This window comes from Thermomonas hydrothermalis, from assembly GCF_900129205.1.
Taxonomy (GTDB): domain Bacteria; phylum Pseudomonadota; class Gammaproteobacteria; order Xanthomonadales; family Xanthomonadaceae; genus Thermomonas; species Thermomonas hydrothermalis.
Window position 1 is genome coordinate 1 of the sequence record NZ_FQUK01000013.1, and the last position, 57,316, is coordinate 57,316.

Genomic DNA, 57,316 nt, shown 5'->3' on the forward strand with positions numbered 1-57,316 from the left:
CGAACCGCTGCTCCGAAAGTGGGTCTCTTGGGCACGACGGTGTCGGCTGACGCCCTTCAAGAAGCTCGGTGCCACCATCCGCGACCACCTCACCGGCATCCTGCGGCATTTCGACACCGGCCTGTCCAACGGCCAGGTCGAGGCCTTCAACGCCCAGATCCAGGCCGCCAAGGCCCGCGCCAAGGGCTATCGCACTGACGCCAACCTGATCGCCATCAGCTACCTGCTGTGCGCCAAGCTCAGGCATCTACCCCGTCACCCTTGGCTCCATGCTCCCCATCAGACATGAACCGTTTCCACTGGAATCGCGATTGAGCCGCTTGTTGGCGGTCACCACATGGATGCCACGCGCCAGCCAGTCGGCATGGCAGGCAGCAACCGCATCGGCGGCAGTGGCATCGATGACGATGCGGCAGCCGGTCTCGCCCAACGCTGATGTGACCTGAGCCAACGCCATCCCCGGCGTCGCCCGCGCCAGCAGTGCCGGCAAGGACGTGTCAGGCACCAGGCGATCGCGGCAGATCAAGCGCGAGTTGGCCACCAGAACCGGCTGCAAGCGCTGCCCGAACGGTGTGCCCTGCCAGGCCCGAAGTCGCTCCCACACCGCCGTGCCGACGGTGCCGGTGCCGAGCAGGGCCACGGCGGCTGGCGCTGCCGTTTCGACAACCGGCAAGACCAGACCAGGCGCGCTCATGTCGCCGCTTGCGCACGCGCCAGTGCCGCCTGCAGATCGGCGCGCAGGTCATCGAGGTGCTCGATCCCCACCGACAGCCGCAACAGGCCGTCGGTAATGCCGGCGCGGGCGCGCGCCTCGGGGCTCATCGCCGCATGGGTCATGCTGGCCGGGTGTGCGATCAGGCTTTCCACCCCACCCAGCGATTCGGCCAGAGTGAACCAGCGCAAGCCGTCCAGGAACGCGCGTACCGCCGCTTCGCCTCCGTCCAGCTCGATGCTGAGCATGGCCCCGAAGCCGCGTTGCTGGCGTGCTGCCAGCGCATGCCCGGGATGGCTGGGCAGGCCCGGGTAATGCACCGCCCGCACCGCCGGATGGCCCTGCAGCAGCGCCGCCAACGCCTGCGCGTTCTCCTCATGCACGCGCAATCGCGCCCCCAGCGTGCGCAACCCGCGCAGGGTGAGGAAGCTGTCGAACGGCGCCCCGGTAAGACCCAACGCATTGGCCCACCACAGCAGCTGTGCGTGCACTGCCTGCTCGCGCGCCACCACCGCACCACCGACCACGTCGCTGTGGCCATTGATGTACTTGGTAGTGGAGTGCACCACCAGATCCGCACCAAAGTCGATGATCGGCTGCTGCCACAGCGGCGAAAGGAAGGTGTTGTCCACCACCGCCTGTGCCCCCACCCGGCGTGCCGCCGTGATGACGGCGGCGAGATCGGTGATGCGCAGCAGCGGGTTGGACGGCGTTTCGATCCATACCAGGGCCGGCCGCACGGTCTGTACCGTGTCCACTGCCTCCGGCCCGGTCAGGTCGGCACTGACCAGCTTGAACGCGCCCTGCTCGGCCAGCGCGTTGAACAGCCGCCAGCTGCCGCCGTAGCAGTCATGCGGCACCAGCAACGTCTGCCCAGGCCGCAGCAGGGCATGCAGCACCAGCGTGACGGCAGCCATCCCGGTGGCGGTCACCACCGCACCGGCACCGCCCTCGAGTTCCGCCAGCGCCTCCGCCAGCAGATCGCGGGTGGGGTTGCCACTGCGGGTGTAATCGTAGGCGCGCTTCCGGCCAAACCCGGCAAAACTGAAGTTGGATGACAGCACCAGCGGCGGCGTGACCGCACCGAAACTCGGGTCGCGATCAATGCCGGCACGCACCGCACTGGTGACCGGGTGGCTGTTGTCCTGCGGGCACGCTTCGGGTACGGCATCGCGATAGGAATGCATCGGCGATCTCCTCAACGAACGCCCGGCAGCGGCGCCGCCAGCTCGCTGGCCAACAGCGCATCCATGCGCACCACATCCTTCAGGAAGGCGTCATGACCGTACTCGGAGCGCAGCACGCGCAAGCGGCCGTGGCATCCCAGCCCTTCCTGCAAGGCCACGGCATCGGCCAGCGGCACCAGACGATCGCCTTCCACTGCAATCACCGACACCGGCAGCCGAATCTGGGTGGGATCGACGGAATGCAGATCGATCGACTCCGACAGCCGCCACCAGGCGGTCACCGACATGCGGCTCAAAAAGCGCACCCCGACCGTGTCCAGATATTCCTCGGCGGCCACCTGCACCCGGCCATTGACCAGTCGCGGCGGCGCATCGAAACGCTGGGCGAACTCCTCGGGTGTGCGATAGCTCAGCATCGCCAACTGACGCGCCAGGGACAGCCCGATGTCCTCGGCACATTGCAACTGGCCCAGCGCGACCACCTTGCGCTGCAAGGCGCGCCAGGCCGCCGCATACGGATGTGGACGATGCGCGCCGCTGACCGCCAGCAGTCGGCGCAGCCGCTGCGGGTGCCGCACCGCCAGTTGCAAGCCGACCAGCGCCCCATAGGAATAGCCCACCATCACATCCAGCCGTTCGATCGCCAGGGCATCCAGCAGCAGGGCAAGCGCATCGGCCTGATCAGCAGTGTCGATCGGGGCATCCAGGGCGCCATCGGCACCGATGTAATCGAATGCCAGCAGCCGCCAGCGCCGCGGATCCAGCGCACGGCCCTGGGTCAGCAGCGCCTGCGACCAGCCCGGCGCCGGATCGACCGCATTGGCCAGCAGATGCCGATGGGCACTGATTCCGCCCGCGATCACGGCCAGAGGCGCGCCCTCCGGCCCAGTCAGTTCATAGTGCAGGCGCAGGCGCTGGGTACCGGCATGACGGGTGGCCAGCACGGCATCGACGCTGCCACGTCTGGCCGGCACATCGGCCAGCGGCTTGGCAGCGACCTCGGCACGGGCAAAGGCATGCGATGGGCGCGGGGCGCAGGTGTCGAAATAGGGACGCACGGCAGACTCCGGAACAGGTGGACAGGGCCATCGGAGTCATGCGGAGAGGCGGAATGCGTGACAGACACAAGCCCGCATGTGCGGTCTTGCCCCATCTTCCGGCAGACGCTGCTGAACAGGTCCCCGCAGGATTTGGCACCTCACGGCAGACATGACGCCTGCCGCAGGTTGCCCCGGCTTCCAAGGGCCTGTCCCTCCGCCGGTCTCGATGGATGACCACAGTGTGCACAAGGCACCCGGCATCTGTCAATCGCTTTATCCGCATGAAGCGATGACACAAACGAATGCCGACAGCCCGGGCATACTGGCGCCATGACCCGCGCCCCCCGTTTACGCGCCCTGTTGGCGTTGATCACGCCTACGCTGGCGCTGACCCTCGCCCCCACCCTGACCGCACCCGGCGCCCGCGCCACCGACCCACCCGCCACGGTGGCCCGGCTGCGGCTGGAAGCCGGCGATGGGCAGTATCTGGCCTGGGCCGACAACCTGCTGGCTGGGCCCATCGAAGTCCGGCTGGACGCGGCTGGGGCCCCGCCCGCATCCAGCCAGCCACCACTGCCGGCGCGGGCCAGCGTCGCGCCCGGCGCCAGCACGCTGCTGGCCTATCTGCGCCCGCCACCCGGCAGTGGCCAGCTACACCTGCGCCTGACCGCCACGCCAGGCAGTTCCAACGCACGTCCGCGTGACGTTGCCTATCTGCTGCCGCTGGCACTGCCGACGGCACGGATCGACCAGGGATTTGCGGGAGCCTTCAGTCATCAGGATGCGGAAAACCGCTACGCGCTGGATCTGGCGGCCCCGGAAGGCACGCCGGTACTGGCGGCGCGGGCGGGGGTGGTGATGCAGGTGCAGACGGGCATGCCCGAGGCCAGCCCGGCGCAAACGACGGACGCGCTCAAGCGCGCCAACTTCATCCGCATCCTGCATGCAGACGGCAGCATGGGGCTGTATGCGCATCTGTCGGCGGTCGAGGTTCGGCCTGGCCAGAGCGTGCAGACCGGCGATCGCATCGGCCTGTCCGGTAATACCGGCTACAGCACAGGGCCGCATCTGCATTTCGCCGTGCAGGTCAACCGGGGCATGCAGCTGATCTCGATTCCGTTCCGGCTGGCCGGGCCGACCAGTGCCGCACCGCCTGAGTCGCACTGATCGCGCGGCTCACTCGTCGGCGCCGACCGGCTCTGCCGGCTGTACCCAGGCCTGCCATTGCGGCAGGCGATCGAGCATGCCAACCGAACGCAGATACTCGACATCGGGGTCGCGCCCGGCCACCAGCGCCGTGGCCACGTGCACCGCGCCGGGCACCCAGAAGCCAGCCGCCCGCAACCGACCCGGTTGATGCTGGTAGGCCACTGCCTCCACGATCGGCATCGGTAGGCCCCACAGCCCCAGCAGGTAGGCCCCGGCTTCGGCGTAACCCGGGCCGGGCTGATCCGGCGCACCCGAGGACACCCCCGGCAGCAACCGACCGACTTCGGCCAGCAGGCTGGCCGTGGCGGCCAGCTCCGCGCTGGGGCCGGGCAGCAGCCGTCGGGCCAGATTCGAGGCGCGCAGGGCGCGATCCTGCATCGCCTCGCGCTCCTGGCTGGGGATGACACTGGAACTGCTGAATGCCTCGATGGTCAACACCATCCGCAGCAGGGTCTGATGCCCCAGCCGGGTGACCGCAGCGCGCATATCGGTAATCTCGCGCCCGCCGGAAAAATAGGCAGAGTTGCACAGGCGCAACACCTTGGCGGCAATCGCCGGATCCTGCGACAGGGCCTGGGCGATTTCTGCATTGCTGGCATCCGGGTCGCGCAGCAGACGGGTCAGCTGCAGATACAGGCGCGGTGGCGGCGGCAGCGAGTTGACCCGCCCAAGCACGCGCTTGAGCTCCTCGTTGTCCAGCAGCTCGCGCAGATCGACCACACTCTCCACCGCGTTCACCAGCTCGATCGGATCCAGCGGTCGGGCCAGCACGCGATGGGCGCCATCCAGGCCCTGGGCAATGTCCACGCTGGCTTCCTGCACATCCTGATCCAGCAGCAGGATACGCACCGCCTGCGGATACAACGCCGCCACCCGGGCCAGCAGCTCCGGGCCACCGATCGGCCCCGGCCGCAGCCCGCATACGAACACATCGAAGGCCGACATCGCCGGATCCACCGAAGTCCCCACCGGCAACCAGTCGATGGTCCAGTCCAGACCGAAATCGGCCAGCACGGCGTCGAACTCCGCGGCACGAGCCGCGTCCTCTCCGGCAATCACGATGCGCACGTTGTGACTCCTCCTTTGCCGCGCCACCGGCAGATTACACCGTGACCGCGCCCGTTGTGGATACCCCGGCCGGCTCGCCCCCGGCAATGGCCCGACCGGTGCTGCCGGCTATACTTTCATGATGACAGACGTTGCTTCCGAAGCCGCCCGCCGGCGCACATTCGCCATTATTTCCCACCCCGACGCCGGCAAGACCACGCTCACCGAAAAACTGCTGCTGTTCGGCGGTGCGATCCAGATGGCCGGTTCGGTCAAGGGACGCAAGGCCGCCCGCCACGCCACCTCCGACTGGATGGCGCTGGAAAAGGAGCGCGGCATCTCGGTGACCAGCTCGGTGATGCAGTTCCCGTATGCCGGGCGCATCGTCAACCTGCTCGACACACCCGGCCACGCCGACTTCGGCGAGGACACCTACCGCGTGCTCACCGCGGTGGACTCGGCGTTGATGGTGATCGACGTGGCCAAGGGCGTGGAGGAGCGCACCATCAAGCTGATGGAGGTCTGCCGGCTACGCGACACGCCGATCATGACATTCATCAACAAGCTCGACCGCGAAGGCAAAAACCCGATCGAGCTGCTGGACGAGGTCGAGTCGGTGCTGAAGATCCAGTGTGCACCGGTGACCTGGCCGATCGGCATGGGCCAGCGCCTGAAAGGGGTGGTGCACCTGCTGACCGGCGAAGTGCATCTGTACGAGCCCGGCCGCAACTTTACCCGCCAGGACTCCACCATCTTCGCCTCTATCGACGATCCACAGCTGGAAGCGCGCATTGGAGCTCAGATGCTGGCCGAACTGCGCGAGGAGCTGGAGCTGGTGGCAGGCGCCTCACATTCGTTCGATGCCGACAAATATCTGCGTGGCGAGCAGACCCCGGTGTTCTTCGGCTCGGCGGTCAACAACTTCGGCGTGCAGCTGCTGCTGGACTTCTTCGTCGAACACGCGCCATCGCCGCGTCCACGCGCCACCACCACGCGGCAGGTGCAGCCGGAGGAAGACCGGCTCACCGGGTTCGTGTTCAAGATCCAGGCCAACATGGATCCGCAACACCGCGACCGGGTGGCCTTCATGCGCATCTGCTCGGGCCGGTTCAGCGCCGGCATGAAAGCCTTCCATGTGCGCAGCGGCAAGGAGATCAAGCTGGCCAATGCGCTCACGTTCATGGCCTCCGACCGTGAAATCGCCGAGAGTGCCTACCCCGGTGATGTGATCGGCATTCACAACCACGGCACGATTGCCATCGGCGACAGCTTCACCGAAGGCGAGCTGCTGTCGTTCACCGGCATCCCCAACTTCGCGCCGGAGTTGTTCCGCCGGGCACGCCTGCGCGACCCGCTCAAGCTCAAGCAGTTGCAGAAAGGGTTGGCGCAGTTGAGCGAAGAAGGCGCCACCCAGTTTTTCCGGCCGCTGCTGAGCAACGACCTGATCCTGGGCGCAGTGGGCATGCTGCAGTTTGACGTGGTCGCCTACCGGCTCAAGGACGAATACGGCGTCGATGCCGGGTTTGAACCGGTCAACATCGCCACTGCGCGCTGGATCCGCTGCGATGACCCGAAAACGCTGGAGGAATTCCGCGAAAAGCACGCCGCCCATCTGGCGCTCGATGCCGCCGGCGAACTGGTCTATCTGGCACCCAGCCGGGTCAATCTGCAGCTGGCCCAGGAACGCGCACCCAACGTGCAGTTCATGGCCACCCGCGAGCACGCGCAGGCGGTGGCGTTCTAAGCCGCCGCCCGCACTCGGCTTGCACGACGGCGGCAGCCGGCCTGCGGTTCAACCCCCAGGCGATCAGGTTGCCTCCTCGCGCACGCCGTAAAAGGCGGAGTCAGGATGCGATGTAGCGCTGCAGATGCTCCAGCGTCTGCTGCTGTTCCTCGATCACCGCCTTGACCAGATCACCAATCGACAGGATGCCCACCAGTCGGCCGTCCTCCAGCACCGGCAGATGCCGGATGCGGCGGTCGGTGACCAGCTGCATGCAATGCTCCACGGTGTCGGCGGGGGAAACCGTGCGCACCTGACGGGTCATGATCTCGCGCACCGGGGTGTCCTTCGAGGCACGGCCCTGCAGCACCACCTTGCGGGCATAGTCTCGCTCGGACACGATGCCGACCAGGCTTGCTCCCTCCATGACCGGCAACGCCCCGATCTCGTGCTCGGCCATCACCCGCAACGCCTCCAGCACTGGCGCATCCGGGCCGATCGTGATGACCTCATGGGGTTTGCCGTCCAACAGCTGTCGTACCGTACGCATGGTCGTCTCCTTGCGGGCCAAAACGCTGTTGCCGTGAGCTTACTCCCATTGCCGGCTGCCAGGTATCGACCAGATAGAGCGGGCGCTGCTTGGCCTCCTCATAGAGCCGGCCCAGATACTCGCCGATCATGCCGAGCGCCATCAGCTGCACCCCACCCAGCAGCAGGATGACCGCCATCAACGACGGCCAGCCCGCCACTCGATCGCCCCACAGCAGGGCGCGCACCACCACCCAGGCGCCGAACCCGAAGGCCAGCAGCGCGGTCGCCAGCCCCACGTAGGTCGCCACCCGCAACGGCACGGTGGAAAAGCTGGTCAGCCCTTGCAGGGCAAAGTTCCACAGCCGCCAGACACTGAACTTGCTGCGCCCGCCCAGCCGCGGCGCGCGCTGGTAGGGCACCTCGATGGCACGAAAGCCGATCCAGCCGAACAGGCCCTTCATGAACCGCTGCCGCTCGCGTAACTGCCGCAACGCGGCCAACGCCCGTGGCGACAGCAGGCGGAAATCGCCGGTGTCACGCGGCACCGGGGTCGCCGACAGACGCCCCATCAGCCGGTAGAACAGGTGCGCACTGACCCGCTTGAACCAGCTTTCGCCCTCACGCGCGATACGCACCCCGCGCACATCGTCATACCCCTCACGCCAGCGGGCGACAAACTGCGGCAACAGCTCCGGCGGATCCTGACCATCGGCATCCAGGATCAGGGCCGCACCGCAGGTCACCTGGTCCAGCCCGGCGGTCAGTGCCGCCTCCTTGCCAAAGTTGCGCGACAGCCGCAGCAGCGCCACCCGGGCATCTTCGCGTGCAAATGACTGCAGCAACGACCAGGTGCCATCGCGGCTGCCGTCATCGACGAACAACAGTGTCGCCACCAGCCCGTCGCGTTCGGCCATGTCCAGCGCCGCGCGCAATCGCGGCCACAACACCGGCAATGCCTCGGCCTCGTCGCAGGCAGCGACGACCAGCGTGATGCAACGATCCTGTTCGGCAATCGGGTCCATGCCTGCGCTCCCTCAATCAAGTGCGCGTACCACGCCCAGCCCACCCAGCGCCGCCATCTGGCGCTGGATCATCTGGGCGCGGCGTTGCACATACGGCCCGGGCCGGGCAGCGTCATAACGGCGCGGACTGGGCAGCACCGCGGCCAGGCGCGCCGCCTCCGCCGCCGACAGGGCGCGCGCATCTTTGCCGAAGAAATGCCGCGCCGCCGCCTGCGCACCGTAAATACCGTCGCCGAACTCGGCGATGTTGACATACACCTCCAGGATCCGCCGCTTCGGCCACAACGCCTCGATCAGCACCGTGTACCAGGCCTCAAGCCCCTTGCGCAGCCAGCGGGTCGCCCCCTGCCCCTGCCACAGAAACAGGTTTTTGGCAGTCTGCTGGCTGATCGTACTGGCGCCGCGCAGCCGCCGCACCGGAGTACCGCGCCGCTCGGCGCGGGCGATCATCCGCTCGTTGTAAGCCTGCGCCTTCTGGATCGCCTCGAAATCAAACCCGTGATGGCGCGGGAAGTTCTGGTCTTCGGCCGCGATCACCGCCAGTGGCAGCTGCGGGGAAATCTGCGCCAGCGGGCGAAAGTCATACGCCACCCGAAACCCCGGCTCACCTTCAGCCGCAGCGTCCAGCCAGCGCGCCAGCATGAACGCCGACAGCGGCGGATCGACGACACGCAACACCAACACCTGGACCACGCTCACAACCAGCGCCAGCACTGGCAGTTTCCACCACCAGCCGCGCAGGCGATGCCGCCAGCCCTTGCCACTCATGCCGGCCCACCTTGCTGCCGGCGGCAGCAAACCCCATTACTCTGTCGATCCCCAACACACGTTCCGGCGCATCCCCACCTGCGCCTGCTTCCGATTTCCATGCAGACCATGCCCAACTCCCAAGACACGTTATTGCGTTTTCTGTTGCCGACTGCCGGCGTGCGTGGTGCCATCGTGCACCTGGATCACGCCTGGCAGGCCATCGTCGAACACCGCCATTATCCGGAGGTCGCCGCCGCTTTGCTGGGGGAAGCCGCCGCTGCGGCCGCGCTGTTTGCCGGCCATGTCAAAGTCGACGGCCGGCTGTCGATCCAGCTGCGCAGCACAGGCGCACTTGCCACCCTGTTCGCCGAGTGCACGGCCAAAGGCGGTCTGCGTGGCATCGTCCGGCTGCGCGACGGCGCCCACCAGGTTCCTTCGGATTTGCGCCAGCTCGGCCACGACGCCCTGCTGGCCATCACCATCGAAAATCCGCCCCTGCGCGGCGACGAACCAATGCGCTACCAGGGGCTGGTGGGGCTGCAGTCGAGCCGGCTGGATGCCGCCTTCGAAACCTATTTCGCCCACTCCGAACAGCTACCAACCCGTCTGCTGCTGGCCTGCGACGGCACCCGTGCGGCCGGTCTGCTGCTGCAGAAATTGCCCGGCAGCGGTGGCGATGAAGACGGCTTCCAGCGCGTCAGCGCCCTGTTCGACACCCTGGATCGCGAGGAACTGCTGGCCCTGCCGCCAGCGGAGACCGTTCACCGCCTGTTCCACGAGGAGCTGCCAGAGCTGCTGGGCGAAAAACCGATGCGATTTGCCTGCTCCTGCTCACGCGAACGGGTGGAAGCCATGCTGGTCGCCCTCGGCCCCGAGGAAGCGCAGGCCGCGGTGGCTGCAGGCGACGGCCAGGCACAGGTGACCTGCGAGTTCTGTGGTCAGCGCTACCACTTCGACGCCGATCAGGTGGCAACGCTGTTCCACCAGGCCGAACGATCCCTGCCCGGGCCGCCCTCGTTGCAGTGAGCCAGCCGCGACCACCTGCGGGGCGCAGTAACGCCGCACGGCATTGTTAAATAAACATAAATGCGCTATAACAATCCTCGCCACAGTCGATAATCCCCTCAGGAACTTTCGGCCCGCTCACCCAGTCTCAGTCCCACGCCATGTCCATGCGACTTGCCCCTGCCATCGCTACCGTGCTCGCCCTGGCACTCGCCAGCGGTGGCGCGTGGGCGCAGCAGAGCCGGCAGAGCCCACGCAAGGACACGCGCATGGTGCCGGTGCTGAACAAGAGCAGCGGCAAACTGGAAGCCGTGCTGATGCTGGAGCCCGCCAACGGCCCAGGTGGCAACCGCTGGCGATTTGGCAACACCACGCTGGAAGCCACGTTCGGCCTGCAGTCCGGCAACGCGCTGGCTCTGTTGTGTGACCGTCGTAATGGCGCCAGTTCCGCCCTGCTGCAACTGGCCAGCGACTGCGTGCTGGCCTCGCTGCAACCTGGCACCCAATCGAGCGGCATCAGCAAGCACGCCAACGCAGGCGTCGATCTGGTTCGCCCGGGCGGCACGCTTGGATTCAGCCTCGGCAGTGGCCACGACACACTGCCCGCCTGGCTGGGCCAAGGCACACTTGGCGGTGCCCGCTATGTCCAGAAAGACATTTCGCTCTTTGCAGAAAAATCGCTGGGCCGCGAAGGTTTCATCAATGTCGGCGGAACCGTTGCGCGCGCCCGTCTGGTTCCCGCCACTGAGGTGCCGCAACTGGCCGACCAGTGGAATACCCGCAGCCTGAGCATCGGCGGCGGCTACGGCAATTTCGGCGCCAGCATCATCGGTCGCATCGTCAACGTGCCGGGCGAAAGCGACATCTGGAAAGGCGTGGGGCTGGGGCTGACCTGGCGTACCCCATGGAACGGCCAGCTCAGCGTCGGCGCCGACAACGTCATCACCCGCGGCAAGAATCCGTTCGCCCCCAAGGGCAGCGAGAGCGACGAAGGCACCGTGCCTTACGTTCGCTATCAGCAGGATCTGTGAGCCTGTCTGGGCGCAGATGCGCCCTGGCTTGCCAGCCTGATTGCCCGGCGCTGGCTCCCCCTTTGCGAAAGGCCTGAGCACCCCCATCGCCATCGCTTACGCGACAGGCCACGCTCATATCCAATGCGTGTCCAGGTGCAGCGCGCTCGCAAACTTGCGTTTGCCTGATGTCTTTCGCACCCCGAGCCCGGACATGAGCCGGGCTCGGGGTGGACTGGCATTGTCTGCCCCGCCAGAGCTGCGCGGCAGGCGCCGTTTCAGGCCAGCAGCGGGTTGGGCTTGTCGGGGTCGAGCCGGTACAGCTTGATCGCGCGTGCCACGTCCTTGGCGGTGAGCTTGCCATCGGCCGCCAACGCGGCCACTGCGGCATGGGCCACATGGTAGCGGTCCACCTCGAAGTGGCGGCGCAGGTTTTCCCGGGTATCGCTGCGGCCGTAGCCATCGGTGCCCAGTACGGTGTAGCGCATCGGCACGTATTCGCGGATCTGGTTGGCGAACGCGCGCACGTAGTCGGTGGCGGCGATCGCCGGGCCTTGGCGACCTTCCAGCAACTGGGTCACCCACGGCTTGCGTGGGGTTTTGGCGTCCGGATGGAAGCGGTTCCAGCGCTCGGCATCGACACCATCGCGCGCCAGCTCGGTAAAGCTGGGGCAGGACCAGATGTCGGCCTTGATACCGAAATCGGCATCCAGCAGATCGGCAGCAGCGATCACTTCGCGCAGGATGGTGCCGCTGCCCATGAGTTGCACCCGCAGCTCGCCCTTCTTGGGCTTGCCGGCATCACGGAACAGATACATGCCCTTGATGATCCCCTCCTCGCTGCCGGCCGGCATCTCCGGATGGGTGTAGTTCTCGTTCATCAGGGTCAGGTACCAGTACTCGTCGTGCTGCTCGGCCAGCATGCGCTGCATGCCGTGCTGAATCAGCACCACGACCTCATAGGCGAAGGTGGGGTCATAGCTGCGCACATTGGGGATCAGCGCCGCCTGCACGTGGGAGTGACCATCCTCGTGCTGCAAGCCCTCGCCATTGAGCGTGGTACGCCCGGCGGTGCCGCCCAGCAGGAAACCACGCGCACGCATGTCGCCGGCCTGCCAGGCGAAATCGCCGATGCGCTGGAAGCCAAACATCGAGTAGTAGATGTAGAACGGCAGCATCGGCAGGTCGCTGACGCTGTAGCTGGTGGCCATGGCCATCCAGCTTGCAAACGCGCCAGCCTCGGTGATGCCTTCCTCCAGCACCTGGCCGGCGGCATCCTCGCGGTAGAACATCAGCTGGTCGGCGTCCACCGGCTTGTACTTCTGGCCCTGCGGCGCATAGATGCCGAGCTGACGGAACAGGCCCTCCATGCCGAAGGTGCGCGCTTCGTCAGCCACGATCGGCACGCAGCGCGGCCCGATCTGCTTGTCGCGCAGGATGATGTTGAGCATCTGCACGAACGCCATGGTGGTGCTGATCTCGCGCTCGCCAGTGGACTTGAGCAACCGCTCGAAGGTGGACAGCGGCGGCACCTTAAGCGACTGGCTGGACTTGCGGCGACGCTGCGGCAGGTAGCCGCCCAGCGCGGCGCGGCGTTCCCGCATGTATTGCAACTCGGGTGATTTTTCGTCGGGACGGTAGAACGGGATGTTGCCGTCCTTGAGCTGGGCGTCGCTGATCGGCACCTGGAAACGGTCGCGGAACGCCCGCACCGCGTCGTCGTCCAGCTTCTTGGTCTGGTGGGTGGGATTGAGCGCCTCGCCCGCTGCGCCCATGCCATAGCCCTTGACGGTCTTGGCCAGGATCACGGTCGGCATGCCATGGGTGTTCATGGCCGCGTGATAGGCGGCATACACCTTGTGCGGATCGTGACCGCCACGGTTGAGCCGCCAGATGTCCTCGTCGCTCATGTTGGCGACCATCGCCAGCGTCTCCGGCGACTTGCCGAAGAAATGCTCGCGGGTGTAGGCACCGCCAAAGGCTTTGCAGTTCTGGTACTCGCCGTCCACCGTCTCCATCATGATCTTGCGCAGCGCACCGGTGGTGTCTTTGGCCAGCAGCGGATCCCAGTAGCTGCCCCAGATGCATTTGATGACGTTCCAGCCGGCGCCGCGGAACTGGCCCTCCAGCTCCTGGATGATCTTGCCGTTGCCACGCACCGGGCCGTCCAGACGCTGCAGGTTGCAGTTGACCACAAAGATCAGGTTGTCCAGACCCTCGCGCCCGGCAACCCCGATGGCCCCCAAGGATTCGGGTTCGTCCGTCTCGCCGTCGCCCAGGAAGCACCACACCTTGCGGTCGGTCTTGGGCATCAAACCGCGCGCTTCGAGGTATTTCCAAGCACGCGCCTGGTAGATCGCGGCCAGGGGCCCCAACCCCATGCTCACCGTGGGTGCCTGCCAGAAATCGGGCATCAGCCAGGGATGCGGATAGCTGGAGATGCCACGCCCGTCCACTTCCATGCGGAAATGATCGAGCTGGGACTCGCTGATCCGGCCTTCCAGGAAGGCGCGCGCATAGATGCCGGGCGCGCTATGGCCCTGGATGAAGATCAGATCGCCCGGATGCGCCTCGGACGGTGCCCGCCAGAAATGATTGAAGCCCACGTCATAGAGCGTGGCAGCGCTGGCGAAGCTGGCGATGTGCCCCCCCAGCGAACCGGGCTTGCGATTGGCCCGCACCACCATCGCCATCGCATTCCAGCGGATGATCGAGCGGATCCGCCATTCCAGATGCGGGTCGCCCGGCATCGGTGGCTCCAGATGCGGCGGGATGGTGTTGATGTACTCGGTGGTCGGCGAGAACGGCAGATGCGCACCAGCGCGCCGGGTCAACTCGACCATGCCTTCCAGCAACTGGTGCGCGCGCTGCGCGCCGTCATGGTCGATCACCGCTTTGAGCGATTCGATCCACTCCCGGGTTTCCTGGGGATCGGGGTCGTCATGCAGCAGATCGTTGAGCCAGTCCATCGCGCGTCCTCCACCGGTTCGGGTCGAGGGCGCAGTCTAACAAGCCCGGCGCGGCTTCGGCGGGCCGCAGCGCGGGCTTTTTTATTTTTACCCGGATCATTCAACCCAGCACTATTCCTGCCGCGCCGCCGTTTATCCGGCGCGCATCTTGCGCTCGGCACGGATCTGCGCGTCCACCGCCGCCAGCGCAGTCATATTGACGATACGACGCACCGAGGCGGCCGGCGTCAGGATGTGCACGGGATGATCCAGCCCCATCAGGATCGGCCCGATCGCCACCCCGCCGGTGGCCACCCGAACCAGGTTGTAGCCGATGTTGGCGGCATCCAGGTTGGGCATCACCAGCAGGTTGGCCCGGCCTTTGAGCGGCGTGTTGGGGAAGATCCGCTGGCGCAGTGCTTCATCCCAGGCGGTATCGGCCATCATCTCGCCGTCCACCTCCAGCCTGGGCGCGCGCTGGCGCAGGATTTGATACACCCGGGCCATTTTCTGCGCACTGGCGTCGGTGTGGCTGCCGTAGTTGGAGTGCGACAGCAGCGCCACCTTCGGCTCGATGCCAAACAGCTTGAGCCGGTAGCTGGCCTGCAGCGTCGCCTCGGCAATCTGCTCGGCACTGGGGTCGACCTGCACGTGGGTGTCGACGAAGAACCAGGCCCCCTGGTCGTTGAGCACCCCGGTCATCGCTGCCGTGCCGGTCACGCCCGGCTCGAAGTCGAACACGCTGCGCAGGTAACCCAGCTTCTTGTGGTAGCGGCCGACGATGCCAGTAATCAGTGCATCCGCCTCGCCACGTTTGACCATCATCGCCGCGATCAGCGTCGGGCGCGACCGCATCAGGTTCTTGGCGGCATCCGGAGTCACCCCGCGACGCTCGGTGAGGGCGTGGTACTGGCGCCAGTAGTCATCGAAGCGCGGGTCGTCGTTGATGTTGGTCAACTCGAAATCCACCCCGGCGCGCATGCGCAGGCCGAGCTTCCTGATCCGGCTTTCGATCACTTCCGGGCGACCGATCAGGATCGGGAACGCCAGCCCTTCGTCGATCACCGTCTGCACCGCGCGCAGCACCACGAACTCCTCGCCCTCGGCATACACCACCCGCTTGCGGTCGGCGCGAGCGCGTTCGTACACCGGCTTCATCATCAGACTGGTGCGGTGGATGAACTGACCAAGCCGCTCGCGGTAGGCATCGAGATCGGGCAACGGCCGGGTGGCCACGCCAGACTCCATCGCCGCCTGCGCTACCGCTGGCGCCAGCTCGGTCAACAGGCGAGGATCGAAGGGGCGCGGGATCAGATAGTCACGGCCAAACGTCGGCACCTCGCTGCCATAGGCTGCGCCCAGGTCGGTGGACTCCATTCGCGCCAGTCGGGCGATGGCGCGCACGCAGGCCAGCTTCATCGCCTCGTTGATCTGGGTGGCACCGACGTCCAGCGCGCCACGGAAGATGTAGGGGAAGCACAGCGCGTTGTTGACCTGGTTGGGGAAGTCGCTGCGTCCGGTGGCGATGATCGCGTCCGGCCGCACCGCCCGCGCAACGTCCGGCATGATCTCGGGGTACGGATTGGCCAGCGCCAGGATGATCGGATTGTCCGCCATCGTCGCCACCATGTCCGGAGTCAGGATGCCGCCGGCCGACAGCCCCAGGAACACGTCAGCCCCCGCGACGATCTCGGCCAGGGTGCGCTTGTCAGTCGGCCGCGCATAGCGGGCCTTGTCCGGGTCCAGGCCGGGCCGACCCGTATACAGCACACCCTCGCGGTCATAGGCCAGGATGTTTTCCGGCCGCACGCCCAGCGACACCAGCATGTCCAGGCAGGCAATCCCGGCTGCCCCGACGCCGGTGGTGGCCAGCTTGACCTCATCGATCTTCTTGCCAGCCACTTCCAGCGCGTTCAACACGGCAGCGGCGACGATGATGGCGGTGCCGTGCTGGTCATCATGGAACACCGGAATCTTCATGCGCTCACGGAGCTTGCGCTCGACGATGAAGCACTCCGGCGCCTTGATGTCCTCCAGATTGATGCCGCCAAAGGTGGGCTCCAGGCTGGCAATGATGTCCACCAGCTTGTCTGGATCTTTTTCCGCGATCTCGATATCGAACACGTCGATACCGGCGAACTTCTGGAACAGCACGCCCTTGCCTTCCATGACCGGCTTGCCGGCGAGCGGGCCGATGTCACCCAAGCCCAAGACCGCCGTGCCGTTGGAGATCACCGCCACCAGATTGCCGCGGGCGGTGTACTCGCTGGCCTTGGTCGGGTCGGCTGCAATCTCCTCGCAGGCAAACGCCACACCCGGCGAGTAGGCCAGCGCCAGATCGCGCTGGGTCACCATCGGCTTGGTGGCCACCACCCGGATCTTGCCCCGGGGCGACATACGGTGATAGTCGAGTGCAGCCTGTTTCAGATCGTCACTGCTGGCATGATCGGACATCGCAACATCTTCCTTGCGCAAGAATGGCGATGATACTGGCTTTGCCGTGATCGCGGCCTGATGGCACACCGCAGCGCCGCCGCACGCTTACATGTCGAAGATATCGAACGCCTCGCTGTCGCTACCCAACTGCGCCAGCCGGATCCGGTTGGCAAACAGCGAAAACGCCAGTTGCGCCGCCAACCCATGCGCACGTGCCACCCATGGCGGTACCCAGCGCGGCTCGACCAGCACGCCGGCCTGGAACAGCGGCTCGAAACGCAACACATCGCCCAAGGTCATCTTGCCGGCGAACAGCCAGTGGCACAGCCGTAGCTTGCGGTGCTTAAGCGCCCAGCGGAAAAACGTGTGCACACCGATCAGGCCGCGCAGATACACGGTGTCCTTGGTGAAGGCAGCGCCGCCGGTGGTGGGCACGCCGCGGAATACCCGCTGCGCCGATGTGAAGCTTTCCACCTCGCTCTGGCCGGATTCGAGGAAAAAGCGGAACACCTGCAGAAAATCGGCACCCGCCATGGCCATCGCCACTGCCTCGATGCGCAGGCTGATCCGCTTGAGTCGCTCGATGTCGATGCTGCCGGTGATCTGCTCGGAAAACACCGCCAGCCCCTCCTGGGTGGCAGTGACGCGCGGCGAGGACAGCCCCAGGCTGGGCAGATTGGGTTGCTGCTGCCCGTTGAGTGCGGTCAGCGAATGCACGAACGCTTCGTGCTGAAGCAACTGCTGCACGTCGTAATCGGAAAACGCCGCGCCACTGCGCAGGCGGATGCGACGGGCACCGGCAGCCGCTTTGGCGATCAGGTCGGGGTCCAGCACCACGTCGATGACGCGGCCACCGAAAAACTCGTCCAGCTCGGCCTGCAACCGCAGCGCCATCGCCTCGGCAGACACCTGTACCTGCTCGACATCGGCCACCAGCTCACGATCGAGGGTATCGGCCACGCGCAGGAAATGATTGGCCGCCTCGCGGGTGGAAATGCCGCCCGGCAGTGCCTGATCGGGGGTTCCGAACAGGGCGATCGACAGATCGGTCACCCGGGATGACCCCAGGTTTTCCAGCAATTCGGCGGCCAGCGTCCAGCCCTGGGTGGATTCCACCAGATACTGGCCGAGTGGATGCGACGGATCAGCCGCCGCCGCAATCGCCGCCAGCTCGCGGCGCACCTCGTCGAAGGTCACTTTCGGATAGACCGGCGCGGGCAGCCGTGGATTACCCCGTGCCCAGCCCGCCAGGAAGGTCTGCTGCTCACTGGCCGGCCAACTGGCGAGATTGAGCAGGCGGATCGGCTTGGCGGCACGCGCCAGCCGCGCATCCAGGGCAGCATGATGCGCAACGGGATCAATGCCGGCCATGCTGCCCCTGCCCCGGCGACCGCACCGCCCCAGTCCGGGCCGCCACCTTTTCGGCGCGACTACGGGCCGCCGCATCCACTTCCTGCCGCAACTTGCGGTAATGCGCCAGCCGCGCCTCGCTCAGGGCACCGCTGGCGACCGCCGCGCGGACCGCGCACCCCGGCTCCTGATCATGCAGGCAGTCGCGGAACCGGCACTGTTCGGCCAGCGACTCGATGTCGGCAAAACTCTCGCTGACATCCTCTTCTCCGGTCGGTTTGAGTTCACGCATGCCGGGCGTGTCGATGATGCAGGCCCCAGACGGCAGGGCCAGCAGGGCGCGATGGGTGGTGGTGTGGCGACCACGGGCATCGCGTGCCCGCACCGCGCCAGTCTTCATCCGCGCCTGGCCGAGCAAGGTATTGGTGAGGGTGGATTTGCCGGCGCCCGAGCTGCCCACCAGCACCACGCTCTGCCCCGGCTGGAGCCAGGGCGCCAGCGCGACGGCCGCATCCGGGGAGCGGGCATCCAGCATCACGTGCGGCACCTGCAGTCCGCGCAATGCCTGCTGCGCCACCGTCACATCCACGGCCAGATCAGCCTTGGTCAGCACCACCACCGGCTGCACGCCATGCCCGGACACCAGCAGCAGGTAGCGTTCGATCCGGCGCGGATTGAAATCGCCGTCCAGCCCGCAGACCACAAAGGCGGTATCGATATTGGCAGCGATCACCTGCTGCCGGTAATGCTCACCCGCTGCACCGCGCTTGATCGCAGAAAACCGTGGCAGCAGCGCGACCATGCGCAACCCATCGGGCGAGGCGCCTTGCACCAGCACCCAGTCACCCACCGCCGGGCGCTCTTCGGGCGCGATGTCGCCCTTGCGATAGCTGCCGGCACGCTGCCACTGCGGCAACGATTCGGCCGGAAACGCCTGCCCGGGCGCCTCAGCCACCCGGTAGCCACTGCGGTGCTGTTCGACGATGCGGGCCGGTCGCGCCTGCGGATGAGCCTGCATCAGCGCCCGCCAGGCCGGATCGAGGTCGGCCGGCGTCCAACGCCAGCCGATGGCGGACAGGTCGGTCATAGTGGGCAATGCTCGGTCATGGCGCCGATTCTAGCCCCCACCCGCACCCGACAGGCACGCGCCGCGCCCGGTTTTCCGTTAGGCTGATTCGTCCCGATCCGCACCCCCCAGCCGATGTCCGCATTCAACCCCCGCCACAAGATCGCCACCCGCACCCGCCTGTCGGAAGTCCGCTACGAAATCCGCGGCGAACTGGCCCGCCGCGCCCGCGAGCTGGAAGCGCAGGGTCGCAAACTGATCAAACTCAATATCGGCAACCCTGGCGCATTCGGTTTCCGCGCACCGGAACCGCTGCAGCGCGCCATCGCCGACCACATCCATCGCACCGATCCCTACACCCACCAGCAGGGCCTGCCCGAGGCGCGTGAGGCCATCGCCGCCTTCCACCAGCGGCGCGGCACACCGAATGCGGTGCCGGAACGAGTCTTCATCGGCAATGGGGTCAGCGAACTGATCGACATCGCCCTGCGCGCCTTGCTCAACCCGGGCGAGGAAGTGCTGGTGCCCTCCCCGGACTACCCGCTATGGAGCGCGGCCACCATCCTCAATGACGGCCGCCCGGTGTATTACCGGCTGGACCGCGACAACGGCTTCCTGCCTGATCCCGAGCAGATCGAATCGCTGATTTCCTCGCGCACCCGCGCCATCGTCCTGATCAACCCCAACAACCCCACCGGCGCCAGCTATCCGCGAGAACTGCTGGAACAGATCGTGGAAATCGCCCGCCGCTACCGGCTGTTGCTGCTGGTGGACGAGATCTACGACGGCATCCTGTACGACGACGCGGTGTTCCAGCCGGTGGCGCCGCTGGCCGGCGACCTGCCCTGCTTGAGCTTTGGCGGCCTGTCCAAGGTACATCGCGCCTGCGGCTGGCGGGTCGGCTGGGCGGTGCTGTCAGGCGATCCGCTCGCCTGCGGCGACTACCATCACGCGCTCGACCTGCTGGGCGCGCTGCGCCTGTGCGCCAACGTGCCGGGGCAGTTCGCCATCGAGCAGGCGTTGCACGGCGGCGACACCATCAGCGCGCTCACCGCGCCCGGCGGCCGCCTGTACGAAACCCGCCGCGCCCTGATCGAAGCCTGCCGCGCCAGCGAGCATCTGGCGCTGGTACCGCCCGCCGGCGCGCTGTATGGCTTCCCGCGCGTGGTCGGCCCGGCCGCGCAGGGGTTCGACGACCACGACTTCGCGCTGGAAATGCTGGAACAGGAACACGTGCTGATCGTGCCCGGCACCAGCTTCAACGTGCCTTACCGCGACCACTTCCGGGTCACCCTGCTGCCCGAAGCCGACCAGCTGCGCGAAGTGTTCATCCGCATCGACCGCGTGCTATCCCGGCGCGCCGAAGCTGCCCAGGCGCGCAGCGCGGTGGCGTGACACCGCCCTGCCGCCGCATCGGCGGCAGGGTCAGCGGCGATCCACCGGCACCAGGCGCAGATCCTGGAAATCAAAGCTGAAATCGGTCAGCGGCGATACCGGCTCCATCCGCACCTCGCGGATGCGGCCATCGGCATCCAACGCAAAGCTGACGAATGCATCGGCATTCAGGCTGCGGTCGCGCCAGCGCACGATGAAGCTGTCGTGCTGCCAGTGCTGCAGATCACCGAGCAACTGGGCGGTACGCGAGAACTGCATCTCCAGGCCGTTGCGGCCCTGGCGGATGATGACATCGCCATACCACGGATCACGGTAGGTGCCGGCGTACTTCGCCAGCGGCAGCGAGGGCGTGCTGTTGCGATCGCGCGCGGCGACGTGCTTCTGCCAGTCCTCATCGGCATTGCTCTGCGCCTTGGCGAACGCGGCGGCCTGCCCTTTGAGCCAGTCATGGCCAGTCAGCCCCAACATCATGTCCAACGCCTCGTAGGTGATGGCGTTGAAGGCCTGTCCGACCTCGGCATTGGTCAACACCACGACGCCAATGCCCTGATCGGGCAGCAAGGTCAGCCGCGACACCTGCCCCGGCCAGCCGCCGGTGTGCCAGACCAGTTTGTGCCCGGCATAGTCGGACAAAAACCAGCCCTGGCCATAACCGGAGAAGTTGGGTGTGGCCGGTGCCAGCTCCGGAATCGAGGCCGGCCGTACCGGGATCGGCGTCAGCACCGACCACATCTCGCGCAGGCGCGCCTCGGAGAACAGCCGCTTGCCACCGCTGCCGGGAATCACGCCACCGGCCAGCAGCGCGTTCATCCACTTGCTCAGGTCGTGCACGCTGGCATAGACACCACCGGCACCGGAGACGTTGTGCCAGGTGGTGGGCGTACGAATCGGGCGCAAGTCCTTGAAATCGAACCGGGCATGCCCGATGGCGACATTGTCGCCAGGCTTAAGATCGTCGGCATTGAAGCGCGTTTCGGTCATGCCCAGCGGTTGCCAGATGCGGGTCTGCAGGAACTGCTTGAACGACATCCCCGCGACCTGCTCCACCACCAGACCGGCCACGCCGAACAGGATGTTGTCGTAGGCGTACTGCTCGCGGAAGCCGCCGGTCAGCGGCACGTCCTTGAGCCGTTCCGCCACCTCGCGCGCGGAATAGGTGGTGGTGGGCCAGTACAGCAGGTCGCCAGCGCCCAAACTCAGGCCACTGCGGTGCGCCAGCAGGTCGCGGATGCGCATCTCGCGCGTCACGTAGGGGTCGCTCATGCGGAACCACGGCAAGTGGTCGATGACGCGATCGGTGGTCTTCAGCTTGCCGTCGTCCTGCAGGATGTTCAGCGCTGCAGCGGTGAACGCCTTGGTGTTGGAGGCAATGGCGAACAGGGTGTGCTCATCCACCCGCTCCGGTTTGCTCAGCTCACGCACGCCGTAGCCGCGTGCCAGCACCACCTGACCGTCCTTGACGATGGCCACCGCCACCCCGGGCACCTCGAACTGCTTTTGCACCTCGGCGACGAAGGCATCAAAGCGCGCCAGCCGCGCCGCATCCGGCAGCGACGCGGCCAGCGGCGCCACCCGATCATCGACCCGGATTGGCGGCGCCTGCTGCGCCAGCACCGGGGTCGCGGTGCTCAGGGTCAAGGCCAGGGCCAGGGCGAGCGGGGCAATGCGCATGGCAGGGTGTCCTCGATGGAAATCGAAAGCCCGAGTATGCCGCCCCCGAGGCGCTCCGGAATGCGCCATCGGTCATTGCCGGCGACCATTGCGCGCGCAGCCCCGCGCCCCCGGATAATGCGCGGATGCGAACCCCCGAAACGACCCGCGCCCTCTGGCAGATTCATCTCTGCGTACTGCTGTGGGGCTTTACTGCCATCCTGGGCAAACTGATCTCGCTGCCCGCACTGCCGCTGGTGTGGTGGCGGATGTTGATCGTGGTGGCCGTACTGGCTCTGCTGCCGCGGGTCTGGCGCGGCCTGCGGATGATGCCCGCCGGTATCCGCTGGGCCTACGCCGGGATCGGAGTGTTGGTGGCGCTGCACTGGCTGACCTTCTACGGCGCGATCAAGCTGTCCAACGCCTCGGTGGCGGCGACCTGTATCGCCTTTGCCACGCCGATGACCGCGCTGGTGGAACCGCTGCTCACCCGCCAGCGGTTTCGTCCGACCGATCTGCTGCTGGGGCTGGCGGCGTTGCCGGGGATCTGGCTGGTGGTCGGCGGCGTGCCGGCGGGCATGCACGCCGGGATCCTGTCCGGGGTGGTCTCGGCCCTGCTGGTGGCCCTGTTCGGCAGCCTCAACAAGCGGATGGTCGATGCCGGTGATCCACTCACCGTCACCGCGCTCGAACTCGGTGCCGGCACCCTGACCCTGACCGTGCTGGCACCGCTGATGCCGTTGCTGGTGCCAGCGTTCGCCGGCCCGCTGCTGGTGCTGCCTTCGGCGCAAGACGGCCTGTGGCTGGTACTGCTGGCGCTGGCCTGCACGCTGCTGCCGTTTGCGCTGTGCCTGGTGGCACTGCGCCACCTGTCGGCATTTACCGCGCAACTGTCGATCAACCTCGAACCGGTCTATGCCATCGTGCTGGCGGCGGTGCTGTTTGGCGAGCAGCAGGAACTGGCACCCCGCTTCTACGGCGGTGTCGCCATCATTCTGGGGGTCGTGTTCGCACAGGGGCTGCTGGCGGGCCGACGCCCGCCCGCACATGCCGAGCAGGCCGCCGTGAGCGAAGCTCACCAGCTCACTGAATGATCCCAAGCCCCAATCGTGGCAGGCTAGACACATGTATCTGGGGTATTACGGCCTGACCGAGCCGCCGTTTTCAATCACGCCCGACCCGCGCTTCGTGCACTTGAGCGAGCGCCATCGGGACGCGCTGGCGCACCTGTTGTTCGGGATCGAACAGGGCGGCGGCGGCGGGTTCGTCCAGCTCACCGGCGAAGTCGGCACCGGCAAGACCACACTCAGCCGCCTGCTGCTGGAGCGCCTGCCGGCGCACGTGCGGGTGGCGCTGGTGCTCAATCCGCGGCAAACCCCGGTGGAACTGCTGGAAACCATCTGCGAGGAGCTGCGCATCGACCTGGATGGCCGGCGCGGCAGCATCAAGGCGCTGGTGGACGCGCTCAATGCCCATCTGCTGCAGGCCTATGCCGAGGGGCTGCGGGTGGTGGTGCTGATCGACGAGGCGCAGAACCTGCCGATCGACACCCTGGAGCAGGTGCGCCTGCTCACCAATCTGGAAACCGACACCCAGAAGCTGCTGCAGATCGTGCTGCTGGGCCAACCGGAACTGCGCACGCTGCTGGCGCGCCCGGAGCTGCGCCAGCTGGCGCAGCGCATCACCGCACGCTATCACCTGCTGCCGCTGGATCTGGCCGAGACCGAGGCCTACCTGCGCCACCGCTGGCGGGTCGCTGGTGGCACCCGCTTTCCGTTCGATGCCGGCGCCGTGCGCATGCTGTACGCCCGCGCCGGAGGCGTGCCGCGCCTGCTCAACGTGATCGCCGAGCGTGCGCTGCTGGCCGGCTACGCCCGCGATGCGCTGGTGATCGATGCCCGCCTCGTCGCCCTGGCCGCCGACGAAGTGTTGCCTGCCGCACCGTCGCAGCGGCTGTGGCGGCCGGGCCGGCGTCTGCTGCCGCTGACACTGGCAGGCGTGCTGGCGCTTGCCGGACTGCTGGCCTGGCGGATAGTGCCGACCGCCTCCTTACCGCCTGCCACGGCAGCGGCCACTGTTGCCGCCCCGGCCACTGCAAACAGCACAACCGCCCCGGTCATTCGTCCGGATGCCGCCGGTCTGTCGGCACGGCTGGCCTCGGCGGCGGCGTCACCGGTTCCGGCCTGGCAGGCACTACTGGCCCGCTGGGGATTGCCGGGACAGGCCATCACGGTGGCCCCGGACGGCCCCTGCACGCCCACCGGTACCCCGGCCGATGTGCATTGCCTGCATGGCCGCGCCCCGCTCGAAGCCCTGCTGGCGGCCGACCGGCCGCTGCTGCTGCGCCTGCATGACGCTTCGCACACCACCTGGGCAGTGTTGCTGGGTGCCGACGCACGCCGGGTGCGCCTGCAACTGGGTGACGCCGTCCTCGACCTCGACCGCACCCTGCTGCACGCCCATTGGGACGGCGACTATGCCGGGCTCTGGCGTGGCCCCGCATGGCTGGAGCCGCCCCCGTCGCCAGGCAGCCGCGGCCCGGCCGTGGACTGGCTATGGCTCAAGCTGCAACCGCAGTCTGCACAGCCTGGGCTGCCGTATGACGCCCGCCTGCGCGCTGCGGTACGGGCGTTTCAGACGGCATATGGACTGCCGGCCGATGGCCTGGCCGGACCACTGACCTTGATGGCGCTGTCCGCGGGCCTGCCCGGCCCGCACCTGCTGCGCACCCTGGAGTGAGTGCCATGTCGCTGATCCTGGAAGCCCTGCGCAAATCCGAGGCCGAACGCCGCCGCGACCGTGCCCCGGAACTGACCCTGGAGTTACCGCCCCTGCCCCCCCGGCGCAAACCCGCCCTGCCATGGGCGTCTGGCTGGCCGACTGCAGCCGCACTGGTGCTGACCCTCGCGCTGCTGGCGGTGCTGGGGTGGCGCTACCGGACACCCCCATCACCCCACACCCCACTGCCAGCCAACCCGCCCGCGCCCGTCGTCACTGCGATGGCGCCCGAATCGGCTCCGCGCGTGCTGGCCCCTGCCATTCCGGCCCCCCCCACCCCGACACGTCCGCCTGCCGCCGCCACTGCAGATCGGCCACGCCCCACGCCGCCGGTGTCGCCAACGGTTCCCGCCCCGCCGCCCCCGGCTGCCAGCCCCGCCGAGATACCCGATCTGGCCAGCACCGGCCTGCCGCCGGTGCGCATGAGCATGCACGTCTGGGATGCCGACCCGGCGCGCCGGTTCGTCATTCTCGACGGCCAACGGATGGGCGAGGGCGACCGCAACGGCACGCTGCAAGTGGTGGAAATCCGGCGTGACGGCGTGATCCTGCAACGCGACGGCCAACGCGTCCGTCTACCCCTCCCCTGAGTGCCGCCAATGCCCAAGATCGATTTCGACCTCGACCGCGACTTCATCGAACTCAACCAGCTGCTCAAACTGACCGGCCTGTGCGGCTCCGGCGGTGCCGGCAAACAGCTGGTGGCCAGCGGTGTGGTGCGGGTGGACGGCGCGGTGGAACTGCGCAAGACCGCCAAGATCCGGGCCGGCCAGACCGTACAGGTCGGAGACGTGACGATTCGGGTCCGAGGCGGCTAGCCGGCCTTACTGCGGTGCCGGCCCACCTTCGGCGGTGGCGGCGGCAGGCGCGGCCGACGTTTCCGCTGGCATTGCGCCGGGCGCGCCGTCTGGTGGCAACGGCGCGGGAATGGCCAGCACCGCCCCGTCCAGCTCGGACATCGGGCTGTCGATCGGGCATTTCGGGTCGGGGAAGCCATACCGCTCGCGCAACGCCAGACCGCAGGCATTGATCTCGGCCACATCGGCATGTGCGGCATCACTCGACTGCATGCACTGCTGCTCGTACGCACGCCGGAAGGCATCGCGGCGGCGCAGGAACTCGACCCCACAGCTGCGCGCCAGGCGGATGCGATCAAGATCATCTTCCACCGCATTGGGGCCGGACAGACCAAACTGCTCCAACTCCTGCTCGGTGAGGATGCGCAGCTTGCGGTTGGGCACCGTGGTCATCAGGTCATAGACCTCAATGGAGGCGCCGTTACGCTCCAGATAGTTGCGCAGATCCTCGCTCACCTGCCGCAGCTGCTCGCCCAGCTCGCGCCGTGACCTGGCCGTGGAAGACAGCTGAATCATCCGGTGGATGCCCACTTTGCCCGCGATCACCCGCATGTCGCCCGCTGCCAGCACCAGTACACAGGCGCTGTAACAGACCGAATCCGCCCGCACCCAGATGGTCCAGTCGTTCTCACCGATGGCATCCCCGGCACGCATCGCCGCTTCCACGCTACCGCCGCTGGAGTCGATGTCGAGAATGCGCTTGCCGATCCCCAGATCCGCCGCCACCTTGCCGGCGCGTTCGGCCAGCGCTGCAAAACTTTGCGTGATCTTGCCCGAATAGCGCAGCCGGATCAGACCCGTGGCCCGGCAATCCTGCATGGTCTTGCGCAGGTCCAGATAGGCCAGCGACAGCACCGGCCGGCCATCACCGGTACGGTAATCGGGGCTGCAGTCGATCGACGCATCCCCGGCTTCCAGCCGCACATCGGGCGACCAGTCGATCTCCGCCTGCGGTTTGCGCTGCACCCGCGGCGGCGGGGGTTGCAGTTGCACCTGCGTCGGTGCGGCCGGCGGCGCAGGTGCACGCTCGCAGGCGGCAAGCAGAAGGCACAGCAGGCACGACCAAACACCCAGGCGCATTGCAGGGCTCACGCAAAAAGAGGGATGCCAGTTTATTGGGTGTGCTTCACCGCGCCCACTCTCTGCCAAGGCGACATCTGGAATATGTTCATGCCTGACCTGCCCGCACCGAAGGGCAGGCCTGTCTGGCTTGACCGCTTCCCGCGCAACACGTGGGCAATGGATTTGCAGGTCAGCCCAGCATCGGCAGCTTGAGGCCCTGCTCGCGCGCGCACTGCTGCGCGATCTCGTAACCGGCGTCGGCATGGCGCATCACGCCGGTGCCGGGGTCGTTCCACAGCACCCGGGCAATGCGTCGATCGGCCGCGTCCGTGCCATCGCAGACGATGACCACACCGCTGTGCTGCGAGTAGCCCATGCCAACGCCGCCGCCGTGGTGCAGGCTGACCCAGGTGGCGCCACCGGCAACGTTGAGCATGGCGTTGAGCAGCGGCCAGTCCGACACGGCATCGCTGCCGTCGCGCATGGCTTCGGTCTCGCGGTTGGGCGAGGCCACGCTGCCCGAATCCAGATGGTCGCGGCCGATCACCACCGGTGCCTTCAGCTCGCCCTTGCGCACCATCTCGTTGAACGCCAGCCCCAGCCGGTGGCGCTGCCCCAGCCCCACCCAGCAGATGCGGGCCGGCAGGCCCTGGAAGCTGATCCGTTCGCGCGCCATGTCCAGCCAGCGGTGCAGGTGCGGGTCATCCGGGATCAGTTCCTTCACCTTGGCGTCGGTCTTGTAGATGTCCTCCGGATCGCCACTCAGCGCCACCCAGCGGAACGGGCCGATGCCGCGACAGAACAGCGGGCGCACATAGGCAGGCACAAAGCCCGGGAAGGCGAACGCATCCTGGCAGCCCGCGTCGAACGCCATCTGGCGGATGTTGTTGCCGTAGTCGAACACCGGCACGCCCATGCGTTTGAACGCCAGCATCGCCTCCACATGCACGCGCATCGACTGCTTGGCGGCGTCGCGCACGCGTTCCGGATTGGCCTGCTGTTCGGCCTCCCACTGTTCCACGCTCCAGCCGATCGGCAGGTAACCATGCACCGGGTCGTGGGCGCTGGTCTGGTCGGTGACCGCATCCGGGCGCACGCCACGCCGCACCAGTTCCGGCAGGATTTCCGCCGCATTGCCAAGCAGCGCGATCGACTTCGCCTCACCCGCCGCGGTGTATTTCTCGATGCGGGCCAGCGCGTCGTCGAGGTCACGCGCCTGCTCATCGACATAGCGGGTGCGCAGGCGGAAATCGATGCGACGTTGCTGGCACTCGATGGTCAGGCTGCAGGCACCCGCCAATGATGCCGCCAGCGGCTGCGCGCCGCCCATGCCGCCCAGGCCGGCGGTGAGGATCCATTTGCCGGTGAGATCACCGCCGTAGTGCTGGCGGCCCATCTCCACGAACGTCTCATAGGTGCCCTGCACGATGCCCTGGCTGCCGATGTAGATCCAACTGCCGGCCGTCATCTGGCCGTACATCATCAGGCCCTTCCTATCGAGCTCGTTGAAGTGCTCCCAGGTGGCCCAATGCGGCACCAGGTTGGAGTTGGCGATCAGCACCCGCGGCGCATCGGGATGGGTCGGAAACACACCCACCGGCTTGCCGGACTGCACCAGCAGCGTCTCGTCATCGCCCAGCGTTTTCAGGGTTTCGAGGATCTTGTCGAAGCAGTCCCAGTCGCGCGCAGCGCGACCGATTCCGCCGTACACCACCAGATCCTCCGGGCGCTCGGCGACCTCGGGGTCGAGGTTGTTCTGCAACATGCGGAACGGCGCTTCGGTCAGCCACGAACGGCAGGTCAGGGTGTTGCCACGTGGGGCGCGAATACGGCGAGTGGGATCGTGTCGACGGGACATGGCAGGCTCCAGCAATGCAGGCGGCGATTATCGCATCCGCTGTCATCCCAGCGCCCCGAGACTTGGCTAAGATCGGCGGATGCGCCTGCGCCCATCCTTCCTGCTACCTGCGCTGCTGGCACTTGCCGGCTGCGCCACCCCACCGCCCCCCGCCGCCACCACCACCGCCGCCAGCGCGGCCATCCCGGCCACCGCCCCGCGCGCGCCGCTGCTGCTGATCTCGATCGACGGCCTGCGTCCGGACGACCTGGCCGCGGCCCCAACCCTGCAAAGGCTCGCCGCCGATGGCGTGCGGGCGCAGTGGATGACACCGTCCTACCCCTCGCTGACATTCCCCAACCACTACACCCTGGTGACCGGGCTGCGCCCCGACCATCACGGCATCGTCCACAACACCATGCAGGACCCGGTGCTGGGGGCGTTTTCACTCAATCGCCGCGACGCCGTTGGCGACGGCCGCTGGTGGCAGGAAGGCGAACCGATCTGGGTGAGCGCGCACAAGGCCGGCCTGCGTACCGCCACCATGTTCTGGCCTGGCAGCGAAGCAGCGATTGCAGGGGTCCGACCGGACGAATGGCACCCGTTCGACGCCACGCGTTCCGCCCAACGCCGCGTGGACACCGTGCTGGGCTGGCTGGATCGCCCGCCGGCGCAGCGTCCTGCCTTCATGACCCTGTATTTCGACCAGGTCGATCATGCCGAGCACGACGCCGGCCCCGGCAGCCCACCTGCGCGCGCGGCAGTGGCCGAGGTGGATGCCGCGCTGGCCGCACTGCTGACCGGGTTACGCCAGCGCGGGCTGGACCAGGCGATCAACCTGGTGATCGTCTCCGATCACGGCATGGCCGCAGTCCCCGCCGGACAACAGATCGCCGTGGAGACGATGGTGCCGGCGACGCTGGCACAGGCGGTGACCACCGGTCAGGTGGTCGGCTTCCGCCCGCTACCGGGCCAGGAAGCCGCGGCAGAAGCGCGCCTGCTCGGCCGCCACGACCACTACAGCTGCTGGCGCAAGGACGCATTGCCCGAGCGTTGGCACTACGGCCACCATCCGCGCATCCCGCCGATCATCTGCCAGATGGACGAAGGCTGGGACGCGGTGGGCGGCGGCTGGAAGGGCCGCGCCGGCACCGGGACGCGCGGCTCGCACGGCTATGATCCGGCACTGCCATCGATGCGCGCGGTGTTCATCGCCCACGGCCCGGCCTTCCGCGCCGGCACCGTGCTGCCACCGTTCGACAACGTCGATGTGTATCCCCTGCTGGCGCACCTGCTGGGGATCCCGGCAGCCCCCAACGACGGCAGCCTGGCGCCGCTGCTGCCGGCCCTGCGCACAGCCCCCTGATCCATCCGGCCGGTCTTGCCGGACAGTCAGCCGCCCCGCGCCTGCCAGGCCGCGGCGGTGACACGGTGGATCAGGCGCGCAGCCACCCGTGCGGTGGCCTGGTCGCGATCCAGCGGCGGCGCCAGTTCGGCCACGTCCAGCAGCTTCAACTTGCCGGTGGCGGCGATCTCGTCCAGCAGCGGTTCCAGCACCTCCAGCGGCACCCCGCGTGCCGCCGGCGCGCTCACACCGGGCGCCATCGCGTGCGGCAGCGCATCCAGATCGATGGTGAGATAGACCACGTCCACGTCGGCCAGCCGCATGCGCAGATCGACGATATGGCGGGCCAGGTTCAGCAGATTCAAACGATCGTCACGCACATAGTGCACGCCCAGCGCATCGGCGGTGTCGAACAGCATCCGCGTGTTGGCCGAGGCACTGATCCCCCAGACCAGATAGTCCAGCGTCAGCCCGTGACTGCGTGCATGTTCGATCGCCTGCAAAAACGGGGTGCCGGAGCTGGCGCGGTCTTGCTGGCGCAAATCGAAATGCGCGTCGATGTTGACGATGGCCACGCGCGGTCGGCGCGTGCCGAGGTGTTTTACCAGCCCCAGATAACTGGCGTAGGCGATTTCGTGACCACCGCCCAGCCCCACCGGCAGATGGCCGGCATCCAGCAAGCCGGCCATGACCTCGGCATAACGCGCCTGCGCACCCTCGAGGTCGCCGTCGACACAGGCAATCGTGCCGGCGTCATACAGCAGCGCCTCGTCCAGCTTGGGCAGATTGGACAGCATCCTGCGCAGCGCCAGCGGCCCCTCCGCCGCACCCACCCGGCCATGGTTGCGGCGCACGCCTTCATCGCAGGCAAAGCCCAGCACTGCCACCCCGGGCGGACTGCCTGGCTGCAGCGCCTGCACGCACTGGTGCCAGCGCCGCGTAGCCGGCACATCCGGCAGATCGATGCGCCCACTCCAGCCGTCCGGTGTGCTCATGCGCGCCTCCCTGCAGTGAGTGTCTGAGCGATGGCCATGCCGTCGTGGCCCGTGCGTGAACTGCCGTGATTGTACGCGCGCCCGTCACCCTGACCGAAGGCGTTTTCAGCCGTCCGTGGCGTCGTCGGCGAGGGCGGCATCGACTGCCGCCTGGAACCGCTGGCGACGGGCGACGGGATCGGCTTCGGCCCGGATCGCGTCCTGCACGTCCTGCGGCAGCAGCCCGAAGAACATGTTGCGGGTGATCTCGTCGTCGTCGAAGTACGGGGCCGGCACGCCCTGGGCCGCACGGGCCTGGGTGCGGGCCGCCTTGGCCCGGAGTTCGTCCGCCTCGTCGGCAGGCAGGCCGAGGTAGCGGATACCGCCGATCTTGGTGCCCTGACGGGTGAACGCCGCGCCCGCCGCGAGTTCGTCGTCGGCCTGAAGCTGCTCCCACAGCAGGTTGATGGCATACGCCGCCGCCTTGTTCTGGCTGACGCCGAAGTAGTCGGCCAGGTCTTTCAGACGCTGGTGGGTCGTCTCGAAGCGGGACGGGGTATCGGCGAAACGCAGCATGGTACCAGTCATAATGCATTCATTTAGTATTTTGATATCGCTATGTTATCACTCAAACCTGCGATGTCAAACCGAAATCAGCCCCTTGTCACCGGGCGGTTTGGTTTCGTTCAGGACAATGGCAGAGCGATGGGCATGAGGATCCGCCCAAATCGTCATGCGACAATCCGGGCATGACGCCGCCAGCAGATGACGAAACCGGTCTTGGCCTCCTGCTCTCCACCCAGCTCTGGAAGCGCCGGCTGGCGCTGTGGGGTGGCGCGGTGCTGGTGGCATTGGCGGCCATCCTGTTCGCACGGGCGGCAGATTTGGCGTTTTCGCTATTCCGGAAGGTGCTGCAGCGTTCGCCGGGATGGACATTGATCCTGACGCCCGCGACCTTCGCCGTGGTGGCCTGGTGCACCCGGCATGGGCTGGAAGCCACCCGCGGCAGCGGCATTCCGCAAGTGATCGCCGGCCTGGAGATGCCCCCCGCGCTGCGGCAGAAACACCTGTCACTGAAGGTCGCCGTCGCCAAACTGGTACTGACCGTCATCGGCATGCTGGGCGGCGCCTCGATCGGCCGTGAAGGCCCCACCGTACACGTCGGCGCCGGCTTGATGCAGGCATTCGGCCGTTGGCTGGGGTTTTCCAGCGAACAGCAAGTGCAACGCTTTCTGCTGGCGGGTGGTGCGGCCGGCCTTGCGGCCGCCTTCAACACGCCACTGGCCGGCGTGGTGTTTGCGATCGAGGAGTTGAGCGGTACCTATGAGCACCGCTTTTCCGGCACGCTGCTGACCGCAGTGATTGTGGGTGGCGTGGTGTCGCTGGCACTGCTGGGCAACTACACCTATTTCGGCACCGTGCACGCGCAACTGTCGCTCTCCAGCGCCTGGCTGGCAGTGCCGCTGTGCGGAATCCTGTGCGGCCTGGCCGGCGGCCTGTTCAGCCGCCTGATCCTGGTGGTGACCGCAGACAGTCCACCTTGGCTGGCGCGTCTGCGGCAGACACATCCGGTCATGCTGGCGACGGTCTGCGGGGTGTTGCTGGCCGGGCTTGGCCTAGAGTTTGGTGATGGCGCATTCGGCACCGGCTACGAACAGGCGCGCGGACTGGTGCAGGGCCAGGCGCTGGTCGGTCATGCGTTCAGCGTGGTGAAGTTCATCGCCAACCTGGTGTCCTACGCCGCAGCCATTCCCGGTGGCCTGTTCTCGCCAGCCCTGGCGGTCGGCGCCGGCTTCGGCTACAACCTGTCTGCCTTGCTGCCACATGTGCCAGTGCCGAGTCTGGTGCTGCTGGGTATGTGCGGCTATCTGGCCGGTGTGACCCAGGCACCCCTGACCTCGGCGGTGATCGCGATGGAAATGACCGACAACCAGGACATGTTGCTGCCGATCCTGACCACCGTGCTGCTGGCACGTACCGCCTCGGCGCTGATCTGCCGCCAACCCCTCTACAAGGCGCTGGCGCAGCGGCTGCTCACGCACCCCCCGCATCAGGACGGCAGACCGTGACCGCCGTGGCGCCGCCCTATGATGGCCTGCTGCTGGGCGCTCACCTGGCGACTCTGGACGATGCCCGGCCCGGCGGCCACGTGGTCGAAGACGGCGCGCTGGCCTGGAAAGACGGTCGGCTGAGCTATGTCGGCCCGCGTGCCGATCTGCCCGGCGCACCGGACACGCTGGCACGCGAGGTGATCACGACGCGCGGCTGGGTCACCCCGGGCCTGATCGACTGCCACACCCATCTGGTGTTTGCCGGCAACCGCGCCCACGAGTTCGACATGCGCCTCAACGGCGCCAGCTATGAGGACATCGCCCGCGCCGGCGGCGGCATCCGCGCCAGCGTGGCGGCGGTGCGGCACGTGGATGAGGACACCCTGCTGCAGCAGTCGCTGCCACGTGCACGCGCATTGCTGCAGGACGGCGTGACCACGCTCGAGATCAAATCCGGTTACGGGCTGGACTTCGCCAACGAACGCAAGCTGTTGCGGGTGGCGCGCCAGATCGGCGCCCAGTTGGGCATCACCGTCCGCACCACGTACCTGGCCGCGCACGCCCTGCCCCCCGAGTTCCGCGGCAATGCCGATGGCTACATCGACGCAGTGATCGACTGGCTGCCGCGCCTGCACGCAGAAGGGCTGGTGGATGCGGTGGATGCGTTCTGCGAGCGCATCGCCTTCTCGCCCGCGCAGACACGGCGCGTGTTCGACGCCGCGCGCGCGCTGGGCGTGCCGGTGAAGCTGCACGCCGACCAGCTCAGCGACCTCGGCGGCGCGGCGCTGGTGGCCGAGTACGACGGCCTGTCCGCCGATCATGTGGAATACACCGGCGAGGCCGGCGTACGTGCGATGGCCGCCCACGGTACGGTGGCCGTCCTGCTGCCCGGCGCCTTCCACGTGCTGCGTGAAACCAAGCTGCCGCCCATCGCGCTGCTGCGCGAGCACGGTGTGCCGATGGCGGTGGCCACCGACTGCAACCCCGGCACTTCGCCGCTGCTGTCGCTGCGCCAGGCGATGCAGCTGGCCTGCACGCATTTCCGGCTGACCCCGTACGAGGCGCTGGTCGGTGCCACCCGGCATGCTGCCCAGGCCCTCGGATTGCATGACCGCGGGATGCTGCGAGAAGGTCTGCGCGCCGATCTCGTGGTCTGGGACATCGACCACCCCGCCGAACTGTGCTACTGGATGGGCGGCACATTCGTTCGCCGCCTCTGGATCGCCGGTCGCCCCGTTCCCCTCACCCAGGAGTCCGCCGCATGCGTCTGACACTGCTTGCCTTCGGCCTGCTCACCCTCGCCACCGCCGCCCCGGCACAGGACCTCGACGCCGCCCGCCGACTGGCCCAGCAGGCGATCATCGTGGACACCCATATCGACGCCCCCGGCGCCTTGCGCAAACGCTGGGCCGATCTCGGCGAAGAACAGCCAGACCGCGAGTTCGACTACGCCAAGGCCCGGCGCGGCGGGCTGGACGTGGCGTTCATGTCGATCTACACCTCGGCCGCGCAGGACGCCGACGGCAGCGCCTGGCAGGTGGCGCACCAGATGCTCGACAGCGTCGAGGCGCTGGCCCAGCGCCACCCCGACCGCTTCGCCCTGCTCACCTCACCCAAGGACGTCGAACGGCTGCGCCAGGGCGGCCGCGTGCTGCTGGCCATGGGCATGGAAAATGGCGCGCCCCTCGGCGACGACATTGCCAATGTGCAGCGCTTCTACGACCGCGGCGTGCGCTACATCACCCTGGCCCACAGCGCCGCCAACCGGTTGGCCGATTCGTCCTATGCCGCCGAAAAACCCTGGAACGGCTTAAGCCCGTTCGGCAAACAGGTGGTGGCGGAGATGAACCGGCTGGGGATGATGGTGGACGTCTCACACCTGGCGGATGCATCGGCATGGGAGGCCATCCGACTCAGCAAGGCACCGGTGATCGCCAGCCATTCCGCCTTCCGGCATTTCACCCCGGGCTTTGAGCGCAACATCAGCGACGCGCTTGCCCTGGCGATCGCCAAGACAGGCGGCGTGGTGCAGATCCCGTTCGGCACCGCCTTCATCAGCCCGGAAGCGGCCGCCGACATGCAGGCCCGTTACCGTGCCCGCCAGGCCTTCAACCAGCACAATGCAAACCTGCGGGCCCAGGGCCTACCGGTGCTGGATGAGGCCGCCTTCGAACGCGACTGGGCCCCGCAGCATCCGCCCCGCACCAGCACGCTGGCGCAGGTGCTCGACCAGATCGACTACGGGGTGAAGCTGCTCGGGATCGACCATGTCGGCATCGGCTCGGATTTCGACGGTGTCGATGGCGAGCTGGCTGACGGCCTGCGCAGCGTGGCCGATTACCCCAACCTGGTGGCCGGGCTGCAGGCGCGTGGCTACAGCGAGGCCGACATCCGCAAACTGCTCGGCGGCAATCTGCTGCGGGTGTGGGCGGCGGTCGAAGCCGCCGCCGACCCGGCCCGGGCCTCGTCCGGGCAATAAAAACAAAACGCCCCGCACGAGACGGGGCGTCGGGTTGCCGGTGCCGGCCGCGGCTACGCTCAGGCCGCGGTCTTCTTGACGGCCTTCTTCACCGCCGTTTTGGTGGCGGTCTTCTTGGCCGCCGGCGCCACGACGGTGCCGGCCGACTTCTTCACGGTCTTCGGCCGCGCATTGCCGTAGCTGGCATTGAAGCGCTTGCCCTTGGCGGTCTTGCGGTCGCCCTTGCCCATGGTGATGCTCCTGGTTCGTTGAAAGTGGGGTCGCGCGGCGCGCGCGAAGTGCGCAAGTTTAGCATGCGTCGCCGGTGCACGTCCGGCAGGCGGCCTGATCATGATGCAGGCGCAGGTTGACCCAATGCGACAGGCCGACCAGGGTGCCCCCCGTGGTCATCAGCACGGCATGCGGCAGCAGGGCGTGATGCAGGGCTGGCACCAGCACCCCCAGCCACAATGCGGCCAAGCCCGGCACCAGCAAGGCCAGCGCGCGCAGGGCGCGGTGATGGCGATAGCTCCAGCTCAACACGGCCAGGCCGTACACGCTGGCAAACAGCACGAACCCGGTCTCGACCCCGTCACCCAGCCACAACGCCAGCCCCAGCGATGGCAGCACGGCGATCGCCAGCGGCAGCAGGGCGCAGTGGATCGCGCATAGCAGCGAGCCGGCGGTGCCGATACGGTCCAACAGATCGCGCGGAAGGGGTGGCATGACGATTGGCAGGGGTTCCCGAATGCCTATTTCGATACAGTATAACATATCAATCCCCCCCCCCCACGCCGTTGTTATCCCGATGCCCCGACTGTCTCTGCTTACGCTCGCCCTGCTCGCCGCCCTGCCCCTGCATGCCCAACCGGCCACCGACGCACCGGCCACATCGGCACCGCAAACCGCCGGCACTCCGCCCGCCAGCGACCCGCGCCATTCCGCCACCACCAAAGACGCGCATGTAAAAGACCTGGCCGGGGTGGTGGTCACTGCCTCTGCCCTGCAGGACACCGCAGACAGCCTCAGCAAACCCGTCGAGGTCTTAAGTGGCGCGCGGCTGGATGAAAACCGTGCGGCCACGCTGGGCGAAACCGTCGCCAGCCTTCCCGGCGTGCAAAGCTCCAACTTCGGGCCCGGCGTGGGCCGGCCGATCATCCGCGGCCTGGATGGCCCCCGCGTGGCGGTGCTGAGCGGTGGCCTGTCCAGCCAGGACGTCTCCACCGTCAGCCAGGACCATGCCCCCGCCATTGAGCCCTTCCTGGCCGACCAGATCGAAGTGCTGAAAGGCCCGTCCACCCTGCTGTACGGCAACGGCGCGATCGGTGGCGTGGTCAATATGGTGGACGGCCGCATTCCCGAATACGCCATTGAAAATGGCTTCAGCGGCCGCGCCGAAACCCGTTTCTTCGGTGGCGACCAGGGCGGCAATACCACCATGGCCCGCGTCGATGGCGGCAGTGACCGCTTCGCCCTGCATGCCGATGCGGTATATCGCCACGCCCCCGATTACGACACCCCGGATGGGCGCCAGCGCAATTCCTTTATCGACACCCGCAGCGGTGCAGTCGGCGGCTCGCTGCTGGGCGACTGGGGCTTTGTGGGCCTTTCCGCATCTCGTTTCAAAGACGAGTACGGCAACCCGGGTGAACCGGGCGATCCCGCCCTGGGCGAGCGCGGCGTCTATCTGAAAATGCGCCAGGATCATTACGAGGCCAAGGGCGCGCTGCGCGACCTGTGGGGCGAAGGCAACGGCCTGCGCTTCTCGTTCGGCCACACCGGCTACACCCATACCGAGTTCGAAAACGACCAGCCCGGCACCACCTTCCGCAAAAACGCCAATGAAGGCCGGCTGCAAGCCAGCTTCGGCAACGCGCAGGGCTGGCAGGGCGCGCTCGGCATGCAGGCCTCAAGCAGCACGTTCGTGGCCATCGGCGAAGAAGCCTTCGTGCCCACCACCAGCACCCGCGCTTACGGCCTGTTCGGTGTCACCCGACGCAGCTGGGATGGGTTCCAGCTGGATCTCGGCGCGCGGGTGGACAAGGTCAAGTCGTCACCGGCAGATGGCGACAGCCGCAGTTTCAGCCCGGTCAGCCTGTCACTGGCGGGCGGCTGGAAGTTGAACGCGCAATGGCGCCTTACCGCCACCCTCGACCATGCCGAACGCGCACCGGTGGAGGAAGAGCTGTTCTCGAATGGGCCGCATATCGCCACGCTGGCCTATGAGATCGGCAATCCCAACCTGCGCAAGGAAGCGGCCAACCAGCTCGAACTGGGTCTGCACTATCAGTCCGAGCGGATCGAGGGCTCGCTATCGGCCTACGACAACCGGTTCAAACACTTCATTTACCTGACCGATACCGGCAACACGTGGCACTGGGAAGAAGGCGACCAGGACCTGCCCGTGCGGCAATGGGCGCAGGCGGACGCCCGGTTCCGCGGCCTGGAGGCTGAGCTGATTGCCCATCTTGCCCGCACCGATCACGGCGACTGGGATCTGCGCGTGTTTGGCGATCGGGTCCGGGCGACGCTCAGCCAGGGTGGCGGCAACCTGCCGCGCATTCCACCCGCCCGACTGGGCGCCCAGCTGCGCTGGGAACATGACGGCTGGCGTGCGGCGCTAGGGGCCACGCGCACCAGCCGCCAGGACAAGGTGGCGGTCAACGAAACGCCTACCGCAGGCTTCACCCTGGTCGATGCCCACCTGAGCCGGCACTTCGATACCGGTGCACTGAGCTGGGAGCTGTTTGCCGATGGCCGCAACCTGACCAACCAGGTGGCGCGTGTACACACCTCGTTCCTGAAAGATGAAGTGATGCTGCCGGGCCGCAGCGTCGGATTTGGCGTGCGGGTGTTCTTCTGAGGGAACGCCAACACGGGACGCGCTCGGACGCTTCCCCGCGCTTAGCCGGCCTGTGCGCAGCGCGCGCACAGGCCGTGCACTTCCAGCGTCTGTGCCTGCGGCGCAAAGCCCAGTGCCCGCGCCGCCGCGTCCAGCGTCGCGACGATGCTGGCGTCTTCCAGCTCAATCGCAGAATGGCAGCGGTCGCAAATTAAAAACGGCACCGAGTGCTGGGCCGCGTTCGGGTGGTGGCAGGCCACGAACGCGTTGATCGATTCCAGCTTGTGGATGAAGCCGTTGGCCAGCAGAAAATCCAGCGCACGATAGACCGTGGGCGGCGCCACGCTGCCGCCCGCATCCTCGGCACGAAACCGCTCCAGCAGGTCGTAGGCCTTGACCGGCTGACCGGCCTGCGCAATCAGGCGCAACACCCGCGCACGCGGCGGGGTCAGGCGTAGGCCGCGCTCGCCACAGGCCCGCTCCACCGCCGCCACAAACCCGCGCGCGTCATGCACGTGATGGTGCGGATCGGTGCAGGCGTGCGGCGGTTTGTTCATGACTCAGCCACCAGCCGGAATCCGCGTCTGCGCCGCTGCGATCCGCGCCAGCGCCTCTTCTCGACCGCACAAATAGACGGTCCAGCCAATGTCCGGGCTGACCTGGGTGCCGGTGATCGCCACCCGCAACGGCTGGGCGATCTTGCCCATGCCAATCCCCAAGGTGGTGGCCAGCGTCTTGAGCGCCTCGGTAATCGCCTCCGGCGTCCACGTCGGCAGTGCCGCCAGTACCGCCTGCGCCTGCGCCAGCACCGGCCCGGCTTCGGGCTTGAAGTGCTTGGCGACCGCGTCGGCGTCGTAGTGCGTCAGCGGCTGATACCAGACCGCCGCCTTCTCCGCCATTTCCTTCAGGGTCTGCACGCGCTCGCGCAGCGCCAGCACCAGATCCCTGGGGGCCGGCCCCCGCTCCAGGTCATAGCCGGCCTGCTGCAGATGCCAGCGCAGATGCTCGGCCACGGCGTCCGGATCGTCGGACTTCAGGTACTGCTGGTTGAGCCAGCCCAGCTTGGCCGGATCCATGCGCGAGGCCTTGGCATTGACGTCCTTGAGGTCGAACAGGCGGATCATTTCCTCGATCGAAAAGATCTCCTGATCGCCATGCGACCAGCCCAGCCGGACCAGGTAGTTGAGCAGGGCGTGCGGCAAGTAGCCCATCTCGCGGTACTGTATGACATCGGCCGCACCGGTGCGCTTGGACAGCTTGGCGCCGTGCTCGTCGAGGATCATCGGCAGATGCGCAAACACCGGCACCGGCGCGCCCAGCGCCTGGTAGATGTTGATCTGGCGCGGGGTGTTGTTGACATGGTCATCGCCGCGCACGACATGGGTGATGCCCATATCGATATCGTCCACCACCACCGCAAAGTTGTAGGTGGGGTAGCCATCGCTGCGGAAGATCACCAGGTCATCGAGTTCATCATTGGCGATCTCGATGCGCCCTTTCACCGCATCCTCCCACGCCACCACCCCAGTAAGCGGATTCTTGAACCGGATCACGCGGTTGGGATCATCGCGCCAGGGCAGACCAGCATCACGTGCGGCGCCGTTGTAGCGCGGCTTTTCACCCCGGGCGATGGCCGCCTCGCGCATCGCCTCCAGCTCTTCCTTGCTCTCGTAGGCGTAATAGGCATGACCGGCAGCGACCAGCTGCTCGGCCACCGCGCGATAGCGTTCGAGGCGCTGGGTCTGGTAGATCGGGCCTTCGTCGTACTCAAGCCCCAACCAGTCCATGGCCTGCAGGATTGCGTCGATCGCCGCTTGGGTGCTGCGTTCGCGGTCGGTGTCTTCGATCCGCAGCACGAACTGGCCGCCATAGCGGCGCGCATACAGCCAGCAGTACAGGGCCGTGCGGGCACCACCGATATGCAGGTAGCCGGTGGGGGACGGAGCGAAACGGGTACGAACAGTCATGCAGGCATGGACGATGGACAAACCATGGATTTTAGCCCAGCCCGCGCCGGGCCGGCCTTACAATCCCGGCAATGGCGACCCTGTTCATATCCGACCTGCATCTGGACGCGGCCCGGCCGGAGATCACCGCGCTGTTTGCCCGCTTTCTCGAAGGCCCGGCACGCCAGGCCGATGCGCTGTACATCCTGGGCGACCTGTTCGAAGCCTGGGTTGGCGACGATGATCCCTCTGACCCTGGGGCGCTGGTCGCCAGACACCTGCGCGCACTCACCGACGCCGGCGTCCCGGTGGCATTCATCCGCGGCAACCGCGACTTTCTGCTTGGAGCGGACTATGCCGCCCGCTGCGGCATGACCTTATTGCACGACCCGACCGTGGTGGATCTGTACGGCACACCGACCCTGCTGCTGCATGGCGACCTGCTCTGCACCGCTGATACCGCCTACCAGCAATTCCGCGCCCAGACCCGGGATCCGCGCTGGCAGGCACAGTTTCTGGCGCAGCCACTGGCTGCACGGCTGGCGTTTGCGCAGCAGGCACGCGCCGCAAGCCAGGCCCGCCATGGCGAACTGCAGGCACAGGGCATGGCAGAAACCATCGGTGATGTGACCCCGGCCACCGTGCAGGACTGGTTCAAACGCTTCGGTGTGCCGCGCATGATCCACGGCCATACCCACCGCCCGGCCATTCACGACGAAGGCAACGGCCGCACCCGCATCGTGCTGGGTGACTGGTACACCCAAGGCTCACTGCTGTCAGTCAGCGCCCAGGATGTCTCGCTGACAACACTCGACAACTGCTGATTGAATCTGCTCTTTGCGCAGATGCGGGCGAGATGGATTGGCCCGCCCCGTTTGGGACGATTTGAACAACGCCATCCTGGCGTTGTCAGCCTGCGGCCAGCCATCGCCGACGGAACTCTCCGACGTGCCCAATCCAACCGCGCCGGCTATCTGCCCCAGGATGCGGTGTGGTCTAATAGCCACCCTCTTCCTCCGGGGAGTAGCCCGCCGCGGGATCCACCTGCGGCCCGCACGTCAACATGCTTGGCCGCAACGCCATGGCGTGCGATGCCGTCCACCGGGACGGCACGGGCAAGACCGAAGGCGATGCCGCGCACCCGGCCGGGCGCCGTGGCATTTGCCTTCGCGTCCTTCGCGAATGCGCCCGGCCCGGAGCTTTGTTCATGCTGGACGCCTTACTCGTTTCCACCGGCACGGTGGCCCTCGCCGAAATCGGGGACAAGACACAACTGCTGGCGCTGCTGTTGACCGCCCGCTTCCGCCGCCCGCTGCCGATCGTGGCCGGAATTCTCGTTGCCACGCTGCTCAATCACGCCCTGGCCGGCGGCCTCGGGGCACTGGCAGCGCACTGGCTGACACCGCAGGTGCTGCGCTGGGTCGTCGCCGTCAGTTTCATCGGGATCGCCCTGTGGACGCTCAAGCCCGATTCCCTCGACGACAGCGAAGCCCTGCCGGCCCACAGCGCCTTCATCGCCACCACGCTTGCGTTTTTTGTTGCCGAAATCGGCGACAAGACCCAAGTGGCCACGATCCTGCTGGCGGCCAAGTATTCGCCGCTGTGGCAGGTGGTCGCAGGGACGACCGTCGGGATGTTGCTGGCCAACGTGCCGGTGGTCTTGCTCGGCCACCGTTTTGCCGACCGCCTGCCGCTGAAAGCGGCACGGATCACCGCCGCGCTGGTCTTCCTGGCACTGGGGCTATGGGCGCTGCTGGCCGCTCCCGTCCAGTCATGACGTTTGCTCTGCAACAATCGCTGACAGGCCGATGACGGCCGGGCAGAGAGGGCTGGGATTGGTATGATCGGAGCGGAGTTCTGGCAACGCCTGCGCACCCCGCCGGATACGCTGATGCTGGAAATCGGCGCCGGCGGCGAACTGCTGGTGGCCAAGCTGCGTGCGCTGTTGTCGCTGGTGCTGCTGGGACTTCCGCTGCTCAACATCCTGACCGGGGAATACTCACCTGCGGAAGGAACTGCCGGCTTGCTGGGTGCGTTGCTGGCCATCGCGTTCTCCCAGCTCTGGCTGTGGTTGGCGCGCCCACCACGACGGCTGCGCTGGCTGCCATGGCTGACCACCGCCTACGACATCACCCTGACCACCCTGGTGCTGGGGCTGCTGCTGCGGGATTCACCGGCCGCCGGGCTCAACAGCATGGTGGTCTGGGCGTTCTACCTGTTTGCGATTCTGATGACCGCGCTGCGCAATGACGGCCGCTTGACCCTGTTTGCCGGGGGCCTGGCGATCCTGCAATACGGAACGCTGGCGGCGCTGGTGTTCGCCCTGGTGGACTCACCCGAACGGCTGACGTCGATCGACTACGGCACCGCCCGGCTATCCACGGTCCTGCAGCGGGAACTGCTGCTGGCCATTGCCACTGCCATCACCGCCACCGTGGTGTTCCGCATGCAACGGCTGGTGGAGCTGTCCGGCAACGACGGCCTGACCGGGCTTCCCAACCGCACCCTGCTGGTGCACCGGTTCCCAAGCCTGACCGACGGCGCCCGCACGAGTGGCTGCTCACTGTCGCTCTGCCTGCTGGATCTGGATGGCTTCCACCGGGTCAATGACGAGGCCGGCCGCGCCGCCGGGGATCGTGCACTGCGGCACGTGGTGCAGATCCTGCAACAGGGACTGGAGCCACACGACTGGCTGGTCCGGCTGGCTGGGGAAGAGTTCGTGCTGGTCATGCCTGTGCCGGCCGGCCGCGCCTGGGAGCGGATGGATGCCTTGCGGCGGGAACTGGCCGCATCCCCCTTCCGGCCCGCCTCGGATGCCGCTCCGATCCGGCTGACCTTCAGCGCCGGGATTGCCTGCTGGCCGCATGACGGCCCCGATCTCTCCCAGCTATTGCGGCGTGCCGACCTGCGCCTGCGTCAGGCCAAGCTGGAAGGCCGCAACCGGGTGGTGGCACGGGAGCGGTGACCGCCGCCGTCTTGCCGAGTCCAGCTGCGCTGACTACCCTGCGCCGGCAGGCGCCATCCGGGCGCCATCGGCTGTGGGAGCTCCCGTGAACCTGAAACTGCGCCTGACCATCATGAATTTCCTCCAGTTCTTCATCTGGGGGGCCTGGCTGATCACCATCGGCCGCTACTGGTTCGAAAACCGAGGCTGGTCAGGCACCAGTTTCGGCGCGATCTTCTCGACCATGGGCATCTCGGCCTTGTTCATGCCGTCGCTGATGGGCATCGTGGCCGACCGCTGGATCAACGCCGAACGGCTGTACGGCGTCCTGCACATCCTGGGAGCGGTCTTGCTCTGCCTGCTGCCTCAGGCCGCCGATCCCAACCAGTTTTTCTGGCTGATCCTGGCCACCATGCTCTGCTACATGCCCACCATCTCGCTGGCGATCACGGTGGCCTACAACGCACTCAAGCAGAACGGGCTGGATGTGATCCGCGATTACCCACCGATCCGGGTGTGGGGCACGATCGGCTTCATCGCCGCGCTGTGGACGACCAGCCTGCTGGGGCTGGAAAAATCGCCCGGCCAGTTCTATGTCGCCGCCGGCGCGGCACTGGTGCTGGGCCTGTACGCCTTCACCCTGCCGCCGGCACCACCGCGCCTGGGCACTGACACGCATCGCTCGCTGCTGGATGCCCTGGGTCTGACCTCGTTCCGGCTGCTGCTGGACCGGAATATGGCGGTGTTCTTCATCTTCGCCATGCTGTTGGGGGCCGCCCTGCAACTGACCAATGCCTATGGCGGCACCTTCCTGGGCGAGTTCGAGAAAGACCCGGCCTATGCCGATGCGCTGGCGGTCAGGTATCCGGCCATCATCATGTCGATTTCGCAGATCAGCGAAACCCTGTTCATCCTCACCATCCCGTTCTTCCTCAAGCGCTTCGGCATCAAGACGGTGATGACGATCAGCATGATCGCCTGGTTCCTGCGCTTTGGGCTGTTTGCCTATGGCAACCCCGGCAGCGGTCTGTGGATGATCATCCTGTCCTGCATCGTGTATGGCATGGCGTTCGATTTCTTCAACATCTCCGGGTCACTGTTCGTGGAGCAGCAGGCGGATCCGAAGATCCGCGCCAGCGCGCAGGGCCTGTTCATGCTGATGACCAACGGCATCGGCGCCGTGCTGGGCAGTGCGATCAGCGGCTGGATGATCGACCGGTTCTTCACCGACGCCAGCGGCGCCAAGGACTGGCACGGCATCTGGACCACGTTTGCGCTGTATTCGCTGGCGATGGCGGTCACGTTCGTACCGCTGTTCAAACATCGCCATGACCCGCACAAAGTCGTCCCGGTGCATGGCGCCACCGATGTGGGGCAACCTTGATGGCACACGTCGCGGTCGTCGGGTCGTTCAATCTCGACCACGTCTGGCGCGTGGCCACGCTGCCACCGCCCGGCGCCACCCTGGCCGGCGACTACGCCTGCGGGCCTGGCGGCAAGGGCTTCAACCAGGCCGTGGCCGCCCGTCGTGCCGGCGCCATGGTGCGGTTCGTCTGTGCGCTCGGCGCGGATGCCGCGGCACAGCAGGCGCATGCCCTGTGCGACGACGAAGGCATTGATCTGCGCGCCTGCACCACGCAGGCCCCCACCGGTACCGCCGGCATCTTCGTCGATGGCGAAGGCCGCAACTGCATCGTCATCGGCCCTGGCGCCAACGCGGCATTGACGCCTGACTTCGTCGCCGAAGCGCTGCACGGCCTGACGCAAGGCGACGTGCTGGTGGCCCAACTGGAGTCGCCGTTGCCTGCGGTGGCGCACGCATTGGCCTGCGCGCGCGCCGCCGGTGCCACCACCCTGCTCAATCCGGCGCCGGCCAATGTGGCCATCGACGCCACCCTGCTCGACCAGGCCGATCTGCTGACCCCCAACGAAACCGAGTTCGCCGCGCTGCTGGCCCGCCATGTCGGCGAACGCATCGCCGCCGATCATGTGGCCACGCTCGACCAGGGCCGGCTGCACGCCCTGTGCCGGGCCCTGGCCCCGCAGGCGACGGTGGTGGTCACCCTGGGGGCCAGCGGCTGCTTCGTTTCTCACCCGGAATCGGCCCTGCGCGGTGATCGTCACGCCTGTTATCGGGTGCCCGCCGAACCAGCGCAGGCGGTGGACACCACCGGCGCAGGCGATGCCTTCAGCGGTGCCCTGGCCGCCGCTTTGGCCTTATGCCCCGCCCAGCCGTTTGAGGAGCATGTTCGGTTTGCCGGGCGCTATGCGGCCCGTTCGACCGAACATCCCGGCGCCGCGCTGGCCATGCCGCGCCTGGTCGTTGGCGGCTAAACAGCATTGCCATGCAGATCGGCCGCTATCGGATCGACCCGCCGGTGATCCTCGCGCCGATGGCCGGCGTCACCGACAAACCGTTCCGCCTGCTCTGCAAACGGCTGGGTGCGGGGCTTGCGGTCTCGGAAATGACCATCTCCGACTCACGCTTCTGGAACACCGCCAAATCCCGGCATCGGATGGATCATGACGGCGAGCCGGAACCGATCAGCGTGCAAATCGCCGGCACCGAGCCGGAACGGATGGCCGAGGCGGCACGCTACAACGTCGCGCACGGCGCACAGATCATCGACATCAACATGGGCTGCCCGGCCAAGAAAGTCTGCAACGTCTGGGCCGGCAGCGCGCTGATGCGCGACCCGGTGCGGGTGGCGCGCATCCTCGAGGCGGTGGTGAAGGCGGTGGACGTGCCGGTGACGCTGAAAATCCGAACCGGCTGGGACGCCCAGCATCGCAATGCGCTGGAAATCGCCCGCATTGCCGAACACTCAGGCATCGCCGCGCTGGCCATCCACGGCCGCACCCGCGACCAGATGTACACCGGCCAGGCCGAGTACGACACCATCGCCGCCGTCAAGGCGATGCTGAAAATCCCGGTGATCGCCAATGGCGACATCGACTCTCCGCAAAAAGCACATGCGGTGCTTCAAGCCACCGGCTGCGATGCGGTGATGATCGGGCGCGCTGCGCAGGGACGGCCATGGCTGCTTGGGCAGATCGCCCACTACCTGGCCACTGGCATCCTGCAGCCGGCCCCCTCATCTGCCGAGGTGGGCCGGATTTTGCTGGAGCACCTGCAGGCGTTGTATGCCTTTTATGGCGAAGAGGCGGGTGTGCGCATCGCTCGCAAGCATCTGGGCTGGTATGCCAAGGACCAGCCGGAGAACGCGGCATTCCGCGCCGTGGTCAACCGCGCACAGACCGCGGAGGAGCAGCAGCGACTGACCCGCGACTACTTCGCTGCGCTGGCGGCGGGCGTGTCGCCGGAACTGCCGGACGCGGCCTGATCGCTCGCTGGCGCTCGCCAGATCCGCTCCCACACCTCCGGCAGACGGCGGGTCGCCTGCCACGGATACCGCAGCTGCTCGGGTGGCGTCAGCGGCCGCCACTGCCCGCCCTCGCGCCGTGCAACCGCGAAATTGAAGGTGTAGTCAGGCTCCAACCCCATGCGCAGGTCAGACAGCACCAGCAGATCATCGCGGATCTGCGCCTTCATGAAACCGTGATTGAACCAGGCCAGACGCTGCACCACCGGCCATCCGGCAACCGCGCGCAGGGCCTGCGTGTCCGAGTGATAGGCCGTGAAATGCATCGGACCACGATCAGCGACCAGCGAACGCTCACCGGTGACGAACCCGGTCGGCGTCATCGCAGTGACCTGCCACAGCAGCGTGGTGAATGGCATCGGCACCGAGAAGCGCGGCGCATCCGCCAGCCCGAGTGTTGCCAGCGAGCGGGCCGCCGCACGCTCCACCGCGAACTTCGCCGCCAACGACCAGCCCAGATAGCCCACGCCCAGCATCATGCCGGTCAGCAATGCGCGCTTCGCCAGCGGCCTGTCGCGCGCCACCCACGCGACTGCAAACGCCAGCAGCCACGGCAGCGTGAACAACGGATCGACGATGAACAACGAGCCCCACATCAGGGGCCGCACCGGCAGCGGCCACAGCAACTGCGTGCCGTAGATGGTGAAGCTGTCCAGCAGCGGATGTGCCATCAGACACGCAAAGATCGCCCACCACCAGCGCCTCGGTGCTTGCTCCACCCGACCGCCACGTCGTCGCAAGAACGCCCAGATCGCCCAGGCCACCAGCGGCAGCACCAGCCAGGAATGGGTGGCTGCGCGGTGGCAGGTCATGCGCACCACCGGATCGTCACTGAGCAGCAGCGGCAGCACGTCCAGATCCGGCAACGTGTTCAACGCCATGCCCGCCAGCAATGCGGCGCGGCGATCCTGTCGGGGCGCGATGGCGGCGGCGATCACGCCGCCGTAGAACAGATGGGTCACGGAGTCCATGCGTGACAAATATCACGCCGTGTCCGTCAACGGCAGCGTTGCTCGCTAGGCGGCGCGGGGAACAACCATCGCATCGGCCACGACAGGGCGGCGCGGCGGCAGCTCGGCCAGCACGCGGCCATCGTGCTCCAGCAACCGCAATGTACCGTCCCACTCCTCCACCAGCGCCGTCAGGCTTTCCACCCAATCGCCGTCGTTGGCGTAGATGCATCCATCCTGCTGAACCAGCGCCGCGCGATGGATGTGGCCACAGACGATGCCATCAAGGCCGCGCCGGCGCGCCGCGTCCAGTCCTGCCTGCACGTAGCGGATGATATAGCGCTCCGCCGCACCGCTCTGCGACTTCAGGAAATCGGCCAGCGACCAGTAGCGCAGCCCCAGCCGGCCGCGCACGGCATTGAGCCACTGGTTGCCGGTGAGCAGGCGGTAGTACAGCCAGTCGCCGATCTTCTCCTGCAGGGATCCGAAGTGGGTGACCGCATCGAACTCGTCACCGTGCACCACCAGCAGACGCCGGCCATCGGCAGTGACATGGATGGCGCGGCGGCGCACCCGCATCGCCGGCAGCGCCAGGCCGCAGAGCTGGCGAAGGGGGCGGTCGTGGTTGCCCGGGATGTAGACCAGTTCCGCGCCGGCACGGCGCTGCGCGTGCAGCGCCTCGATCACGCGCTGGTGGGCCGCCCCCCAGTGCAGCCGCCGCTGCGCGATCCACCACAGATCGACGATGTCGCCAACCAGATAGAGCCGGTCGCAGCGCAGGCTGGCGAGAAAGTCGGCCAGCGCATCAGCGTGGCAATGGCGCGCACCCAGGTGCACGTCGGAGAGAAAGACCGCACGGCGGCGCACGGCCGGCGCCTGGCGCAGGGCGGCCGCGGCGAGACGGCCCGCCGGAACACCGTCGCCGGGGCCGTCGGCGTTCACCTAGCCCACCGCCTGCGCGGCCGGGGATGGCGTGGCCTCATCACCCAGATAGCGCTGCCGTTTCTTCGGACGCATCCGCTGGATATCGACTTCGATCAGCCCATCCACCGCGTCGCTGAAATCGGGATCCACGCCGAAGGCGAGAAAGCGCGCTCCGCCCGGCTCGCACAGGTCCACATACTGCTTGTAGAGCATCGGCACCTGTACGCCCAGCGCATCCAGCCTGTTCTTCAGCATGCGGAAGGCGGTCTCGGCATCCGGCGCGGCATCCTCCAACGGCGCGGTTTCGTAGTGGAACGGACGCCGCGGGCGCACCTCGCCGGGCGGGCCGCCATGCCAACGGGCGTAATGGGCCACGATCTGCTCGCGCGCCACCGCCGGCAGCGCCGCGCTGATGGACACCGCCCCGAACAGGTAGCGCACCTTTGGGTAGGCACGCAGGTAGGCGCCAATGCCCTGCCAGAGATAGTCGATGCTGCGGCTGCCCCAATAGGCTGGCACCACGAAGCTGCGCCCCAGCTCCATGCCTTGCGCGATGCGTATCAGTGCATCCTCGCCGTAGTCGAACAAGCTGGCGGTGTAGAGACCGCGCAGGCCGTGCGCGGCCAGCACCGGCGCGCCGCGTGCAACGCGGTAGGCGCCGGCGATGCGGTCGGCAGCGGCATCCCACAGCACGATGTGCTCGTACCAACTATCCCAGGCATCCAGATCCAGCGACCGACCGGTACCTTCCCCGACCGCACGGAAGGTGGCCTCGCGCAGGCGACCGATCTCGTGCAGCAGTGGCGAGCCCGCCGCCAACGTGCCTACTCGGATCTCCTTGCCATCGCCAGTGCGCCCCAGCAGCCGCAGCGTGCCCACCTCCGCCCGCACCAGCGCCGGCGCCACCGGCTCGGCCACGGCTTCCACCGCCAGCCGCGGGCCAACCTGCGCATCCTGCCCGACGGACGGACGCCGTGCGCCTAGCGCATACAGGTCGCGGCGCAGCGTGCGCAGCAGCACGGCATCATCGACGCCAGTCGGCAGCAGGCGTGCCGTGCCAACCCGCAACACCACCCGCCGCGTGCGGCGGGCGAACATCTCGCGCGCCAGCAGCGCGGTGCCCGCCGGCTTGAACAGCGCCGACGCCCCGTAGAACAGGGCCGAATTGCGGGCCTGCACGTGCACCGGCAACACCGGCGCCGCGCAGGCCCGGGCAAACCGCAGGAAGCCGCGCCGCCAGCGCCCGTCGCGGATGCCGCGTGGCCCCAACCGCGACACTTCGCCGGCCGGGAACACAATCACGCACTCCTCGCGCGCCAGTGCAGCCTCGATCGCGCGCAGACTGTCCACGGTCGGGCGTCCACCCAGGATACGCACCGGCAGCAACAGCTCGTCCAGTCCGTCCAGCGCGGTCAGCACATCGTTGGCGACGATGCGCACGTCACGCCGCACCTGCCCCACCAGATCCAGCAAGGCCAGCGCATCCAGCGCGCCGGAAGGGTGGTTGGCCACCACCAACAGACGGCCGCGGGCGGGAATGCGCGCGCGGTCGGCATCCTCCACCACATAGCCGGCGCCGAGATGGCGCATCGCCGCAGCCACGAAGTCGAAGCCGCGCAAATGACGGTTGGCACCGAGGAACGCATCGACCTCGTCAAGCCGCGACCAGCGCGCGATGCCGCGCAACAGCGGCCGGGCAAGGACGGCGCGTCGGCCGCGGAACCAGTGCGGGAAACGCTGCTGCAGGCGCTGTTCGAGCTGAAGCATTGCAAACGGTCGGTAGCGCAGGCGTTGGCCTGCAACCTACGCATCTGCCGAGACAGCCCGATGGCAGCGTCATGACGGCGCGATGACGCCCGACCGCTTAACGTTCGCCCAACACACTGGCCGCCGGAATGGACGCAGGATGCATCTCTGGCCGTGGCGCTGTATCATTCGCGCCCATCTTTTCATCCGCATGCAAGGATATAGACGATGTCCAGCTACCTCTTCACGTCCGAATCCGTCTCTGAAGGCCATCCGGACAAAATCGCCGACCAGCTTTCCGATGCGGTGCTGGATGCGATCCTGGCCCAGGACAAGCACGCCCGCGTGGCCTGCGAGACGCTGGTGAAGACCGGCGCCGCCATCGTCGCCGGCGAAGTCACCACCAGTGCCTGGGTGGACATCGAGGAGCTGGCGCGCCGCATCATCAATGGCATCGGCTATGACAATTCCGATGTCGGCTTCGACGGCCATACCTGCGCCATCATCAACATGCTTGGCAAGCAGTCGCCCGACATCAACCGCGGCGTGGACCGTAAGAAGCCGGAAGATCAGGGCGCTGGCGACCAAGGCCTGATGTTCGGCTATGCCTGCAACGAGGCACCGGAGTTCATGCCGGCACCGATCTACTACGCCCATCGTCTGGTCGAGCAGCAGGCCAAGGTTCGCAAGAGCGGCAAGCTGCCGTGGCTGCGCCCGGATGCCAAGAGCCAGGTCACCCTGCGCTACGAAGATGGCGTCGTCAGCGGCCTGGATGCCGTGGTGCTGTCCACCCAGCATGACCCGGACATCAAGCACAAGGACATCGTCGAGGCGGTGGTCGAGCACATCTTCAAGCCGGTGCTGCCCAAGGCGTGGCTGGCTGCGTTGCCGAAGTCGAAGATGCACATCAACCCGACCGGCAAGTTCGTGATCGGCGGCCCGGTCGGCGACTGCGGCCTGACCGGCCGCAAGATCATCGTCGACACCTACGGTGGCATGGCCCGCCACGGCGGCGGTGCGTTCTCCGGTAAGGACCCGTCCAAGGTCGACCGCAGCGCCGCCTATGCCGCCCGCTACGTGGCCAAGAACATCGTCGCCGCCGGCCTGGCCGACAAGTGCGAGGTGCAGGTCAGCTACGCCATCGGCGTGGCCGAGCCAACCTCGATCTCGGTAACCACCTTCGGCACCGGCAAGGTCAGCGACGAGGTGATCGAGAAGCTGATCCGCGCCCACTTCGACCTGCGCCCGTATGCGATCTCCCGCATGCTGGATCTGGAACACCCGATCTACCTGCCGACCGCGACCTACGGCCACTTCGGTCGCAAGCCGAAGGAGATCAGCTACACCGATGGCGAAGGCAAAAAGCAGAAGGCCACCCTGTTCTCATGGGAGAAGACCGACAAGGCCGAAGCCCTGCGCAAGGCGGCGAAGCTGAAGTAAGCCGTACCACAAACGCAGCAACACCCGGACGGGCCGCAGCGATGCGGCCCGTCTGCGCAAGTCACATCGACGCTTCATCGGTCGCATCACCGCCATACAGAATCCGGCGTTCTACCGGCAGGACAGTGCGGCCCAGCAGCATGCCAACGCCGACTTGGCGGCGCTACAGGCCGCGCTGGATGCCGCCTACGCCCGCTGGGAAGCACTGGAAGGCTGACCCGCAGTGCGCCACCCGCCTCGCAGCCGGTTTACAATGCCAAGGCCGAGGGGCGCTGCGATCGTGTTTTCGCGACCAGGCTCGGCTTTCCAAACAACGGCGCCCGTGACTGCATTCCCACTGCCCTCACGGAAGGTTCGCCATGAACGCACAGCTTCACACCACGCCCAGCCACGACTACAAGGTCGCCGATATCTCCCTGGCCGACTGGGGCCGCAAGGAAATCGACATCGCCGAGCACGAGATGCCCGGCCTGATGGCGATCCGCCGCAAGTACGCACCGCAAGCGCCACTGAAAGGTGTGCGCGTGACCGGTTCGCTGCACATGACCATTCAGACCGCGGTGCTGATCGAGACGCTGAAAGACCTCGGCGCCGACGTGCGCTGGGCGTCCTGCAACATCTTCTCGACGCAGGACCATGCCGCCGCTGCGATCGCCGCGTCCGGCACACCGGTGTTCGCCTGGAAGGGCGAGACACTGGAGGAATACTGGGACTGCACGCTGGCCGCGCTCTCCTTCCCCGATGGCAAGGGCGGCTTCCTCGGCCCGCAGCTGGTGGTGGACGACGGCGGTGACGTCACCCTACTGATCCACAAGGGCTACGCGCTCGAGCAAGGCGACGACAGCTGGGTCAACTCACCATCGGCAAGCCATGAAGAGCAGGTGATCAAGGCGCTGCTCAAGCGCACCCTCAAGGAACGCCCGGGCTTCTGGACGAAGGTCGTCGCCGACTGGAAGGGTGTGTCGGAAGAAACCACCACCGGCGTGCACCGTCTGTACCAGCTAGCCGAGGCCGGCAAACTGCTGGTACCGGCGATCAACGTCAACGACTCGGTCACCAAGTCCAAGTTCGACAACCTCTACGGCTGCCGCGAGTCACTGGCCGATGGCCTCAAACGCGCAATGGACGTGATGCTGGCCGGCAAGGTGGCGGTGGTGTGCGGCTACGGCGATGTCGGCAAGGGCAGCGCGCACAGCCTGCGTGCCTACGGCTGCCGGGTGATCGTCACCGAAATCGACCCGATCTGCGCGCTGCAGGCGGCGATGGAAGGGTTTGAGGTCACCACGGTCGAAGACACCCTGGGCATTGCCGATATCTACGTCACCGCCACCGGCAACAAGGACATCATCACCCTGGAACACATGCAGGCGATGAAGGATCAGGCCATCGTCTGCAACATCGGCCATTTCGACAACGAGATTCAGGTTGATCGCCTCAAGGCCAGCGGGGCCGTCTGCACCAACATCAAGCCGCAGGTGGACAAGTACACCTTCCCCGACGGCCACGCCATCTTCTTGCTCGCCGAAGGCCGCCTGGTCAACCTGGGCTGCGCGACCGGCCACCCGAGTTTCGTGATGAGCAACAGCTTCTCCAACCAGACGCTGGCCCAGATCGATCTGTGGGCAAACCGCGACCGCTATCAGCCCAAGGTTTATCTGCTGCCAAAGAAGCTGGACGAAGAAGTCGCGCGCCTGCATCTGGAGAAGATCGGCGTGAAGCTGACCCAGCTGACGCCGGCGCAGGCCGACTATCTCGGCGTCCCGGTGGACGGCCCGTTCAAGCCGGAACACTACCGCTACTGAGCACGTCTCCTCCTGGATGTCACAACGGGCGCCGCAAGGCGCCCGTTGTCCGTTCAGGGCAACCGTCAGTCCGGCTGATCCGCGCAGACCACCACATCGCGCCCGGCCGCCTTGGCGCGGTAGAGCCCGACATCGGCCGCCCGGTAGAGCGCCTCTCCCGTCTGGTGCCGGGCAGGATCGAACGCGACCGCACCGATGCTGACACTGCTATTCAAGCCAACCCCTGACAGCTGCAATGGCACGGCCGACCAGGCCGCGCGGAAGGCATCGGCCCGACGCATCACCACGTCTAGCGGCTGGCGAACCAGCACTCCGAACTCTTCCCCGCCCAGGCGGGCCACCAGCGCCTGACCGGCATCAGGGAACGCTGCCTGCAGGCGCTGCGCGAACATGATCAGGCAGTCATCTCCAATGCCGTGCCCATACCGGTCGTTGATGGCTTTGAAGTGATCCAGATCCAGCAGCAGCATGACCAGCGGCGTCCCCTCGGCACGCGCCTGCCGGCAACGATGCGTCAGCACTGTGGAAAACCTGCGCCGATTGGCAATGCCGGTCAACCCGTCACGCCAGCTTTGCTGCTCAAACAGATCGCGCTGGCGTCGCAACTCATCCTCCAGATCGAGCCGTTGCCGATACTCGGCATGGCTTCGATACAACGCCAGACTCACGTAAAGCAGGTACAAACAGCTCACCGCCACCAGCTCGAACCGCGAGCCGTTGACGATCAATGCCCCCAGCGTGGGCAGGTAGAGCAGCCCCAGCGCGATGAATGCCTCACGCAGGCGCATCGGAAAGTTGTGGGCAAAGGCGGTGGCAAATGCATAGGAGCTGATCGCAGCGACCGTGCGTGCACTTTCATTGGGCGTGGTCAGCAGCAGCCACGACACCGCCCCCGCCCACAGGGCGCAGTTGCCCAACAGCACGGCCCAGATCCAGTTCAGGCGTTGCCGCACCGCACGCTCGGACGCATCATCCGGCAAGCCTTTGACCAGAAAACGCAGCAGGTTGACCAGCACAAACGCCAGCCCCAGCAGCAGGAACGTGTCCCGCGCCTGCGTCCACAGCCCGCTGGCTGTGCCTGCAAGCCCCCACAGCAGGACATAAAACGGCCCACCCAGGCGAAACCGCTGCAGGGTCTCGCGCAGCTCCTGCTGCAAGCGCGGCGAGGCGCGCTGCAGATCCGCCGCGTGCGGGCCTTCGGTCATGGGTGCCCCCCTTACTTGATGCGCGGCCGGCCATCTGTCGCCAACGGGAATCGCGTGCTCGGAGATTCCTCGGCGGCCACCATGCGGCTGGCAGAACGGGCCGTCAAGTGCCGACATAAAACATCTTCATCTTGATGAAGAGATATGTAAAATGGAGCATTCTGACCCAGCAGGCGTCCCATGCAGCCGATCAGCTTCGAGTTCTACCCACCCAAAACCGACGAACAGCGTGCGCAGTTCGATCGGACCGTACGCAAGCTGAAGGCCTATGGCCCGGAGTTCATGTCGGTGACCTTCGGCGCCGGTGGATCCACCTTGAGCCATACCCCGGAAACGGTGCAGCGGCTGCGCAGCCTCCATGGTGTAGCCGGGGCGCCGCACATCACCTGCGTCGGCGGCAGCCGGGAGGAAATCCGCACCCTGCTCAAGCGATACCGTGCGCTGGGCTGCGACCGCATCGTCGCCCTGCGTGGAGACCTGCCCTCGGGAATGGCGCGCAGCGGCGATCTGCGCTACGCCCGTGATCTGGTGGCGTTGATCCGGGAAGAACATGGCGAACATTTCCACATCGAGGTCGCCGCCTATCCGGAAGTGCATCCGCAAGCAGACGACGCCCAGACCGACCTGCGTCATTTCAAGGCCAAGGTCGAGGCCGGCGCCAACAGTGCAATCACCCAGTATTTCTACAACGCCGACGCGTACTTCCAGTTCGTCGAGGACGCGCGCCGGCTGGGCGTGACCATCCCGATCGTGCCGGGCATCATGCCGATCTCCAACTTCTCGCAACTGCGCCGATTCTCGGCCGCCTGCGGGGCAGATATCCCGCGCTGGATCGAACGCCGCATGGCCGGCTTTGGTACTGACGACGACGGCATCCGGGCATTTGCCGCTGACTTGGTCGCGGCGATGTGCCGCCGCCTGCTGGATGGCGGTGCACCGGGGCTGCACTTCTACACCCTCAATCTGGCACGCCCGGTGCAGGCGGTGCTGCAACGGCTGAGCTGAGCGCATACTCTGCGCCCATGCCGCGCGCCGTTCTTATCGCTTGCTTGCTGTTTACTGCGTTACCTGCATCCGCGCAGGTGCGCCAGTGCATCGCTGCCGACGGCAGCCGGCTCTACACCGATCGCGCCTGCGCCGATCTCAATGCAACGCACGCACCGCCGGCACCACCCAGCAGCGGCGCCCGCCTCGCAAGCCGCCAAACCGGCTGCGCACGCACCCTGCAAGATCTCATCCTGGCGCTGGAACAGGCCCTGCAAAGTGGCGATGTCAACCGGCTGGCGGGCCTCTACGACTGGGCCGGACTGGGCGGTGCCGCCGCCAATGCCACCCTGGACCGACTGCAGCGCATCGCCGCAAGATCCGTGCTCGCAATCCAAGCCGAATCCGATGCCACCAGCGGCACCATCACCGGCCTTCGCATCGATCAGGTGGACACCGATACAGCGCATCCACGCAACGTCCACGTGGGGGTACGCCGGCGCTTGGGCTGCCTGTGGCTGACCCCGTAATGTCGCGTTGACGGGGGGCGCTCAACGCAGGCGCACCATCCAGCCATGGGTATCGGCCACCCGACCATACTGGATGTCGGTGAGTGCCTGCCGGATCGCCAGTGTCACCGGGCCGATCGGCGCATCGGGATCGCCCACGGCCAGATCCTTGCCCTTGAGCTGACCGATCGGCGTGACCACCGCCGCGGTGCCGCAGGCAAACACCTCACTGATCGCCCCCGAGCTCACCCCTTCGATCCATTCGTCGATCGCCACGCGGCGTTCCTCGACCGGCATTCCACGTTCCCGTGCCAGCTGCAGGATGCTGTCGCGGGTCACGCCTTCCAAAATGCTGCCGGACAGCGCGGGGGTGACCAGCCGACCGTCGCGATAGACCAAGAACACGTTCATGCCGCCCAACTCTTCCAGATAGCGGCCCTCGACCGGATCGAGAAACAGCACCTGCGAGCAACCGTTCGCATACGCCTCCTGCTGCGGCAGCAGAGACGCAGCGTAGTTGCCACCACACTTGGCAGCCCCGGTGCCGCCCTTGGCCGCACGCGCATACTCACGCGACAGCCAGATCGAGACCGGTGCCAGCCCTTTGGCGAAATAGGCACCGGCAGGACTTGCGATCACGTAATAGCCAGCCGCACGCGCCGGCCGCACCCCCAGGAAGGCTTCGGTGGCGATCATGAACGGACGCAGATACAAGCTGCTCTCCGGTGCCGACGGCACCCAGCCATGATCGATCGCAATCAGCTGGCGCAGCGACTCGAGAAACAGCGCCTCGGGCAACTGCGGCATCGCCAGCCTCGCGGCCGAGCGCTGCAAGCGGCGCGCATTGGCCTCCGGCCGGAAGGTCCAGATCGAGCCGTCGGCATGTCGGTAGGCCTTGATGCCCTCGAAGATTTCCTGCCCGTAATGCAGCACCGCTGCAGCCGGATCCAGCGCCAGCGGCCCATACGCCCGCACCTGGGCATCGTGCCAGCCGCGCTCGGCATCCCACTGGATCGCCACCATGTGATCGGTGAAGTAGCGTCCGAACCCCAGCTCACCGGCCAGGATGCGGTCACGCTCGGCCTCGCTGCGTGCGTGATCGGACGGGATGACACGAAACGCCAACGACGCATCAGCAGCAAGGGACATGCGGCTCTCCAGTCAACCGAAAGGCCTATTATGCCGCGCCACTCCAGTC

Annotated in this window: 51 protein-coding genes and 2 riboswitches; of the genes, 26 read left to right on the forward strand and 25 right to left on the reverse strand. The window is 67.0% G+C overall.

Features of this window, described 5'->3' with window-relative positions:
- A partial coding sequence (locus BUA29_RS05095) for a transposase (protein ID WP_143148813.1) occupies positions 1-289 on the forward strand: 289 nt, incomplete at its 5' end.
- Here BUA29_RS05095 and BUA29_RS05100 read toward each other — a convergent pair.
- Genes BUA29_RS05100 through metX form a run of 3 tightly spaced genes read right to left on the reverse strand, consistent with a single transcriptional unit; the run spans position 248 to position 2,957 of the window.
- On the reverse strand, positions 248-694 hold the full coding sequence (locus BUA29_RS05100; protein ID WP_072755541.1) for a Rossmann-fold NAD(P)-binding domain-containing protein: 447 nt from the start codon (positions 692-694) through the stop codon (positions 248-250). The genes BUA29_RS05095 and BUA29_RS05100 overlap by 42 nt on opposite strands.
- Positions 691-1,899, reverse strand: coding sequence for a cystathionine gamma-synthase (gene metB, locus BUA29_RS05105; RefSeq protein WP_072755542.1), 1,209 nt, complete (start codon positions 1,897-1,899; stop codon positions 691-693). The genes BUA29_RS05100 and metB overlap by 4 nt, the downstream gene beginning before the upstream one ends.
- Positions 1,900-1,910: 11 nt before the next feature.
- On the reverse strand, positions 1,911-2,957 hold the full coding sequence (gene metX / locus BUA29_RS05110; protein ID WP_072755543.1) for a homoserine O-succinyltransferase MetX: 1,047 nt from the start codon (positions 2,955-2,957) through the stop codon (positions 1,911-1,913).
- 88 nt (positions 2,958-3,045) lie between these two features.
- Positions 3,046-3,172, reverse strand: a riboswitch (SAM riboswitch).
- A gap of 97 nt (positions 3,173-3,269) precedes the next feature.
- Here metX and BUA29_RS05115 point away from each other — a divergent pair.
- The gene (locus BUA29_RS05115) at positions 3,270-4,106 is read left to right on the forward strand and encodes a M23 family metallopeptidase (RefSeq protein ID WP_072755544.1); all 837 of its coding nucleotides are present in this window, start codon (positions 3,270-3,272) and stop codon (positions 4,104-4,106) included.
- A 9-nt stretch (positions 4,107-4,115) separates the two neighbouring features.
- Here BUA29_RS05115 and BUA29_RS05120 read toward each other — a convergent pair whose 3' ends face one another.
- On the reverse strand, positions 4,116-5,216 hold the full coding sequence (locus tag BUA29_RS05120; RefSeq protein WP_072755545.1) for an HDOD domain-containing protein: 1,101 nt from the start codon (positions 5,214-5,216) through the stop codon (positions 4,116-4,118).
- A 121-nt stretch (positions 5,217-5,337) separates the two neighbouring features.
- Between BUA29_RS05120 and BUA29_RS05125 the strand changes: the two genes are divergently transcribed.
- The gene (locus BUA29_RS05125) at positions 5,338-6,939 is read left to right on the forward strand and encodes a peptide chain release factor 3 (RefSeq protein ID WP_072755546.1); all 1,602 of its coding nucleotides are present in this window, start codon (positions 5,338-5,340) and stop codon (positions 6,937-6,939) included.
- A gap of 100 nt (positions 6,940-7,039) precedes the next feature.
- On the opposite strand, the gene BUA29_RS05130 is transcribed toward BUA29_RS05125, so the two are convergent.
- The 3 genes from BUA29_RS05130 to mtgA are packed head-to-tail and all read right to left on the reverse strand — an operon-like array spanning position 7,040 to position 9,239.
- The gene (locus BUA29_RS05130) at positions 7,040-7,468 is read right to left on the reverse strand and encodes a CBS domain-containing protein (RefSeq protein WP_072755547.1); all 429 of its coding nucleotides are present in this window, start codon (positions 7,466-7,468) and stop codon (positions 7,040-7,042) included.
- The gene (locus BUA29_RS05135) at positions 7,428-8,471 is read right to left on the reverse strand and encodes a glycosyltransferase family 2 protein (protein ID WP_072755548.1); all 1,044 of its coding nucleotides are present in this window, start codon (positions 8,469-8,471) and stop codon (positions 7,428-7,430) included. Before BUA29_RS05135 ends, BUA29_RS05130 begins: the two co-directional genes overlap by 41 nt.
- Positions 8,472-8,483: 12 nt before the next feature.
- Positions 8,484-9,239 carry a monofunctional biosynthetic peptidoglycan transglycosylase gene (gene mtgA / locus BUA29_RS05140; RefSeq protein WP_072755549.1) on the reverse strand — a complete coding sequence of 252 codons (756 nt, stop codon included), beginning with the start codon at positions 9,237-9,239 and terminating at the stop codon, positions 8,484-8,486.
- A 108-nt stretch (positions 9,240-9,347) separates the two neighbouring features.
- Between mtgA and hslO the strand changes: the two genes are divergently transcribed.
- Together hslO and BUA29_RS05150 are read left to right on the forward strand one after the other, a co-directional pair.
- On the forward strand, positions 9,348-10,247 hold the full coding sequence (gene hslO / locus BUA29_RS05145; protein WP_072755586.1) for an Hsp33 family molecular chaperone HslO: 900 nt from the start codon (positions 9,348-9,350) through the stop codon (positions 10,245-10,247).
- Between the two features lie 146 nt (positions 10,248-10,393).
- Positions 10,394-11,257 (forward strand): XOO1806 family protein, encoded by an 864-nt coding sequence (locus BUA29_RS05150; RefSeq protein ID WP_425443767.1) that lies wholly within the window; start codon positions 10,394-10,396, stop codon positions 11,255-11,257.
- Between the two features lie 257 nt (positions 11,258-11,514).
- On the opposite strand, the gene aceE is transcribed toward BUA29_RS05150, so the two are convergent.
- The 4 genes from aceE to rsgA all read right to left on the reverse strand — a co-directional run bounded on the left by aceE (position 11,515) and on the right by rsgA (position 19,057).
- A complete protein-coding gene (gene aceE, locus BUA29_RS05155; RefSeq protein ID WP_072755551.1) occupies positions 11,515-14,205 on the reverse strand; it encodes a pyruvate dehydrogenase (acetyl-transferring), homodimeric type in 2,691 nt (896 codons plus the stop codon).
- Positions 14,206-14,337: 132 nt separating this feature from the next.
- Positions 14,338-16,638: an NADP-dependent malic enzyme gene (locus BUA29_RS05160; protein ID WP_072755552.1), complete on the reverse strand. Its 2,301-nt coding sequence runs from the start codon at positions 16,636-16,638 to the stop codon at positions 14,338-14,340.
- An 87-nt stretch (positions 16,639-16,725) separates the two neighbouring features.
- Positions 16,726-17,991: a flavohemoglobin expression-modulating QEGLA motif protein gene (locus tag BUA29_RS05165; protein WP_072755553.1), complete on the reverse strand. Its 1,266-nt coding sequence runs from the start codon at positions 17,989-17,991 to the stop codon at positions 16,726-16,728.
- Positions 17,978-19,057: a ribosome small subunit-dependent GTPase A gene (rsgA, locus tag BUA29_RS05170; RefSeq protein ID WP_072755554.1), complete on the reverse strand. Its 1,080-nt coding sequence runs from the start codon at positions 19,055-19,057 to the stop codon at positions 17,978-17,980. The genes BUA29_RS05165 and rsgA overlap by 14 nt, the downstream gene beginning before the upstream one ends.
- Positions 19,058-19,171: 114 nt before the next feature.
- Between rsgA and BUA29_RS05175 the strand changes: the two genes are divergently transcribed.
- On the forward strand, positions 19,172-20,431 hold the full coding sequence (locus BUA29_RS05175; protein ID WP_072755555.1) for a pyridoxal phosphate-dependent aminotransferase: 1,260 nt from the start codon (positions 19,172-19,174) through the stop codon (positions 20,429-20,431).
- Between the two features lie 30 nt (positions 20,432-20,461).
- Here the strand turns inward: BUA29_RS05175 and BUA29_RS05180 are convergent, their stop codons facing one another.
- Positions 20,462-22,102: a serine hydrolase gene (locus tag BUA29_RS05180; RefSeq protein ID WP_084602358.1), complete on the reverse strand. Its 1,641-nt coding sequence runs from the start codon at positions 22,100-22,102 to the stop codon at positions 20,462-20,464.
- A 125-nt stretch (positions 22,103-22,227) separates the two neighbouring features.
- Between BUA29_RS05180 and BUA29_RS05185 the strand changes: the two genes are divergently transcribed.
- From BUA29_RS05185 to BUA29_RS05200, 4 genes are read left to right on the forward strand one after another with little or no spacing between them, the layout of a single operon-like run.
- Positions 22,228-23,175, forward strand: coding sequence for a DMT family transporter (locus tag BUA29_RS05185; protein WP_072755556.1), 948 nt, complete (start codon positions 22,228-22,230; stop codon positions 23,173-23,175).
- 31 nt (positions 23,176-23,206) lie between these two features.
- Entirely contained in the window at positions 23,207-24,820 is a 1,614-nt protein-coding gene (locus BUA29_RS05190; RefSeq protein ID WP_072755557.1) for an ExeA family protein, read from the forward strand.
- A 5-nt stretch (positions 24,821-24,825) separates the two neighbouring features.
- Complete coding sequence (locus BUA29_RS05195; RefSeq protein WP_072755558.1) at positions 24,826-25,449, forward strand: general secretion pathway protein GspB; 624 nt, start codon at positions 24,826-24,828, stop codon at positions 25,447-25,449.
- Positions 25,450-25,458: 9 nt separating this feature from the next.
- Entirely contained in the window at positions 25,459-25,677 is a 219-nt protein-coding gene (locus tag BUA29_RS05200; RefSeq protein WP_072755559.1) for an RNA-binding S4 domain-containing protein, read from the forward strand.
- Between the two features lie 6 nt (positions 25,678-25,683).
- Here BUA29_RS05200 and BUA29_RS05205 read toward each other — a convergent pair whose 3' ends face one another.
- Together BUA29_RS05205 and hutU are read right to left on the reverse strand one after the other, a co-directional pair.
- Positions 25,684-26,796 carry a COG3904 family protein gene (locus BUA29_RS05205; protein WP_072755560.1) on the reverse strand — a complete coding sequence of 371 codons (1,113 nt, stop codon included), beginning with the start codon at positions 26,794-26,796 and terminating at the stop codon, positions 25,684-25,686.
- Positions 26,797-26,968: 172 nt separating this feature from the next.
- A complete protein-coding gene (gene hutU / locus BUA29_RS05210) occupies positions 26,969-28,636 on the reverse strand; it encodes a urocanate hydratase (protein WP_072755561.1) in 1,668 nt (555 codons plus the stop codon).
- A 79-nt stretch (positions 28,637-28,715) separates the two neighbouring features.
- Here hutU and BUA29_RS05215 point away from each other — a divergent pair, with 79 nt between their 5' ends.
- Positions 28,716-29,981: an alkaline phosphatase family protein gene (locus BUA29_RS05215; protein ID WP_072755562.1), complete on the forward strand. Its 1,266-nt coding sequence runs from the start codon at positions 28,716-28,718 to the stop codon at positions 29,979-29,981.
- A gap of 26 nt (positions 29,982-30,007) precedes the next feature.
- Here BUA29_RS05215 and hutG read toward each other — a convergent pair whose 3' ends face one another.
- A complete protein-coding gene (gene hutG, locus BUA29_RS05220) occupies positions 30,008-30,955 on the reverse strand; it encodes a formimidoylglutamase (protein ID WP_072755563.1) in 948 nt (315 codons plus the stop codon).
- Between the two features lie 105 nt (positions 30,956-31,060).
- On the reverse strand, positions 31,061-31,510 hold the full coding sequence (locus BUA29_RS05225) for a hypothetical protein (RefSeq protein ID WP_143148814.1): 450 nt from the start codon (positions 31,508-31,510) through the stop codon (positions 31,061-31,063).
- A gap of 173 nt (positions 31,511-31,683) precedes the next feature.
- Here BUA29_RS05225 and BUA29_RS05230 point away from each other — a divergent pair, with 173 nt between their 5' ends.
- The 3 genes from BUA29_RS05230 to BUA29_RS05240 are packed head-to-tail and all read left to right on the forward strand — an operon-like array spanning position 31,684 to position 35,464.
- Complete coding sequence (locus BUA29_RS05230) at positions 31,684-33,003, forward strand: chloride channel protein (protein WP_072755565.1); 1,320 nt, start codon at positions 31,684-31,686, stop codon at positions 33,001-33,003.
- A 5-nt stretch (positions 33,004-33,008) separates the two neighbouring features.
- Positions 33,009-34,256 (forward strand): imidazolonepropionase, encoded by a 1,248-nt coding sequence (gene hutI, locus BUA29_RS05235; RefSeq protein ID WP_072755588.1) that lies wholly within the window; start codon positions 33,009-33,011, stop codon positions 34,254-34,256.
- Entirely contained in the window at positions 34,247-35,464 is a 1,218-nt protein-coding gene (locus tag BUA29_RS05240; protein WP_072755566.1) for a dipeptidase, read from the forward strand. Before hutI ends, BUA29_RS05240 begins: the two co-directional genes overlap by 10 nt.
- 59 nt (positions 35,465-35,523) lie before the next feature.
- On the opposite strand, the gene BUA29_RS05245 is transcribed toward BUA29_RS05240, so the two are convergent.
- Positions 35,524-35,694 carry a 30S ribosomal protein THX gene (locus BUA29_RS05245; RefSeq protein ID WP_072755567.1) on the reverse strand — a complete coding sequence of 57 codons (171 nt, stop codon included), beginning with the start codon at positions 35,692-35,694 and terminating at the stop codon, positions 35,524-35,526.
- A gap of 58 nt (positions 35,695-35,752) precedes the next feature.
- On the reverse strand, positions 35,753-36,169 hold the full coding sequence (locus BUA29_RS05250) for a MerC domain-containing protein (protein ID WP_072755568.1): 417 nt from the start codon (positions 36,167-36,169) through the stop codon (positions 35,753-35,755).
- Between the two features lie 82 nt (positions 36,170-36,251).
- Here BUA29_RS05250 and BUA29_RS05255 point away from each other — a divergent pair, with 82 nt between their 5' ends.
- A complete protein-coding gene (locus BUA29_RS05255) occupies positions 36,252-38,306 on the forward strand; it encodes a TonB-dependent receptor (protein ID WP_143148815.1) in 2,055 nt (684 codons plus the stop codon).
- Positions 38,307-38,347: 41 nt separating this feature from the next.
- On the opposite strand, the gene BUA29_RS05260 is transcribed toward BUA29_RS05255, so the two are convergent.
- Together BUA29_RS05260 and gltX are read right to left on the reverse strand one after the other, a co-directional pair.
- On the reverse strand, positions 38,348-38,842 hold the full coding sequence (locus tag BUA29_RS05260; RefSeq protein WP_072755569.1) for a transcriptional repressor: 495 nt from the start codon (positions 38,840-38,842) through the stop codon (positions 38,348-38,350).
- A gap of 3 nt (positions 38,843-38,845) precedes the next feature.
- A complete protein-coding gene (gene gltX, locus BUA29_RS05265; protein ID WP_072755570.1) occupies positions 38,846-40,252 on the reverse strand; it encodes a glutamate--tRNA ligase in 1,407 nt (468 codons plus the stop codon).
- Between the two features lie 71 nt (positions 40,253-40,323).
- Between gltX and BUA29_RS05270 the strand changes: the two genes are divergently transcribed.
- The 6 genes from BUA29_RS05270 to dusB all read left to right on the forward strand — a co-directional run bounded on the left by BUA29_RS05270 (position 40,324) and on the right by dusB (position 46,519).
- A complete protein-coding gene (locus BUA29_RS05270; protein WP_072755571.1) occupies positions 40,324-41,055 on the forward strand; it encodes a UDP-2,3-diacylglucosamine diphosphatase in 732 nt (243 codons plus the stop codon).
- Positions 41,056-41,438: 383 nt separating this feature from the next.
- Positions 41,439-42,008, forward strand: a complete 570-nt coding sequence (locus BUA29_RS05275) for a TMEM165/GDT1 family protein (protein ID WP_218587158.1) — start codon at positions 41,439-41,441, stop codon at positions 42,006-42,008.
- A gap of 63 nt (positions 42,009-42,071) precedes the next feature.
- The gene (locus tag BUA29_RS05280; protein ID WP_072755572.1) at positions 42,072-43,196 is read left to right on the forward strand and encodes a GGDEF domain-containing protein; all 1,125 of its coding nucleotides are present in this window, start codon (positions 42,072-42,074) and stop codon (positions 43,194-43,196) included.
- Positions 43,197-43,281: 85 nt separating this feature from the next.
- Positions 43,282-44,559 (forward strand): nucleoside permease, encoded by a 1,278-nt coding sequence (locus BUA29_RS05285; protein WP_072755573.1) that lies wholly within the window; start codon positions 43,282-43,284, stop codon positions 44,557-44,559.
- Positions 44,559-45,509, forward strand: coding sequence for a ribokinase (locus BUA29_RS05290; protein WP_072755574.1), 951 nt, complete (start codon positions 44,559-44,561; stop codon positions 45,507-45,509). The genes BUA29_RS05285 and BUA29_RS05290 overlap by 1 nt, the downstream gene beginning before the upstream one ends.
- Positions 45,510-45,520: 11 nt before the next feature.
- Positions 45,521-46,519 carry a tRNA dihydrouridine synthase DusB gene (gene dusB / locus BUA29_RS05295; RefSeq protein WP_072755575.1) on the forward strand — a complete coding sequence of 333 codons (999 nt, stop codon included), beginning with the start codon at positions 45,521-45,523 and terminating at the stop codon, positions 46,517-46,519.
- Here dusB and BUA29_RS05300 read toward each other — a convergent pair.
- From BUA29_RS05300 to olsF, 3 genes are read right to left on the reverse strand one after another with little or no spacing between them, the layout of a single operon-like run.
- Complete coding sequence (locus BUA29_RS05300; protein WP_072755576.1) at positions 46,465-47,529, reverse strand: metal-dependent hydrolase; 1,065 nt, start codon at positions 47,527-47,529, stop codon at positions 46,465-46,467. The genes dusB and BUA29_RS05300 overlap by 55 nt on opposite strands.
- Before the next feature lie 45 nt (positions 47,530-47,574).
- Positions 47,575-48,393: a UDP-2,3-diacylglucosamine diphosphatase gene (locus BUA29_RS05305; RefSeq protein WP_072755591.1), complete on the reverse strand. Its 819-nt coding sequence runs from the start codon at positions 48,391-48,393 to the stop codon at positions 47,575-47,577.
- 57 nt (positions 48,394-48,450) lie between these two features.
- Positions 48,451-50,199 carry a bifunctional ornithine lipid synthase OlsF gene (olsF, locus tag BUA29_RS05310; protein ID WP_178137893.1) on the reverse strand — a complete coding sequence of 583 codons (1,749 nt, stop codon included), beginning with the start codon at positions 50,197-50,199 and terminating at the stop codon, positions 48,451-48,453.
- 207 nt (positions 50,200-50,406) lie between these two features.
- Here olsF and metK point away from each other — a divergent pair, with 207 nt between their 5' ends.
- From metK to ahcY, 3 genes are all read left to right on the forward strand, one after another.
- Positions 50,407-51,618 (forward strand): methionine adenosyltransferase, encoded by a 1,212-nt coding sequence (gene metK / locus BUA29_RS05315; protein ID WP_072755577.1) that lies wholly within the window; start codon positions 50,407-50,409, stop codon positions 51,616-51,618.
- A 94-nt stretch (positions 51,619-51,712) separates the two neighbouring features.
- On the forward strand, positions 51,713-51,835 hold the full coding sequence (locus BUA29_RS05320; RefSeq protein WP_245770515.1) for a hypothetical protein: 123 nt from the start codon (positions 51,713-51,715) through the stop codon (positions 51,833-51,835).
- Between the two features lie 41 nt (positions 51,836-51,876).
- Positions 51,877-51,947: riboswitch (S-adenosyl-L-homocysteine riboswitch) on the forward strand.
- Positions 51,948-51,977: 30 nt separating this feature from the next.
- Positions 51,978-53,420: an adenosylhomocysteinase gene (gene ahcY / locus BUA29_RS05325; RefSeq protein ID WP_072755578.1), complete on the forward strand. Its 1,443-nt coding sequence runs from the start codon at positions 51,978-51,980 to the stop codon at positions 53,418-53,420.
- Positions 53,421-53,485: 65 nt separating this feature from the next.
- Here the strand turns inward: ahcY and BUA29_RS05330 are convergent, their stop codons facing one another.
- Positions 53,486-54,625, reverse strand: coding sequence for a GGDEF domain-containing protein (locus tag BUA29_RS05330; protein ID WP_072755579.1), 1,140 nt, complete (start codon positions 54,623-54,625; stop codon positions 53,486-53,488).
- Between the two features lie 180 nt (positions 54,626-54,805).
- Here BUA29_RS05330 and metF point away from each other — a divergent pair, with 180 nt between their 5' ends.
- Together metF and BUA29_RS05340 are read left to right on the forward strand one after the other, a co-directional pair.
- On the forward strand, positions 54,806-55,630 hold the full coding sequence (gene metF, locus BUA29_RS05335) for a methylenetetrahydrofolate reductase [NAD(P)H] (RefSeq protein WP_072755580.1): 825 nt from the start codon (positions 54,806-54,808) through the stop codon (positions 55,628-55,630).
- A gap of 44 nt (positions 55,631-55,674) precedes the next feature.
- The gene (locus BUA29_RS05340; RefSeq protein WP_143148816.1) at positions 55,675-56,139 is read left to right on the forward strand and encodes a hypothetical protein; all 465 of its coding nucleotides are present in this window, start codon (positions 55,675-55,677) and stop codon (positions 56,137-56,139) included.
- A gap of 21 nt (positions 56,140-56,160) precedes the next feature.
- Here the strand turns inward: BUA29_RS05340 and BUA29_RS05345 are convergent, their stop codons facing one another.
- The gene (locus BUA29_RS05345; protein WP_072755582.1) at positions 56,161-57,267 is read right to left on the reverse strand and encodes a branched-chain amino acid aminotransferase; all 1,107 of its coding nucleotides are present in this window, start codon (positions 57,265-57,267) and stop codon (positions 56,161-56,163) included.
- Between the last annotated feature and the right edge of the window lie 49 nt (positions 57,268-57,316).

Coding starts and splice junctions, on each gene's coding strand:
- rsgA (WP_072755554.1), bottom strand. CDS start 19,057: ATGACCGACCTGTCCGCCATCGGCTGGCGTTGGACGCCGGCCGACCTC.
- BUA29_RS05160 (WP_072755552.1), bottom strand. CDS start 16,638: ATGTCCGATCATGCCAGCAGTGACGATCTGAAACAGGCTGCACTCGAC.
- hutU (WP_072755561.1), bottom strand. CDS start 28,636: ATGTCCCGTCGACACGATCCCACTCGCCGTATTCGCGCCCCACGTGGC.
- dusB (WP_072755575.1), top strand. CDS start 45,521: ATGCAGATCGGCCGCTATCGGATCGACCCGCCGGTGATCCTCGCGCCG.
- BUA29_RS05125 (WP_072755546.1), top strand. CDS start 5,338: ATGACAGACGTTGCTTCCGAAGCCGCCCGCCGGCGCACATTCGCCATT.
- BUA29_RS05290 (WP_072755574.1), top strand. CDS start 44,559: ATGGCACACGTCGCGGTCGTCGGGTCGTTCAATCTCGACCACGTCTGG.
- BUA29_RS05205 (WP_072755560.1), bottom strand. CDS start 26,796: ATGCGCCTGGGTGTTTGGTCGTGCCTGCTGTGCCTTCTGCTTGCCGCC.
- BUA29_RS05130 (WP_072755547.1), bottom strand. CDS start 7,468: ATGCGTACGGTACGACAGCTGTTGGACGGCAAACCCCATGAGGTCATC.
- metB (WP_072755542.1), bottom strand. CDS start 1,899: ATGCATTCCTATCGCGATGCCGTACCCGAAGCGTGCCCGCAGGACAAC.
- aceE (WP_072755551.1), bottom strand. CDS start 14,205: ATGGACTGGCTCAACGATCTGCTGCATGACGACCCCGATCCCCAGGAA.
- BUA29_RS05245 (WP_072755567.1), bottom strand. CDS start 35,694: ATGGGCAAGGGCGACCGCAAGACCGCCAAGGGCAAGCGCTTCAATGCC.
- BUA29_RS05115 (WP_072755544.1), top strand. CDS start 3,270: ATGACCCGCGCCCCCCGTTTACGCGCCCTGTTGGCGTTGATCACGCCT.
- BUA29_RS05135 (WP_072755548.1), bottom strand. CDS start 8,471: ATGGACCCGATTGCCGAACAGGATCGTTGCATCACGCTGGTCGTCGCT.
- BUA29_RS05225 (WP_143148814.1), bottom strand. CDS start 31,510: ATGCTGCGTTTCGCCGATACCCCGTCCCGCTTCGAGACGACCCACCAG.
- BUA29_RS05150 (WP_425443767.1), top strand. CDS start 10,394: ATGCGACTTGCCCCTGCCATCGCTACCGTGCTCGCCCTGGCACTCGCC.
- BUA29_RS05345 (WP_072755582.1), bottom strand. CDS start 57,267: ATGTCCCTTGCTGCTGATGCGTCGTTGGCGTTTCGTGTCATCCCGTCC.
- BUA29_RS05190 (WP_072755557.1), top strand. CDS start 23,207: ATGTATCTGGGGTATTACGGCCTGACCGAGCCGCCGTTTTCAATCACG.
- BUA29_RS05215 (WP_072755562.1), top strand. CDS start 28,716: ATGCGCCTGCGCCCATCCTTCCTGCTACCTGCGCTGCTGGCACTTGCC.
- BUA29_RS05240 (WP_072755566.1), top strand. CDS start 34,247: ATGCGTCTGACACTGCTTGCCTTCGGCCTGCTCACCCTCGCCACCGCC.
- olsF (WP_178137893.1), bottom strand. CDS start 50,199: ATGCTTCAGCTCGAACAGCGCCTGCAGCAGCGTTTCCCGCACTGGTTC.
- BUA29_RS05260 (WP_072755569.1), bottom strand. CDS start 38,842: ATGAACAAACCGCCGCACGCCTGCACCGATCCGCACCATCACGTGCAT.
- BUA29_RS05255 (WP_143148815.1), top strand. CDS start 36,252: ATGCCCCGACTGTCTCTGCTTACGCTCGCCCTGCTCGCCGCCCTGCCC.
- BUA29_RS05275 (WP_218587158.1), top strand. CDS start 41,439: ATGCTGGACGCCTTACTCGTTTCCACCGGCACGGTGGCCCTCGCCGAA.
- BUA29_RS05195 (WP_072755558.1), top strand. CDS start 24,826: ATGTCGCTGATCCTGGAAGCCCTGCGCAAATCCGAGGCCGAACGCCGC.
- BUA29_RS05200 (WP_072755559.1), top strand. CDS start 25,459: ATGCCCAAGATCGATTTCGACCTCGACCGCGACTTCATCGAACTCAAC.
- hutG (WP_072755563.1), bottom strand. CDS start 30,955: ATGAGCACACCGGACGGCTGGAGTGGGCGCATCGATCTGCCGGATGTG.
- BUA29_RS05185 (WP_072755556.1), top strand. CDS start 22,228: ATGCGAACCCCCGAAACGACCCGCGCCCTCTGGCAGATTCATCTCTGC.
- BUA29_RS05180 (WP_084602358.1), bottom strand. CDS start 22,102: ATGCGCATTGCCCCGCTCGCCCTGGCCCTGGCCTTGACCCTGAGCACC.
- metK (WP_072755577.1), top strand. CDS start 50,407: ATGTCCAGCTACCTCTTCACGTCCGAATCCGTCTCTGAAGGCCATCCG.
- ahcY (WP_072755578.1), top strand. CDS start 51,978: ATGAACGCACAGCTTCACACCACGCCCAGCCACGACTACAAGGTCGCC.
- gltX (WP_072755570.1), bottom strand. CDS start 40,252: ATGACTGTTCGTACCCGTTTCGCTCCGTCCCCCACCGGCTACCTGCAT.
- BUA29_RS05175 (WP_072755555.1), top strand. CDS start 19,172: ATGTCCGCATTCAACCCCCGCCACAAGATCGCCACCCGCACCCGCCTG.
- mtgA (WP_072755549.1), bottom strand. CDS start 9,239: ATGAGTGGCAAGGGCTGGCGGCATCGCCTGCGCGGCTGGTGGTGGAAA.
- BUA29_RS05330 (WP_072755579.1), bottom strand. CDS start 54,625: ATGACCGAAGGCCCGCACGCGGCGGATCTGCAGCGCGCCTCGCCGCGC.
- BUA29_RS05165 (WP_072755553.1), bottom strand. CDS start 17,991: ATGGCCGGCATTGATCCCGTTGCGCATCATGCTGCCCTGGATGCGCGG.
- BUA29_RS05270 (WP_072755571.1), top strand. CDS start 40,324: ATGGCGACCCTGTTCATATCCGACCTGCATCTGGACGCGGCCCGGCCG.
- metF (WP_072755580.1), top strand. CDS start 54,806: ATGCAGCCGATCAGCTTCGAGTTCTACCCACCCAAAACCGACGAACAG.
- BUA29_RS05250 (WP_072755568.1), bottom strand. CDS start 36,169: ATGCCACCCCTTCCGCGCGATCTGTTGGACCGTATCGGCACCGCCGGC.
- BUA29_RS05230 (WP_072755565.1), top strand. CDS start 31,684: ATGACGCCGCCAGCAGATGACGAAACCGGTCTTGGCCTCCTGCTCTCC.
- BUA29_RS05280 (WP_072755572.1), top strand. CDS start 42,072: ATGATCGGAGCGGAGTTCTGGCAACGCCTGCGCACCCCGCCGGATACG.
- BUA29_RS05100 (WP_072755541.1), bottom strand. CDS start 694: ATGAGCGCGCCTGGTCTGGTCTTGCCGGTTGTCGAAACGGCAGCGCCA.
- BUA29_RS05300 (WP_072755576.1), bottom strand. CDS start 47,529: ATGGACTCCGTGACCCATCTGTTCTACGGCGGCGTGATCGCCGCCGCC.
- hslO (WP_072755586.1), top strand. CDS start 9,348: ATGCCCAACTCCCAAGACACGTTATTGCGTTTTCTGTTGCCGACTGCC.